This window comes from Shewanella seohaensis, from assembly GCF_023283775.1.
In the GTDB taxonomy this organism is placed as follows: Bacteria; Pseudomonadota; Gammaproteobacteria; order Enterobacterales; family Shewanellaceae; genus Shewanella; species Shewanella seohaensis.
The window spans coordinates 57,672-98,169 of record NZ_JAKILE010000018.1 but is presented as its reverse complement, the minus strand read 5'-3'; the positions used below and the strand labels follow the sequence as shown (position 1 = coordinate 98,169).

Here is a 40,498-nt window from a genome sequence, read left to right as displayed (position 1 = left end):
ATCGACGGTGCCGTGGAACACCAAGGTGTTGTCGTTGGTGATAAAGTCGCTGCTGGAGCTACCGGTGTCTTGGGTGATGCTGGTGATGGCCACGGTGTTGCCGTCGCCGTCCTCATCGATCTTGATATCGATATTACCATTATCAGTGGCATTGCCCGTATTGCCAGCTGGATCTGTCACTGTTGCGGTTGCAGTATAACCACCATGAGGAATTGGATTAATGACATCAACAGCATATGTACCGTCAGGATTCACAGTGGTGGTAAGAGTTTGCTGCACACCATTGCTGTCAGTAACAACAATAGTGATGACGCTACCAGGGGCGGCATCCGTTGTACCTGTGATGGTTGGCGTGGTATCTCGGGTATCATCAGGCGCGCTGACGGTAATAGTGGGAGCCGTCGTGTCGAGTAGCGCGGAATCACTGCCTTCAGGCGAAGTATTACCCGCTGGATCGGTAATGGTTGCAACTACAGTGATAGTTTCACCTTCAGCTGGCGCAGGAAGTGTTAAGTTTACATAACCATTATTGATATCTTCTTGTGTCAACACATAGTCAACACCATTCACTGTCAGGGTATCGCCTGCATTCGCACCTGTGCCGCCTAAGCCAATGGTCACACTGACGTCTGTTGCCCCGCCGAGCTCTGCATTACTGATAAAACCATCATCGTTTGTATCAGTGGTAATGGTAACGCTTGGTGCACCATCGGCCACAGGAGTGACATTAATGGTTAAGGTTGCAGTTGAGCCAGTATTGGTGGTGTAGGTAATTACTGGAACTTGGCCGTTCCAGTTTTCATTTGGGGTAAAGCTGTATGAGCCATCGGCATTGAGTACTAAGCTGCCACCTTCGAGATCGACAGTTGTGCCTGCAGCAAAGGTGCTGCCCGAGACTGTAAAGCTCACCACACTTAAGCTGGAATCAACATCGGTGTCGTTGTCGAGCACATTGCCTGTGGCGACGGTATCTTCAGCAACAGTATTAGTGTCGTTGGCTAATACCGATGGGTCATCAACTGGGGTGACATTAATGGTTAAAGTTGCAGTTGAGCCAGTATTGGTGGTGTAGGTAATCACTGGAACTTGGCCGTTCCAATCTGCATTAGGGGTGAAGGTGTATGAGCCATCGGCATTGAGTACTAAGCTGCCGCCTTCGAGTGCTACGGTTGTACCTGCAGCGAAGGTGCTGCCTGATACTGTAAAGCTCACCACACTTAAGCTGGAATCGACATCTGTGTCGTTGTCGAGCACATTGCCTGTGGCGACGGTATCCTCAGCAACAGTATTGGTGTCGTTGGCTAATACAGAAGGGTCATCAACTGGGGTGACATTAATGGTTAAGGTTGCAGTTGAACCGGTATTGGTGGTGTAGGTAATAACAGGAACTTGGCCGTTCCAGTTTTCATTCGGGGTAAAGGTATAAGAGCCATCGGCATTGAGTATAAAGCTGCCACCTTCGAGCGTAACAACTGTGCCCGCCGCAAAGTCGGTTCCGTTGATATTAAATCCAACCACACTTAACACATTGTCGGCATCGTTGTCGTTATCGAGCACATTGCCAGAAGCAACAGTATCCTCATCGACCGTAATACTGTCGTTAACTAATACCGAAGGAGAGTCGGTTGCTACGGTTTGCTCTGGTGCGGCAGTTGTGGCTGCGGTGAGCGTTTGTCCAGAGGTTGAATAACCAGATGTCGCTAAGGCTTCTGTGCCATCACGGGCTAAGGTGACATAGCCTGAGTTACCGTCACGGCCAGCTGGCGCATTACCAGCGGCGGTTTCTGGTAAGTTTTGGGTTGGGTCCTCACCCGATGCAATGAGATCTTGTAATGCTTGGATTTCGTCTTGGGTTGCTTGGCCGCCGGCGTTGGGGGTGGCAGCAATGCTAGGCTCAACCTCATTGGATAACTTAGTGCCATCATCAAAGGTGATTTCGTAGGTCGCATTTTCACCGATATGAAGCACAGCACCTTTGGGGAGTTGCTCGCCATCCTTAGCGGGTTGATTTGAACCATTAACCTCGACTTCGATCTGCCCTTTGACCAGTTTGAGCAAACCTTTCTTTGTTGTAATGATCGATCCCATAATAAGCTCCCAACACCTGATTGTGTTAATCCAAAGATGCACAAATCCAACAAATGTGTTGAATAGTGATACAAGTGGTGAAATTTTAGCTTGGTACTAATAGGAAGTCAATTTTTTGACGCGACGCGATAACTTGCTATGACTGGGTTTTACGGAGAGTGGTGCGAAAAATTGGCGTTTAAATCTGCCTTAACTAGATGTGGTATCTTAAAGCAGAATAGACGCAGCATCTAGTACCTTTGTTTTATATATAGAAACATATTTATAACAAATTAGTCTGTGTATAGACATTAAAATTTTATGAATTCTGCTAAAACGGCGTTTAGGCGAGCTAAAAAGGAAGTGATTGGTTAGTTTTGAGGGCCGCAACTCCGATAGGGGAGCTGCGGCTATAGCAAATTACAGGTTAACCGCCTGGCGATAGCTTTGATTGGCGTTACCTTGTTCGCCGAGTTGTTCTTGAATACGGGCAAGCGATAACCAAGACGCTTGGCTTGGGGCGAGACGACACACATTCTGCCAGCAGGTTTTAGCTTCTTTCATATCGCGGGTTTGTTGATATAACAGCGCTAAGCACTTTTGGTAATCAGCATTATTCTCATGGGTGATTTCATGCTTGAGTAATTGCTTGCGGATCTCTTCGTCATGGGCGGTGACTATTTGTGGTATCACTTCTAACAGTGCCGACTCAGGCGAGCTACGTAGTTTTTTCGAGAGTAATTTAAGCGCTTGGTCTTTACGATTGAAGCGGCATAAGCCCATGGCGTAAATCGCTAAAAACTCAGACTGGTTACGTTCATCACGTGAAAGCCATTGCCAGCATTGCTCTAGGGCATTTTCCCCTTTAAGACTCGCTGCTTTTAACAGGGCGCAATGGGTTTCAACGCTGAGTGCATTTAGCTTGGCATCCTCTAAGATCTGCCGTTTCTTCAGTATTGGGAGCAACAGCTTAAGCGCCTCCCAATCTTCTTGCGCCCGGTACAACTCTAGGGCGAGTTTCAGCACAGGGGTTTTACTCTTGCTGGTTGGGGCTAACTTATCGAGTTCCGCTCTGGCTAAGGCGAGTTCCCCTTGCTTGAGCAAGTAACGTGTACGAGTAGTCGCTACCGCATTGGCCGTCATAGGCTGTGCTTCAGCGCGGGCAAGATATTGATCTCGCTCGGTGATTTTATTTTGATGTTGCGCAGCACGTGCTGCGGCAAACAAATTTAATGCTGGCAGTTCACCGTTGTCAGCCCCTTTAATCATGGCGCGTTCTGCCGCAGGCCAATCCTCTTCGGCAATGGCGAGTGCGCCGATTAGGGTGTGTTTCTTGGCGGAGCGGCGACGCCAATGCTGCGGGATAAAACGGCTGCGAAGCAGCAAATTAATCACAGTGATCACTAGCCATTCCAACACTTGGAACAGGGCATAGAACACGATTAACATGATGATCCCAAAGACTAAACTGGTTTCAAGCTGGTAATCACCCGCGGCAATATACACATAGCCAGTATTGCCGACAATCCAAGGGCTGATACACAGGCCTATTAATATGATCCCAAGAAATATCAATGCCTTAATCATAGCTGTGGTTCCTCTGAAGAGGTGAGTTCACCATAGCTGGTTAACTGTAATAACAGCGGTTTAGCGGCAAAGGATTTCAGCGTAATAGGGTCAAGCTCCAATGTCGCCAGTTTGTCTATCTCGGCAATGGCTTCACTGGTTGGGTGGGCTTGAACATCAAAATAGGTTTGGATCCACTGGCGAGCCATCATCAGTGATTGATGATAAGCCGCTCTATCATAGCGATAGAGTGCCAGTTGGGATTGCAGCAGCTTATGGCGAATATTTTCGACTAAATACCATTGTTGCTCCGGTGTGAGCAGGGCAGGCGCATCGGCGGTTCTGTGGCGAATGGTAACAAAATCTTGGGTTAACGCCTTCCAAGTTTTACTTAGGTTACTTTGCCAATCATTCAGATCGCCAGAAATGGTAGTATCTTCAGGGGCGCTTACATCAGCATCCGCGCGGCTAAGGGGCAACTTGTCGAGTTGGTCGATTAAGGCATCGAGAGCTAATACGCTGCCTTCAATATCCGCACTCTTAATATTGGTGGTCGCGGCAATATCTTTGGCCAGCGCCTTACGGATTGGCAGTAAAGCAGGGTTATTCATTGCGGCAATGGTTTCGTCGGCTGACTTTAGTAAGTCGGTTGCCGTGCGTGGATCTTTTTCGAGCCAAAGCTTACGCCCCGCCATATTCACTAAGTATTCGGCTTCCGAGGCCATCCAGTGGGTTGGGCTACGTTGGGCCAGCTTATTTAACCTGTCTTGCAACTGACTTTGGTCCGAGGCGAGTTTGGCGAGCTCTTGGAAGGTTTTGGTATTTGACAGTTGTTGTTGCTCAAGCTGCGCAATGCGCTGATTCGGGGCGAGTAAGGCTTGTTGTAATTGATCCTGCAAGGCCTGATTTTTGTTGGTTTGCACTTGGATTTGCGCTTGAAGCTGTTGCTGCATTTGTTGATACAGCAAGTAGCCACCACCGAGGGTGCATGCAGTTAAACCTAATGCTAATAGCACACCGAAACGAATGGCCCATGAGCTGCGATTCACTTGCACCACTTGGCGAGCTGCTTGGGTCGATTCGGGTTTGCTGGCTTGCGGCTTAGTATCGGCAGGTTTGACGGCTTTATCTTCGAGCTGATTGACCTGCGGTTCAGTCGCTTCGGTCTTTGCTGCAGCGTCATCGGTATTGACCGATGGAGCGAGAACTGGGGTAGCCTGTGACTCTGGGCTTTGGGCGTCGTGCTTGTTGTTATCCATTTAACAGTCCTTAAAATCATGCTACTGCCGAAATTCGAGTAAAATCGGGCTAAATAGCGCTTAGAGTTTAAGGGCGTTTAGCACGGCTTTGCTGTTGGCGGCATTGGCATTGGTGACTTGGGTTATACCAAAGGCATGAGCTTGAGCTTCTACTCGGTTACTGGGGACTATGATATGACATGAGCGCAGCCATGCAAATAACTCTTTTGGCACTAGATTAATCAGATTATCCAGTACTTCACCACTCGTTATGACGATAGTATCTATCCCAAAGTCTCGCCATTGTTGACTAACAGCTGCACCATCGAGCGGCGGGCAAGCGCGTTGATAGACTTCCCAATAGCGCACCTTCGCGCCTCTAGCACTCAGTTGCTCGGCGAGGGCTTCACGGCCACCGACGCCACGAATGATAGTGATATGTTTACCTTGGATATGTTGCAGTGCTGGCAGGGTCAGCAAGCCTTCCGTTTGCTGGCAATCGTCCGGTGCTTCGAGAGCCTCAATTCCCTTTTCTTGCAGTGCTTCCCAAGTCGCATGACCCACGGCGAAATAAGGCACGCTTGGCCAGTCTTTAACTTGGGCAGTATCGACGTTAAACGCAGCATCAGCAAAGCTCACCGCATTGGCGCTGATACAGATAACCATATCGACATCGGCTAGGGGGTGCGGAGTGTCAGGTGGCAGCGGAGGCGTGGCCTCAACACAGAGGAGTGGAGTAACGCAGTGGTCGATACCCTTTTCAGTTAAGGCATCGACCATGGACTGATTGCGCCCCTCGGGGCGCGTCAGTAAGACTTTCATCGTCTTAGGCTTTTGCGTAAACAGCGTCGAGGATGCTTTTGGCGCCTTTGCTGAGTAGTTCTTCAGCCAGGGCCACACCGAGTTTCGTTGCTTCGGTCTTTGGACCTGTGATCACGCCTTCGATGATTTCGCTACCATCTGGGTTACCAACGAGGCCGCGCAGTGTCATTTCTTCACCGTGGATTTCGGCAAAGGCACCAATAGGTACTTGGCAGCCGCCTTCGAGGCGAGTATTCATGGCGCGCTCGGCGATCACGCGGTAGCGAGTCTCTAAGTGTTCTAAAGGTGCTAGGAGTGCTTTTACGCGTTCATCGTTAGTGCGGCACTCGATACCGACAGCGCCTTGACCGTTGGCGGGTAAGGATTCTTCCGCAGAGATAAAGCTGGCGATACGCTCAGACAATTTCAGGCGGATTAAACCTGCAGCAGCCAGGATAATCGCATCGTATTCGCCGTTATCGAGTTTCGCGAGGCGAGTACCGACGTTGCCACGCAGATCTTTGATAATCAGGTCTGGGCGTGAGGCGCGCAGCTGGCACTGACGACGTAGGCTTGAGGTGCCGACTGTGGCGCCAAGTGGTAGCTCACTGATTGACTTATAAAGGTTAGACACAAAGGCGTCGCGCGGATCTTCGCGCTCACAAATCACTTCCAGTCCTAAGCCTTCGGGGAAATCCACTGGCACGTCTTTCATCGAGTGCACAGCGATATCGGCTTGGTCTTCCAGCATGGCGACTTCGAGTTCTTTTACGAACAGGCCCTTACCACCAACCTTAGCTAATGGGGTGTCTAAGATAACATCGCCCTTAGTGCTCATTGGCAATAGCTCCACCACGATACCTGGGTGAACGCGTTCTAATTCTGCTTTAACAAATTCTGCTTGCCACATGGCCAGCGGACTCTTGCGGGTAGCGATACGTATGCGGTTTTCAGACATGCCTAGTTTCCATCCGAGATCTTAGTTGCGCCAATGCTAACATTGGCTATTCGTGAATGTAAGGAAGGCGTATCGATTCTTTGAAGTCGGCGGCGTTCTAAATTGGCTTAAAGTGTGACGAACTTCTCATTTGGTTGCTCAACTTTGCAAAAGTGTTAACATGAGCACACTTCTTACTCGTGCTTAAGTGTCGTGTTCTTGGATGGATCAGCAAGGTCAATTTCCTGATATTGCAGAAAGACTTAATCAAGTTCGTATCGCACGAGCTTTAGCCTTGTTGTCGCCGCTTCAAAAGCATTTGTTCCGTTTGATCCCTTTCCTTATTCAGCAGAATAGCGTCCAGTATCCCGGCTTTGTCGATGCCGACACACCGTGTGGGATCCAAGGTTATCGTCCTGATTCACTTGAGGCGCAGGCCTGCGATGTATTTAAGCTCCCCTTTATTGCCAATGAGGTTGAAAATCCAGCCTTTGAAGGCGTTTACGCTATGGGCAGCACGGCCAGTTTTGGCCAGAATGCCAAGAGTGACGTGGATGTATGGCTAGTGCACCATGCACAGCTGTGTGATGAGGACTTAGCCTTTATCAAATTAAAAGCCGAGCGTTTAACCGCTTGGTTTGCCGAATATCAGTTTGAGGTGAATTTTTACTTAGTTCACCCGCTGCAATTTTCCGGCGATAAATCGCAGCGTTCCGGTTGCCAATCGTCGATGGCCCATGAGCACAGCGGTAGTACGCAACATTGGTTATTGCTTGAGGAGTTTTACCGCAGCCAAATTCGGTTAGCGGGTAAAACCATCGCATGGTGGCCCGATGCCAAGCTTAATCCTGAGCTGCTGTACCTAGGTAATGTGCACGAGCTACCGGCGAGTGAGTACTTTGGGGCTTCGCTGTGGCAGCTCTATAAAGGCCTCAATAAACCCCATAAGGCATTGATAAAAGTACTGCTACTGGAAGCCTATGCCAGTGAATATCCTCACTCGCAGCTGTTGTGCGACAGGTTATGGCAAAAGACCTTGGCGGGGGATTTCTCCACCTCTAACGATGCTTATTACGCAATTTATGAGGTCATCGAAGCCTATCTATTAAAGCAGAATGATAATCGTCGACTCGAGATTGTGCGCCGCTGTTTTTATCTCAAATGTGGCGTGTATTTGAGTGTTGCGGACCAAGGCAAAGACTGGCGCTATGCCAAAATGCAAAAGCTAGTGCAAGAATGGCAGTGGCCCGACAGCTTAATTTCGACCTTAGATGACTGTGAGCATTGGCACAGCGGACAATTGAACTGGTTCAATGAACAGCTTAACGAGTTACTGCTGGCGAGTTACCAAACGCTGTTGCGCTTCGCCTCGACCCATGAGTTGAATGAGGGGCTCAGGATTGAAGAGTTAGGGATGCTCACCCGCAAGCTGCACACTTACTTCAGCCAAGATGAAGATCAAATCGCTAAGTTAAATCTGCTCTGGAGTCGCTCGGTCGCCGAATCTGAAGTAACCATGGTGTCTAGCGCTAAGGAAAACCAATATTACCTTTATCGCCAGGGGCCAAAACCGCAAAATCTGTTGGGTGAATCGGCGATATGTAAGGGGAAAACTCCCTCAGCATTGATGATCTGGGCCTGCTTGAACGGCGTGTCGACGCCAGAAACTAAATGGTATGAGTTTGGCCAGAGTAAGGTTAAGTCTCGGCGCCTAACCGAGGCGGCGCGGCGGCTCTTGAACTTTATCGACCACGACTGGCGGGTATCAAAACTCGACCTGTGCCAGCCATGGCATTTTAGAAAGCTGATTTTTGTGCTTAATCTCGACTGCGACCCTACCGTCCACTGGCATGGGCAAGAGATGATGGTCGATGTGATGAATGCCAACGTGTTTTCATTAGGCCGTAAGAAGGAAAATATGCTCGGCGCCCTCGATGCCATCTGCCTCAATAGTTGGGGAGAGTGGCAATGCCACCGTTTTGAGGGCGAAACCGCGGTATTGCAGGCGCTATCGTTTGTCACGCCGGGGTTAAGGCGAGCGACCCATCCGGTGGATATGGATGTGATTAGCTGCTCGCAAAAACTCAGGCCTCAGCTTAAGTTAGCGGTGAAAAACCTGCTGAAACAAACCGTGCGCCTATGTCAGCAGGTGCAACAATCGAGCACTTTAGTGCAGCCGCTGCAAATCAGTCATACCCGTTATGGGATCTTTTTTAACCCTTTGGGGATGGCGTATCAGGACTTGAGCGATGCCAAATCCTTCTATCAGCAGCTGTCACGCAGCCATCTGGTGCAATTGCCTCGGCCCGAGTTGGGCGACGATCCCTTTTCGAGCATGCCGAAAATTATTCAGAACTTTGCGGCTAAGGGAGCGATTCAATATTTCCTGCGCCAGCGGCCCGAAAGTTTGGATGTGTTTATTCTCGATGAAGATAATCAGCTTAGCCATTATGTGCAGCCGGGCTCGAATATGATGGAATTGGTGAACAAAGTGAGTCATCACTATGTATTTGATGAGTATTATGCTTCGAAGGCGAGGTTTAACATTCCGCAGTTTTTCCATCTAGTGCGGGTAGCGGGCGAGTTGACTGTCATGCCCTTTGGGGTCGATATCAATAACGCTAACGTGGAGTTTTAAGCGGGAATCGCTCCCGCTTGTTAAAGCTGCACGCGCTTATTAGAAGCTCAGTGCAATACCGCTCTGGCGAAGGATAGAGTCCTGTACAAAGGGCATAAACTCGCCACCATTACGGCCATCAATCCATTTACCATCAACAAAACCAAAGTGATAGCCACCGAAACGGGTCGCAACCCAAATCTCATGCAAAGGCTCTTGTTTGTTGATGACAATTTTCGAACCATCGACAAATTCCAGCTGTAACACGTTACCGCTGGCATCAATATCGACATCGGCGTCTTGTTCATCAATTGCGGTTTCGATAGCGGTCTCTATCGCTTGGAACATGTCATCGGCGAGCTGGTGAAATTCTGTATCTGTCATGGCCATGCATTTCTGTCCTTTGCTTTCGTCAAGATGGGTGCGATTATAAGGCTATTAGTCACCAGATGCACAGATGTTGAGAAAAATGAGACTGTTTTTATTGTTATTGCTTGGTAGCCTATTCATTACAGCATGCGGTCAAAAAGGCCCCCTGTATAAATCCTCTCCCGCAGAGGTGAGTCAGCCTACAGAAATTAAGGCGCCGAAGAGTGAAGCACCCCCTGCCGACCCGGCGGAGCCTCAAGCTGAAACTGAAAAAACACAATAATAATCAGTATAATTACAACAAAGCGCAGTAAGGAACCGGACATTGGATCACTTTCTCTACCAAGACAATACCCTGCACGCCGAAGGCTGTCGGGTCAATGATTTAGCCCAGCAGTATGGTACGCCACTGTATATCTATTCCCGTGCGACGCTCGAACGTCACTGGCATGCGTTTAACAATGCGGTGGCCGACCATCCACATTTAGTGTGTTACGCGGTGAAAGCCAACTCGAACTTAGCCGTGCTAAACGTCTTGGCTCGTTTAGGCAGTGGTTTTGATATTGTCTCGGGCGGAGAGTTAGCGCGGGTGATTGAAGCCGGTGGCGACCCGGCCAAAGTGGTATTTTCGGGCGTGGGTAAAACCGTCGCCGAAATGGAGCAAGCACTTAACCTCGGTATTTATTGCTTTAACGTCGAATCGAGCGCCGAGCTTGAGCAGTTAAATCAGGTCGCAGGCCGCTTAGGTAAAATTGCCCCCGTGTCACTGCGGGTGAATCCCGATGTCGATGCCGGTACGCATCCCTATATTTCGACGGGCCTTAAAGAGAACAAATTTGGTATCGCCATGGATGAGGCTGAAGTCGTATTCGCCCGTGCCCATGCGCTACCACATTTGCAGGTAAAAGGGGTCGATTGCCATATCGGTTCACAATTGACCGAGATCCAACCTTTCCTCGATGCGATGGACAGAATGTTAGCCCTTATCGACCGTCTGGCCGAGCAAGGCATTGTGATTGAACACTTCGATGTGGGTGGTGGTTTAGGGGTGACCTATGATGATGAAACTCCGCCGCACCCTGATGTTTACGCCGCAGCCCTGCTCGCACGTTTAGGGGATCGCAAGCTCAAGTTAATTTTCGAGCCAGGTCGCGCCATTGCCGCTAACGCGGGGATTTTCGTCACTCAGGTGCTGTACCTTAAAGAAAACAGCGATAAGCGTTTTGCGATTGTCGACGGCGCGATGAACGACTTAATTCGCCCCGCACTCTATAGCGCTTGGCAAAATATCATTCCGGTAAATCCAAGGGATGAACAAGCGCAAGTATTTGATATCGTAGGGCCAGTGTGCGAAACCGGTGACTTTTTAGGTAAAGACAGACAACTCGCGATTGCGGCGGGGGATTTACTGGTTGTGCGCTCGAGCGGTGCCTACGGTTTTGCCATGGCCTCGAACTATAACACTCGTCCCCGTGCGGCCGAGGTGATGGTCGATGGTGACAAGGCTTATCTGGTGCGTGAGCGAGAAAAATTAGCGCAGCTCTGGCAAGGTGAGCAACTCCTGCCGTAAACTAGAAAATTATATTGATTCAGGCGCTTGGCTAGTTAATGGCGGCGCCTAGGCTTAAAGGATAAGTATCTTGATCCAATTCACTAAGATGCACGGACTGGGCAACGATTTTATGGTGGTCGATGGTGTCACGCAGAACGTGTTCTTTTCGCCTGAGCAGATCCGCCGTTTAGCCGACCGTAACTTTGGTGTCGGTTTCGATCAACTTTTACTGGTTGAGCCGCCCTATGATCCCGATTTGGATTTTCACTATCGTATCTTTAATGCCGACGGTGGTGAGGTCGAAAACTGTGGCAATGGCGCCCGTTGTTTTGCGCGCTTTGTTCGTAATAAAGGGCTGACGAATAAGAATAAAATTCGTGTAAGCACCTCGGCGGGTAAGATGACTCTGCGCCTCGAACGTGACGGCACTGTCACTGTTAATATGGGCGTGCCTGTGCTCGATCCTAGCCAAATTCCTTTCAAAGCCAAGAAGGCCGAAAAAACCTATCTGCTGCAAACGTCGCAACAAACGTTTTTATGTGGCGCGGCGTCGATGGGTAATCCCCATTGCGTGCTCGATGTGGAAGATGTTGCTAACGCTAATGTCGCCGAGATTGGTGCACTACTCACTAAACATGAACGCTTTCCGCGCGGGGTAAACGTCGGCTTTATGCAGGTGGTGAACTCGGGCCATATTAAGCTTAGAGTTTACGAGCGTGGTGCGGCCGAGACCTTAGCCTGTGGCACAGGGGCTTGTGCCGCTGTGGTGGTAGGGCAGATCCAAGGCAAACTCGACCAACAGGTACGTGTAGACTTGCCGGGTGGCACCTTAACCATCAATTGGGAAGGTGAAGGCAAACCCCTGTGGATGACGGGGCCAGCGCAGCACGTTTACGATGGACAAATTCAGTTATGACCGAGCCTTTGATGCCGCAGACCGATCTTCCCTTCGATGAGTTGATTATTCGAGAGTACCTACTCGATAACCCAGACTTTTTTAATCGTTATCCCGAGCTGTTACTTGCGATGCGTTTACCCCATTCGGAGCGCGGCGCGATTTCCTTGGTCGAGCGTCGTCAAGAGTTACTGCGCCAACGGGTTGGGCAACTCGAAGAAGAAATCACCAGTCTGCTGGCGATGGCAGCGCGCAATGAAAAGATATTCCTCTTTAATACCGAGCTGTCTTTTAAATTACTTAATTGCGTTAATTTAGAAGCCCTTAAAGAAGTGCTGGCCGATAGTTTAAAGACGCAGTTTAATTTTACCCATGTGCGTCTGATCAGCGTGTTAGATGCCGATGTGGAGATGCAAGCGATTTGGGCTCAGCGTTTGCGCAAGGATTACTACTTTGGCAGGTTAACCCAGCAGGAAGCGAAACGCCTGTTTGGTAGCGAAGTGGGCTCTGTTGCGTTAGTCAAATTAGCCGATGAAATTCCGATGATTTTTGCCGTTGCTAGCCAAGATGCGGCGCATTTCCATCCCGATATGGACAATATGTTGCTCGAACAATTGCGCCGATTACTCGCACATATGCTGGCCAAACTTTAAGGTACATGGTTCGCCTTGCCTCAATTGCGTAATGATGAGGAGATGGAGATGACCCCGCAGTGTCAGTCTTATTTGCAGCAGTTTGAAACCTATATGCAGTCTGAGCGCCAGTTATCGGCGCATACGGTTCGCAATTATATGTACGAATTGCAGCGGGGAAGCGAGTTACTGCCAGAGGGCGTCGATCTGCTCAATGTGGGTCGTGAGCATTGGCAACAGGTGCTTGCTAAGCTGCATCGCAAGGGCTTGAGCCCGCGCTCGCTATCATTGTGGTTGTCGGCCATCAAACAGTGGGGAGAGTTTTTATTGCGCTCAGGCGTGATTGAACTTAATCCTGCCAAGGGGCTGAGTGCGCCCAAACAAGCCAAACCGTTACCGAAGAATATCGACGTTGATTCTATCTCGCATCTGCTCGCGATTGAGGGCAATGATCCGCTGACCCTGCGTGATAAAGCCATTATGGAGCTGTTTTACTCTAGTGGATTGCGCTTGGCTGAACTGGCGGCGCTGGACTTATCCAGCGTGCAATACGACCAGCATGAAGTGCGCGTGTTAGGCAAAGGCAACAAAGAGCGCATCGTCCCCGTTGGGCGTTACGCCATAGAGGCCATCAATGCTTGGCTCAAGTGCCGCAAACAAATTTCCTGTGAAGATAATGCATTGTTTGTCACGGAGAAGGGCAAGCGTTTGTCCCATCGCAGTATTCAGGCGCGCATGAGTAAATGGGGTCAGGAGCAGGCGCTTTCTATGCGGGTGCATCCCCATAAGTTACGCCATTCCTTTGCGACGCACATGCTGGAATCCAGTGCCGATTTGCGGGCGGTGCAGGAATTATTGGGTCACGAAAACCTGTCGACCACGCAAATTTATACCAGTTTAGATTTCCAACACTTAGCTAAGGTGTATGATAACGCCCATCCTAGAGCGAAAAAACAACAGGATAAATAATGCGTTGTTATCTTAGACCCCAGAATATTCGTGCGATCAGCTTCGATCTCGACGATACCTTATACGATAACGAGCCTCATATTCTGAATGCCGAAGCCGAGCTAACGCAGTTTTTGCATCAGGCTTTTCCGCTGACTCAGGCTTGGCAACCGCAGCAATGGCGACTGCTCAAGTTACAGTTGCTGCAGCAAAATCCCGCCCTCGCCCATGACACCTCTGCGGCGCGAATTGCGACTCTGCATAAAGGTCTTTCGCTGCTCGGTTATAGTGAGTCGGAGGCAAAACGGGGCGCACAGGAAGGTTTGGATTGTTTCTATTTTCATCGCAGCCATTTTCAGGTTTCAGACGAAGTCTTGGCGCTGCTCACGCGCTTATCGACCCATTTTCGGTTGATTGGTATCACCAATGGCAATGTGGACGCACAGCGCATTGGCTTGAGTGACGTGTTCGAGTTTGTGCTGCATCCTGGTAGTGGTGTACGGATGAAACCCGCTAAAGATATGTTTTCACAGGCCTGCGAAAGGTTAGATATCGGTTTAGACGAACTGCTACACGTTGGCGATAGTATGAATGCCGATGTTCGCGGTGCGCGCTTAGCGGGCTGCCAGTCGGTCTGGCTCAACCCGAGTTTTGGCCGCGTGGCGTCGCTGCCGATAGCAGCCCTATTACCCCATATGGAAATTGCGACCCTCGATGCTCTGCTGGAGATCTTGTTGCCTTAATTTGGTTTAAGGAAAGTTGAGCTAAGTTATCCACTGAATTAAGCGATAGCTTAAGGTGATAAGGATCAAAGATTGCTTCACGGCTTTGCCGTAGAGTGTTCGATATCTTTCACTCGGTTGTTACGCCATCACTGTCAAGGAACTGCTATGGTGCGTTTAAGTCTGTTGCTCCTCTTGAGTCTATCGTTTATTGCCCCTGCGTCAGCGCACGAAATCCACTCCGGTGGTGGTTTTATGGCGGGCTTTAATCATCCCGTTTTGGGCTTTGACCATCTCCTTGCCATGTTGAGTGTGGGCATGCTCAGTACTCAATTGGGCGGCCGAGCCATTTGGACTGTGCCCTTAGCCTTTGTGTGTTTTATGTTGGTCGGTGGCATTTTAGGCCTGTATGCGATTCCGGTGCCCTTTGTCGAAATTGGCATTGCGCTATCTGTCTTATTGCTTGGGCTGGCGATAGCTTTTGATCGCCAACTTCCGCTGTTGTTTGCCATGGCTTTTGTGGGCGTGTTTGCGATTTTCCATGGCCATGCCCATGGGATGGAAATGCCCGAACTCGCCAGTCCCATACTCTATGCCTTCGGTTTCTTGTTTGGCACTGCGGTCATTCATCTTGGTGGGGTCATGTTAGGATTAGGTATGCAGCGCGTGACGGGCCAACGCAGCTTAATGCGGGTATCGGGCGTGGCGATTGCCGCTATGGGTGGATATTTACTCGCAGGCTTTTAATGGCTTAACGCGCCTTGAGTTGCTTAGTGCAATGATGGGCGCGGCGCAGCATTTGCGTGACCTGTCTTCGGCTGGCGTGCATGTCGGCATCTCCCACGCGAAAATAAGTCCCAGTATAAGGATCTGTGCCGATAAACACGGGCTTTAGGTGCTCTGGCGCGAGTGGCACGCGAATTCTTATCAGCTTTTTATTCATAATTTCAATCAGCTGCACATCAGAAATCGCCAAGATATTATGGCTGGTGCGGCTTGGATCATCGAGGATTTCCCAAAACTCCTGCAACACGGGCAGGGGATTAGGAATGCCTTCAATGGTGAAATGACCATGTTCTTCACGTACCCCGAGGATAATCTCGCCACCTAAGGTGTTAGCGAAGGAGCTATAGGTCGCCCAAATATCTTCGGGGAGCTGACCTTGACCATCGCGGCCCCGCGCGAGTTTGAACTCCACTTGGGCGGACTCATGCAGTGAACCAATATCATCGAGTGCGAATGTGGGGTATGTCATGGCGGCGGCTCCTTGCGTAGCACACCACTTTTTGTAACACGCCAAAATAACAAAGGCCAGCAGTTGTGCTGGCCTTTGTTGTGAATCAGCAGTCTGTACTAGGCGAGTTGTAGCGCCTTAGGGAAGAGAATGTTGTTCTCTAAATGGATGTGTCGGTGCAAGTCTGCCTCAAATTCGACCAGAGTCGCGTAACAAACGCGCCATGTAGTGCAGGCGTATTCTGGCGGTGTAAAGTCGTTGGTTAACTCGTGTAGCTTTTGCAAAATTTGCCCAGCTTCTTCGTGCTCGTATTGCATCGCATTGATGGGGTTGCCTATATGCCCAAAACAACCTTGCACTTGCTCACCTTGGCTCATGGCGCGGATCGCGGGGAAGAGGATATTTTCTTCCTTCATCAAATGCGGCATTAAGTCTTCAATTAAGGCGCGCACCCAGCCAGCGAAGGGAATAATCTCGGCATAATGCTCACCATGGGCGCGTACCATTTTCTCTGAATATTCGAGCAATAACGGCGCCTTAGCGCGAACATATTGATGGTGGGTGCGCTCGATATAATCGATCAACTGGTCGAGTGGTAATTGATTGAGTTCATCTTCCTTGGCTCCCGAGTGGGAAACGGCCTCCAGTGCGGCGACGACTTGCTCAGTATTGGCCTCTGCTCGCTCGCAGGCATTGGCGAGTGCTCGACCACCCCCGCAGCAGAAATCGATACCAAATTGGCTAAATATGTGGGCGCGGCGAAAATCCTCTGCGACCAATTCCCCCACTTTGCGTTCAAGCCATGGGGTGATTGAGGCTGACTGTGCTTCAACTGGGTTTTCGGATGAGAGATGGGCAGATAACATAGCAACACTCCAAAGCGAGAATAATTTTACATGCATAATATTTGCAGCTTTATATTGGCGCAATAAATCCTGACTAAATTAGTCGGGCATATCACATTTCATGCAGTGAAATATCTCTAAGTGAGTAGGCAAAGTTGCCTTAAGGTCAGCGCGGTTCTATTACTTTGCTGTGGCGGGGAATTGTCGCTAATAAAGCAAAAAGGCGAGTCATTGCTGACTCGCCTTTTTAATACAACAGCTTAATCCTTGCGGATTAGTTCATGCCGTATTTCTTTAATTTTTTACGCAGAGTACCACGGTTGATACCTAGCATGTTTGCTGCGCGGGTTTGGTTGCCGCGAGTGTGTTGCATGATGATGTCAAGCAGAGGTGCTTCAACTTCACTTAGCACCATTTCATACACTTCTTGTGCTTCCTGACCGTCCAACTGTGCGAAGAAGTTAGTTACGGCACGCTTAACAGCGTCACGTAATAACTGGGGCTTGATAGTGCCGTTTGCGGTTTCGATTTTGCCAACGGTAAGCTGGTGAACTTCTGTGTTAGTTGTCTGATCAAACATTCTATTCTGCTCTTTATTAATTCTGTACTAATTCATCAAAATAATATTCCACCAAGGAATACTGTTCTGCAGCGGTTTCCAGCTGATTAAAGTCAGCCCGGAACTGGCGCTGATCCTCTTGGTCTAGGTACCATCCAATATGCTTTCTGGCGAAGCGGATACCCTTATATTCACCATACAAATCATAAAGTTTGGTGAGGTGTTCCAGCATCACTTGACGCTGTTCAGCCACCTCAATGGGCGCTAGCTTATTACCCGTATCCAAGTAGTGCTGGATTTCTCTGAAAATCCAAGGCCGTCCTTGAGCACCCCGTCCTATCATCAGAGCATCGACACCGGTATAGTCCAGCACGAAGCGGGCTTTCTCCGGACTGTCGATATCCCCATTCGCGACAACAGGAATCGAGACATTCTGTTTAATTGCTTTGATGGTGTCGTACTCGGCGTCGCCTCTGTACATGCATTGTCTCGTGCGGCCGTGAACGGCGAGCGAGGCGATACCACAATCCTCAGCAATCTGGGCGATTTGAACACCGTTCCTGTGTTCAGGCTCCCAGCCTGTGCGAATCTTTAACGTGACAGGCACCTCTACTGCAGCGACCACGGCTTGTAAAATTTCTTTCACTAAGGGTGGATTTTGCATTAGGGCAGAACCTGCCAGCTTTTTATTCACTTTTTTTGCCGGGCATCCCATGTTGATATCAATGATGTGGGCACCTTGTTCGACGTTGAACTGGGCGGCCTGCGCCATTAACTCTGGATCTGCACCTGCAATTTGCACTGAGCGAATACCTTCCTCGCCGGAATGCGTCATACGCTGGCGGCTCTTATCTGTGTCCCAAACTTCAGGATTCGATGAAAGCATCTCCGACACCGCTAAGGCTGCACCATAACGAAGACAGAGATTACGGAAAGCTTGATCGGTGACACCTGCCATTGGTGCCACGATCAGCTGATTCTTCAGTTGATAGGGTCCAATCTGCATTTACTGTTTCACCTTAGCTCTTCAAAGGGGCGCTATAGTAGCCCTTTTTATTGGCCGTGAAAAGGTCAATAAATGACCTAGGAGCAATTTTTTTTCTTGACTTTTTAGCCTTGAGAAGTCATCGACAAAATAAGCCTAAGCCAGTGGTGGCGCATGTTGCGCCACCCTTTAGCGTTATTTGCGCTTACCTGTCAAGCGGCTCCAATCTTCTTTGTGAGCCGCTTCGTCCATGTCGAACCATTGGCTATAGAAGTCAGAGATTTCTTGCGCTTGCTCTTTAAGCAGTCCAGAGAGGGCTAATTTACCGCCAGATTTAACGCGCTCGGCGATAAGGGGGGCAAGTTCACGCAGTGGGCCTGCGAGAATATTGGCAACTAACACATCGGCCTTAAGATCGGCGGGTTGATCTTCTGGCAGATAAAGTGCTAATTGGTCGGCAACATCGTTACGCTCGGCATTAGCTTTAGAGGCTTCGATGGCTTGATAGTCGATATCGATACCTGTGACCTTTTTTGCGCCCAGTTTCAGCGCCGCCACGGCGAGAATGCCTGAGCCGCAGCCAAAGTCGATCACTTCTTCATTGCTGAGATCTAAGCTATCTAACCACTCTAAACACAGTGCTGTCGTTGGGTGAGTGCCTGTGCCGAAGGCTAGGCCCGGATCTAAGATCACGTTCACTGCGCTTGGGTCAGGGACTTCACGCCAGCTTGGGCAAATCCATAGGCGTTTACCGAATTGGATTGGGTGATAGTTATCCATCCACTCACGAACCCAGTCTTTATCTTCAATTTGCTCGATTTTGTGGCTGAAGTGCTCGCCTAAAAACGGCAGGGTTTTCAGCATCTCGATAGTCGGTGCGAGATCTGTGTCTGCCTCGAACAGGGCAACCACAACGGTATCTTGCCACAGAGGGGTTTCGCCAAGTTTAGGCTCAAAAATCGGGGTGTCTTTACCATCTTCAAAGGTAATAGAAACGGCGCCTTCTTCCATAAGTAAGTCGCTGATGGTTTCAGCATCGTCACTGTTAGTGTTAATGCGAAGTTGGATCCAAGGCATGGGTAAAATCCTGTGGCTAGGTTTAAAAAATATCGCGCTATTGTATACCCAAACTGCGCTAATTTGCAGAATGCGATGGCAATTAAACGTGAGTGATGGTGAGGAGGTGGATTGAGGGATTCGTGCGAACAATCTAGGGGGTTTTGGTAGTAAACGAGGTTTATTTCAGCATGGACAAGGAGTTAGCTTGTTAGCTTTTGGTTGTACGCAAAATCGAACCGCTCGTTTCGATTTTTAATATAAAGCCATGAAATATAATGGTTAATTGGTTTTACCTTTGTTTGGTTTTTACGACTTTTTTGTGATCCTCTTCTAAGAGTTGACGCTTATCCCGTGAGTTGCCTCACGCTTTAAATCTGTGACACTCAGCCGCGTTTTTTGTTGCTGCTATGGTGTAGTTTGCAAAGAGGCGTCAACAAACCATTAAAGGGTAAAAGCAAGATGACAAGCGTAACGCGCGTTCACACTAGCGTGAAAACACAGGGGATAGGTCACCCTTGGTCGGCTAAGGCCGATAGATTACAGAGCGCGACTGGTATTATGCTGGGCTGCTTTCTGTTGTTACATATGCATTTCGAGTCGAGCATTCTGCTGGGTAAAGAGGCCTTTTACCATGTGGTGCAGTTGCTCGAAGGCGGTATGTTTAGCAGTACGGGCCATGGCTTTCCGATTGTCACTAAAGTCTTCTCAGTGTTTATGCTGCTCGTGGTGATTCTACATGCTGCCGTTGCTCTTAGGCGGTTTCCGGCGCAGCTTGGGCAGTGGCGAGCGTTGCGATCACATTTAGGTGGCATTAAACATCGCGATACCCATGCTTGGTTTTGGCAGTTGATCACGGGTTTTATTCTGTTTTTCTTGGTGCCTGTCCACCTCTTTACCATGATCTTAAATCCTGAAATCGGTCCACATTTATCGGCCGAGCGTGTCTATCACGATAATGCTTGGTTGCTCTACGCCCTGTTGCTGCCCGCAGTCGTCATCCACGCCATGATTGGTTTATACCGAGTGGCGGTTAAATGGGGCATCACGACCCAGCGCTCCGGCTTACGTAAGCTTGCTAAAGTATTGATTATCTATTTGTTGTGCCTAGGTAGTGCGAGCTTGGTCTCCTATATGTTTATCGGTAGTGAGCTAAGTGTGCCGGTGCTGCCTTACGTGCCCCATTGATTGAAATCCAATTCTGCTGCGTTTATCCCTGATGGATTTGGGCGCAGCAGGATTTTGTTTCGCTGCTAATATTTAAGCATTCGATTAATTATTCGCCTCCTAGTTGATCTAACTCAGGTTTTTTGATGGATTTGTGAGCGATATTAATTTTCGAGGACAACTTATTAAGCAGGGCTCTCAGGAGCCTGCGGCGCGAGGCGAAAGCAATGGCAATCAAACTAAGTATAAAAAAATGGAGTGCGTGGCTGGATTTAAGCCAGAGTTTGTCGGGTGTCATTCTGGCGGTGTTTTTGTGGACCCACTTAGTGCTGGTGTCGTCCATTTTATTGGGTGGCGATGCCATGAACTGGGTGGCTCGCACTATGGAGCTGAGTTTTCTCTCCAGTGATGGTCATGGCTATCCTTGGGTGGTGACGTGTATTGCTGTGGGGATTGCCGCCCTAGCATTGGTGCATGTGATCGTGGCACTGCAAAAGTTACCCATGAGTTTGCGCCAGCAAAGAGCGCTCAAACAACAGATGCAAGTGATTAATCACAGTGATACTCGCCTCTGGCGTTGGCAGGCCATTACGGGTGTGGTGATCCTGTTATTGCTGCCGGTGCATCTATGGCTTATCGGCTCGGCGCCAGAAACCATAGGCCCGCAGGGCAGTGCAGAGCGGATTTGGAATCAAGGCGTGTGGATGGTGTATCTACCGTTATTGCTGACGGTGGAGTTACATGCGGCCATCGGGATTTACCGCGTAGCACTGAAGTGGGGGGCGGCGCGGGATCTCAATAGTCGCAGCCGTTTACGTAAGATTAAAACCATTGTGAGTATCGCGTTTGTCACTGTAGGGATTGCCTCCTTATTGGCATTTTTACCCCACGCGAGTTAGCGAATATAACAAAAGAGTGTTGTCCTAAAACAATAACAGCAGTACCCGTTAAGGAGCAGGCGTGAAACTGATTTATACCGATTCATTAGTGGTTGGTGCCGGATTGGCTGGCCTGAGGGTGGCCATTGCCTCTAAAGAGCGCGGGTTAGATACCTTAGTGCTATCGCTTATCCCCGCTAAACGTTCTCACTCTGCGGCGGCACAGGGCGGAATGCAGGCAAGCCTTGGCAATGCAGTTAAAGGCATGGGTGATGATGAAGACGTGCATTTTCAAGATACGGTGAAAGGATCGGACTGGGGCTGCGATCAAGACGTCGCCAGAATGTTTGCCCATTGTGCGCCTAAGGCGGTGCGTGAATTAGCCAACTGGGGCGTGCCTTGGACACGTGTAACCGCAGGCCCGAGGGACGTCATTGTTAACGCACAAAAAGTCACCTTGCAGGAAGCCGAAGAGGCCCACGGTCTGATCAATGCCCGCGACTTTGGTGGTACCAAAAAGTGGCGCACCTGCTACACCGCCGATGGTACGGGTCACTCCTTACTCTATGCCATGGATAACAAAGCGATTTCGATGGATATTCCTGTCCACGAACGCGTCGAAGCGCTCTCGATTATCCATGACGGTCAACGCTGTCACGGGGTGATTGCCCGCTGTTTAATCACGGGCGAGTTGCGTGCCTACGTCGCGAAATCGACCACCATCGCCACCGGTGGTTATGGCCGGATTTATGAAGTCTCAACCAATGCAATTATCTGCGAGGGGATAGGTCAGGCGCTGGCGCTCGAAACGGGCGTTGCGACCCTTGGCAACATGGAAGCGGTACAGTTCCACCCAACGGCAATTGTGCCCGTGGGGATTTTAACCACAGAAGGTTGCCGCGGTGATGGTGGCTTGCTGCGGGATAAAGACGGTTACCGTTTTATGCCGGACTATGAGCCAGAGAAGAAAGAGCTGGCGTCGCGGGACGTGGTGTCTCGCCGCATGACCGAGCATATGCGTAAAGGTAAGGGCGTTGATAGCCCCTACGGCCCGCATTTATGGCTCGATATCACCCTACTTGGGCGTAAGCATATCGAAACCAACCTGCGTGAAGTGCAGGAGATTTGCGAAAACTTCCTCGGTATCGATCCCGCGAAGGATTGGATCCCCGTTCGTCCAACTCAGCACTATTCGATGGGCGGGATCCGCACTAAGGCGACGGGCGAGAGTCCGCAGCTTAAGGGCTTATTCAGCGTCGGTGAAGCGGCCTGTTGGGATATGCATGGCTTTAACCGCTTGGGCGGCAACTCGCTCGCCGAAACCGTGGTGGGCGGCATGATTATCGGCAAATATGTGGCTGATTTTTGTGAGAATAATAGCCTTGAAATCGACACTCAGCTTGCCGAAAAATTTATGCGACAGGTACAGACTGAAATCGACACCTTAGTCGATGGCGAAGGCCACGAAAGTCCCTTTGAGCTGAAGCGCGAAATGCAGCGGATTATGATGGATTACGTGGGGATTTTCCGTAACGGCCCTGAGCTTGATAAAGCGGTGACTGAGCTAAAGGCGCTGCTTGAACGCTCACGTAAACTCGGTATTAAGTGCAAGAAACGCCATGCCAATCCTGAGCTGGTAGAAGCGCTAAGGGTGAAGCGCATGCTCAAAGTCGCACTGACCGTTGCCTGTGGCGCAGCAGCGCGTACCGAGAGCCGTGGTGCCCACGCCCGTGAGGATTATCCGCAGCGTAATGACAGAGACTGGCTCAACCGTACTCTCGCCAGTTGGCCCGATGCCGAGGCGTTGGCCCCCGTTTTAAGCTACGAGCCGTTGGATGTGATGAAGATGGAGCTGCCGCCGGGATACCGGGGTTATGGTATCGATAATGCCATCGCACACCCCGATACAGCCAAACGCGAGCAACAAATTGCCGATATTTTGGCTGGGCTGGGTGACGATGCCGATCGTTATCAACGCCAAGCGGCGCTGATGCCATTCGAGCTGCCGCCGAGCTTACAAGCTAAAAATGAACGTTTAAGCGATACCTTACAAAGACCATCAGCCAATGTGCTAGGAGAAAAATCATAATGAGCCAAGGTCGCCAGTTAACCTTTAATATTTTTCGTTATGATCCGCAGGAGCCAAACGATAAGCCGAAGATGGTGCGTTATCAGCTCACCGAAACGCCGGGCATGACGGTATTTATTGCTCTCAATAAGCTCAGAGAAGAGCAAGATACCTCGTTGCAGTTTGACTTTGTCTGTCGGGCGGGGATTTGCGGCAGTTGTGCCATGGTGATCAATGGTTTCCCAACCTTAGCTTGCCGCACCTTAACCGCCAAATATCCCAAGGGAGAAATCACCCTAATGCCATTACCTGGCTTTGAATTGATTGGTGATTTATCGGTTAACACGGGTAAGTTTATGCGCGAACTCGCCGAGCGCTTGAAGCTGTGGTTACACCCAAAGGCGAATGATATCAGTATTCATCGCCTCGAAGAGCCTATGGCGCCAGAGGAAGCGGCGCGGCTCTATGAATTAGAACGGTGCGTCGAGTGTGGGGTTTGTGTGTCTGCCTGTGCCACTAAACAAATGCGTGAGACCTTTGTTGGGGCCGTGGGGATGATGAAAATAGCCCGTTTTGAACTCGATAGCCGCGATGCGCGCACGGCTGAAGATTTTTACCATGTGATTGGTAATCAGGATGGCGTGTTTGGTTGTATGACCTTGCTCGGCTGCCAAGACAACTGTCCGAAGGATTTGCCTCATATGCAGCAGATAGCCTATCTGCGCCGCAAAATGGCGATGACCTTAGTTTAATTTCTGTTAGCTGTTTGATTCAAAAAGCAAAGCGCCTTATTAGGCGCTTTACTTTTGGTCGTTAACAGGCATAGGTTTTATGAATATCAACCTGCTTAACGAGTTCTTCTGATTCCGTTACGAAATCACTAAAGTGTGGACTTGCCATATGTGCCTCCAGCGCTGCTTGAGATTGCCACACTTCATACATCCAGAAATGATTTGCATTATCTAAAGAGCGATGCAGCGTATACTCAAAACAACCAGCCTCTGTGTGGGTGTCCCTCACTAACTGTTTGAGCAAGTTAAACAGCGCGTCAGTTTGGCCTGGATGCGCTTGAATTTGCGCAAAGACTGTCACTTTCATTGGCTAAATCCTTCGAGCACGATTTTACCTATGGCCTTACCCGACTCAATCTGCGCATGCGCTTTAAGTAAGTTTTGCGCATTAATGGCGCCATAGTGTTCGCCAAAGGTACTTTGAACTGTGCCTGCATCAATCAGCTCGGCGATACGATTGAGCAAATGATGCTGGGCAATCATGTCTTCGGTTTGAAAGAGGCTGCGGGTAAACATGAGCTCCCAATGTAGTGACAGGCTTTTAAGTTTAAGCTTCATCACGTCCAGTGGGCCGACGGGATCGTCAATGAGTGCCAGTTTACCTTGGGGTCTGAGGACTTTTACGATTTCGTCAAAGTGCTTATCGGTTTGGGTTAGGCTAATCACATGGGTGACATCGGCAATATCCAACTTCGCCAGTTCCTGCGAGAGTGGCTGTTGGTGATTGATAACCTGATTCGCGCCTAACTTTTTCACCCAAGCGGCAGATGCGGGGCGTGATGCTGTGCCAATCACCTCGGCGCCTGTCAGTTTGACCGCAAGCTGAGTGATGATAGAACCTACGCCGCCTGCGGCACCGATAATCAAAATCCGCGCATTCGTGGCAGAGCCATCCTGAGGTAAGCCTAAACGGTCAAACAGTAATTCCCAAGCCGTGATACTGGTTAGTGGCAGGGCTGCAGCCTGGGCATTGCTTAAGGTTTGCGGTTTATGGCCCACAATGCGCTCATCGACTAACTGATACTCGGCATAACTGCCGCTGCGGCTAATATCGCCGGCATACCAGACTTCATCACCTACCTTAAACAGGCTGACTTTATCCCCTACGGCTTTAACGACTCCGACGGCATCCCAACCGAGGATTTTATATTCCCCTGCTGGAGCTGAGCTTGATGCGCGGATTTTGGTATCGACGGGATTAACGGATATGGCTTTCACCTCAACTAACAGGTCAAAACCTTGCGGTGTAGGTTTAGGTAAGGTGATGTTTTGTAATGCATTGGGCGCATCGACGGCTCCCGCGGTTTGATAACCTATGGCTTTCATCTTGATTCCTCGCTTGCGGCTGGTGTCTGTACTTGTCAATGGCAACTATTGTGTGGAATATTAAAGCCTAGATAAATGGGGTAAACTTTGTAATTTTTTCAAAGGATTTTTGAAAATCATGCTGCTGAATGATCTCGCACTATTTGTTCGCGTTGCCGATTGCGGCAGTATTTCGGCTGCCGCGGTCGAAATGGAACTCTCGGCGGCATCGGCGAGCGCAGCGATTAAACGGCTTGAAAAACAACTCGATACTAGCCTATTTGTACGTACGACCCGAAGCCTGAGATTAACTGCTCAAGGTGAGCGCTATCTTATCCATTGCCGCCGTGCCTTGAGTGATCTCGCCCTCGGGGAGCAGGCGATCGCCAGCGATAAAGGTAAAATCTCTGGCACCTTGAGCCTGTCGGTTTCATCCGATTTTGGGCGTAACTTATTTGTCCCTTGGCTCGATGACTTCCTGTTAGATTTTCCGCAGCTACAGGTGCGGCTGCATTTGGGCGATAACATCAGCAGCTTTTACCACGATAAAATTGATGTCGCGGTGCGTTACGGTAAACCTCAGGACTCCAATCAGGTCGCTTTTCCGATTTGCTGCGCCGACCGATTGCTATGTGCTTCACCTGAATATCTCGCCAAGTTTGGCAACCCCGAGACCTTAGAACAGCTAGCACAGCACAATTGTTTGTTTTATAAACTCGATGACCGCACCCATGATCAATGGCAATTTGAGCGTGATGGTCAGGAATTTAAAATCCGCGTGACGGGTAATCGCAGCGCCAATGATGCTGAGATTGCGCGACGCTGGGCAGTGGCTGGTAAGGGTTTAGTGTTCAAGTCGAGCTTAGATCTGGCGGAGGATATTATGGCTGGGCGCCTTGTGCCCTTGCTGCCTGAATATCGGGGCGAATCGGTCAATTTATACTTAGTGTGCCCTGGGCGTGAGCATGTCACGCCCGTGGTGCTGTTGCTTCGTGAAATGCTCAGGCAACAGACTCAAACCTTAAGTCGTGCCCTAGCAACATACCTTAAATCTGAAACACAGTTTAAATAACAATTGAATGTGGGAATCAGAGGGAGTTCGCTGAGGCTTGATAAGTGGTTGCCTTCGCGATTTCCTCTGTGAAGAGGGCTCATCGCTCTGTGATTTAATCTTGTCCAGCTAAACTCGGCGCAATAAAAAAGCCGCATTAAGCGGCTTTTTTGAAAGATTTGACCCTAAACCTAGGATTAAGACTTAGCGCGTTTCATCGCGGTGAAGAATTCTTCGTTGGTCTTAGTCATAGCCAGTTTATCGATCAGGAATTCCATTGCGCTGACTTCATCCATTGGATTTAAGATCTTACGCAGGATCCACATCTTTTGCAGTTCATCTGGCGTGGTCAGTTTTTCTTCGCGACGAGTACCACTGCGGTTGAAGTCAATTGCAGGGAATACGCGTTTTTCAGCGGCCTTGCGTGACAGATGCAGTTCTTGGTTACCTGTACCTTTGAACTCTTCGTAGATCACTTCGTCCATTTTCGAGCCAGTATCAACCAGAGCGGTAGCAATAATCGTTAAGCTGCCGCCGTTTTCGATGTTACGAGCCGCACCGAAGAAGCGCTTAGGACGGTGCAGGGCGTTTGCATCCACACCACCAGTTAACACTTTGCCCGATGATGGGATAACAGTGTTGTAGGCGCGAGCCAAACGAGTGATAGAGTCGAGTAGAATCACTACGTCTTTCTTGTGCTCAACTAAACGCTTGGCTTTTTCAATGACCATTTCAGCCACTTGTACGTGACGGCTAGCTGGTTCGTCGAAGGTCGATGCAATCACTTCGCCTTGAACTAGGCGTTGCATCTCGGTCACTTCTTCAGGACGTTCATCGATCAGCAGTACCATCAACACGACTTCTGGGTTGTTGTAGGTGATTGACTGAGCAATGTTTTGCAGTAATAAGGTTTTACCCGCTTTTGGTGGCGCGACGATCAGACCACGTTGACCCTTACCGATAGGCGAGCATAAATCCAGAATACGGGCAGTGATGTCTTCAGTAGAGCCATTACCACGCTCCATGCGCATACGTTCTTCTGCGTGGAGTGGGGTTAAGTTTTCAAAGAGGATTTTGTTGCGAGAGTTTTCAGGTTTATCGAAGTTAACTTCGTTAACTTTTAGCAGGGCAAAATAACGTTCACCTTCTTTTGGTGGGCGAATCTTGCCAAAAATCGTGTCGCCCGTTCGCATGTTAAAGCGGCGAATTTGGCTTGGTGATACATAAATATCATCCGGGCCAGCTAAGTAAGATCCATCTGCACTACGTAAGAAACCGAATCCGTCTTGGAGTATTTCTAATACACCACCACCGAAAATGTCTTCGCCGCTTTTGGCGTGGGCTTTAAGAATAGAGAAAATAATGTCCTGCTTGCGAGCGCGGGCCATATTTTCGAGTTTCATATTTTCGGCTAGCGAGACTAGGTCGGATATCGGCGTGTCTTTTAATTCAGTTAAGTTCATGTTGGGGATCTTGTGTTACGCGACAAAGCTTACCGCGATCAATCAGTAAAGTTTGTGATTCAGGATAGTGATTGACGAGCGAGAAGTGGTTTAGTTAGAAAGAATCTGGTTATTAAAGTAGCACTAACAAAGCGGGGCGTCCAGAAATTTAGGGGTATTCCGGCACAATTAATTAAAGCTTGTGCCGGAGGTCACTCATAGCGACAACAAATTAGATTTGTGCGTCGATGAACTCTTTTAATTGAGTTTTTGACAGTGCGCCAACTTTAGTTGCCGCTAATTCACCGTTCTTGAATAACAGTAAAGTTGGGATACCACGAACGCCATATTTCGCTGGAGAAACGTTGTTTTGGTCAACGTTTAATTTAGCGATAGTCACACGACCTGCGTACTCTTCGGCAACGTCGTCAAGGATAGGAGCGATCATTTTGCATGGACCACACCATTCAGCCCAAAAGTCTACCAATACTGGTAAATCGGCCTTTAATACGTCGTTTTCGAAGCTGTCGTCGCTCAGGTATATAATTTTATCGCTCATGATGTTCTCCAGTTTGGTTGCCATTGCTGGTTTGTTAATGGCTTACCATGTATATTGGGGCTGAAAAATAGCTTTTCAAGTTACCTTTTTACAATGTGGCTATTTCAAACGATCGAGTATCTTATTGCAACCCCAAATGGTATGCTTGCGCTATGAGCCAAACACATTTATCTAATCAAAAATTTGCCGACCTTCCTCTGCATCCAGAGGTTAAACAGGCACTTGCCGAAAACGGCTTTGAATTTTGTACGCCGATTCAGGCGTTATCATTACCCGTATTACTTCAATCAAAAGATATCGCCGGCCAAGCCCAAACGGGCACGGGTAAGACAATGGCGTTTTTGGTTGCCACATTTAACCATTTATTGTCGACGCCTGTTCCTGAAAACCGTCAGTTAAATCAGCCGCGCGCCATCATTATGGCTCCAACCCGAGAGCTGGCGATTCAAATCGCGAAAGACGCAATTCTTCTAGCCAAACACAGCCACTTAAAAGTCGGCATTGTCTATGGCGGTGAAAGCTATGATGTACAGCGTAAGACGCTCGATCAAGGCGTAGATATTCTGATTGGTACTACCGGGCGCATCATTGATTACGTTCGTCAAGGAATTATCAATCTCGGTGGTATTCAAGCGGTGGTACTAGATGAAGCCGACCGTATGTTCGATCTTGGTTTTATCAAGGATATTCGTTTCCTATTCCGACGTATGCCCAGTGCCGATCAGCGTCTGAATATGCTGTTTTCGGCGACGCTTTCGATGAAAGTGCAGGAACTCGCCTACGATCATATGAATGATCCTGTGAAAGTCGAAATCGCCCCCGAAGAAAAAACCTCCAAGAACATCAAAGAAGAAATTTTCTATCCTTCCCAAGAAGACAAAATGCGTTTGCTGCTGACGCTGATTGAAGAAGATTGGCCAGAGAAGGCTATTGTTTTTTCAAACACTAAGCACAGTTGTGAAAACCTATGGTCTTGGCTTGAAGGGGATGGACACCGCGTTGGTTTGCTGACGGGCGATGTGCCGCAGAAGAAGCGTATTCGCATTCTCGAGCAATTTACCCAAGGCCAATTAGATATTCTGGTCGCGACCGACGTTGCCGCGCGCGGACTGCATATTTCCGATGTTTCCCACGTCTACAATTATGATTTACCTGATGATTGTGAAGATTACGTCCACCGTATTGGTCGTACTGGGCGTGCGGGTAACAAAGGTGTATCGGTCAGTTTTGCCTGTGAAGAATATGCCCTGAATTTGCCTGCGATTGAAACCTACATCAATCACTCTATTCCTGTGAGCAATTATGACCGTGATGCCTTGCTGGAAGATATTCCGCCGCCGGTCAAAATTCATCGCAAGCATCCTGCGGGAGCACGCAATTTACGTGAACGCTCAGGTGCAGGGCGACCACAAGGTGCCCATCGTAGTGGTGGACGTCCACCTCGCCATGACAGGACGCGTAGACAGCCTTAAATGCCAACACCCGCTTATGCCGCCATTACTTTAGGCTCTAATAGCTTTAATATGCTGATCGCTAAGACAAAAGGCGGTCAGCCACACATTATTGCTAAATACAAACGTAAAGTAAGGTTAGCCGAAGGCATTGGCGAAGATGGTCATCTAACCGCAGAAGTGATGCAGCGTGGCCTAGATTGTCTAGCAATGTTTGCCCAAATGTTAGCGCTGCATAAAATCCATCCTAATCATGTCGCTGTAATTGCTACCGCGACACTGCGCTGTATCCATAATGCCGATGAGTTTAATCAGAAGGCGATTCCGCTTTTGGGTCATCCGATTGAGATTATCTCAGGCATGCGTGAAGCTGAGCTGATTTATCAAGGTATGGTGGCGACCACTTGCGGCCAAGGTCGACGTTTAGTGATCGATATTGGTGGCGCCAGTACCGAGTTTATTATCGGTGATGGTCACCAAGTTCAGTTTAAGACCAGTTTGCCTATGGGTAGCGTGACCTTTAACCGTCGCTTCTTTAACAACGCTCCGTTGCAAGAGCTCGATTTTGACGATGCCAAGCAGGAAGTGTTGGAAGTCTTAGGTGAACATAGGCAAAGGTTAAAAGACTTAGGATGGCACTGTGTGGTGGGGGCTTCTGGCGCGGTGCAATCTGTGGTCGAAGTCTTAATGCACCGTAAGCAGTCTGAAATCATTACCTTAGCTGTGCTGAATCAGCTTAAAGCGGAAATCCTTGCTGAAGAACATGCGAGTCTTATGGGGATTATCGGCCTTAGTGCCGAGCGCGCACCGACATTTGCCGCTGGAGTGGCGATTTTACTCGCGCTCTTTGAATTCTTGGGGATTGAGCAGTTGACGCTATCAGGCGGCGCACTGCGTGAGGGCGTGCTAGTGATGCTGGCACAGCGAATTTTAGAAGAAGCGATTTAACTTCAAATCCATTTTAAAAAGATAAAGGCCGCCAAGTGTACACTTGGCGGCCTTTATGATTTACCGACTCGAGATTAGTTTAAAATCTCGACTAAATCTTTTTCGAGCGAGACGGTTGGACGCTCAACAATACGGCCAATTTCTTTACCCTGTTGTAGCACGATAAAGGTGGGAATACGCTTGAATTCGTATTTTGCCGCCAGTCCTTCAGGATCTTGCTTGCTGCGATCAACCCCAATATAAGTCACTTTGATATTGGGGTTAGCCACTTCTTCCATAATGCGAATAAAGCGGGGTGTTTCGCGATGGCAGTCTGGGCACCAAGTGCCGATGATGACCACGATTTCGGTTGGCTCAGTGATATTTTTAAGAGGGGCTAAGGATGCGGTATCCACTTGATAGCTCTTGTAGCCCTCAGCAAACTCATTGAGATCTTTTACTAAATGTTGCGCTTCAACTACACCAGTTAAAATCACTTCTTGTTTCTCCTCGCTGCAGGTGGCAATCAAGCCCTGTTGTTGCTCTTCAAAGCCACAGCCGCCATTTGCTAGTACTTGGCAGCTAAAAAATAACGCGGTCGTGGCGAGTAATGCTTTAACGTTATTGTGCATGATATGCCCTCGAAATCGAAGAATAATAATGAGTTTGCATTCAAACACTAATTTTCGTTTTCTAAAAGTTGCCAATGAGTTTGCTGCAAGCCAGATCACGTATCGCTAATGTAAAACTTGCTTCTGCCTGCAAAAAGTTTGCTATTGCTCCAATAACTTGGCGAGGATCGGTTTATTGGCCTCGGGGAAGTCGTAATGGCTCAGTTCATGCCTATTGACCCAAGCAATCTGTTGCCCTTCAAGCCCTTGCGCCTCTCCCGTAAATTCACTGACAGTGTGAATATCGAGTAACACTTGTTTATCGGGATAATCGTAGCTTAGCGCCATAAAAGGCTCGCTTGCGCTGACGATTAGCGCAACTTCCTCTTTTAGCTCACGAATTAAGGCTTGGGTGACGGTTTCGCCCTGTTCGACTTTGCCTCCTGGAAATTCCCACTTACCGCCTTGATGTAAATGTTCTGGTCGCTTAGCGAGTAGGATTTGCCCGTTAGGGTTGAGGATAATGCCGACGGCAACATGAATGCGTTTTGTCATAAAATTCTGCTTATAAAGGGCTGATTATTGAGTATTACTCTTTGAAAAAGCTTTCTTCGTCGTAACCGAGTTCATCTAACGCGTCGAGGTCAAACTCAGATTTGACCGGAATAGCATGTTTTTCGGAGGCCCAATCGCCGAGGTCAATCATCTTGCAGCGCTCGCTACAAAAGGGTTTGAATTCCGATTGAGGAACCCATTCTACTGGGGTTTTACAAATGGGACAGTTGACGGTTAACGGCATAATAGACTTCTCCTTAGCAGTCGACTGAAATAACAAGGAAATCGCTGAGTATCGCAATTATGCGGCTTTAACTCAGCAGTAGCTTAGAGGTCGTTAGTGTAAAGGCTTCAGGCACAGGTCGCCAGTAGGAATTCGATGCTGCGGTCGGAGTGGCGCTGTTGGTCGAATTGGACAAAGTGGATGGCGTAGCGATTGCGATGACCACTGATGGTGGGGTAGCAGCCGTGGGCGGCATCGACTTTGACGCGTACTAGCGAGAGCGCTTGAGCGCTGTCACCTTGGTAAAAACCGGCATGGGCGGTGGCGTTATCGAAATGGGCGGTACTGCGGGTAAGTTGAAGTAAAAGCGTGATGGGGGTGAGAAGGGGATCAAAATGGCTGATCCAAGCTTGGTAATCTTGCTGTCTTTCTTCCCAGGGTTTGGCGAGCCAAAAATGCAGTTGGGGGAGGTCGAAGTTACAGCAGGCACCTGGCATGCCAAAACGCTGTCGCAGAGCCGATAAAAATCGGTCTTGTTTGAGTTGACTACCACAGCGCTCGGGACGCTGTAGTGGCTCTCTGGCTTGCATTAATGCTTGAATGTAAAACTCAATCTGTTCGCTATCGACATGGTCGAGCTCTTGCCATTTGCTCAGTTGAAGCAGATTGCGCTCGATATCTTTAAGGACTTCGTTGCGATAATCGCAACGCTCCGATAATTCGCACAGGGAGAAAAGAGGGTAGAAACATCTATGCTGGTGGTCGTGATTTAGATTATTACCGAGCTGTTTATTGAGATATTCGAGGCGCAAATAGCTGCGAATCTTCTCATTTAAAGGCTGTTCGTAAACTAAGTCAGTCATGGGCGTCGTGATTACCAGATAATTGTAAATAGCGCTGGTGCAATGCTTGCACCTCTTGTTTTAGTTTTGATATCTCTCCCTGATTATCAATAATGTCGTCGGCTCTAGCGAGTTTGTCATTGCGACTACATTGGCTATTAATGATGTTATTTACCTGAGTGGCGTCCACATTGTCCCGTTTTACGGTACGGCTTACTTGCAACTCCGGCGAAATATCCACCACTAAAGTCCGATTGACTAACCTATCTAACCCGTTCTCAAATAGCAAGGGCACAACCATAATTACATAGTCTGAGGTAGCATTTTCGACTTGTGACAACATTTCTTGGCGGATCATAGGGTGGAGCAACTGATTCAACCATTGGCGTTCTTGCTCATCTCTAAACACCCGTTGTCGCAGCTTGGCTCGGTCAAGCTCTCCAGCTTCGGTTACTATTTCAGTGCCGAAGTGAGCAATAATTGCTTCGAGTCCTTTTGAGCCTTTAGCGACGACTTTGCGAGCTACTACATCGGCATCGACTAAATCAACACCTTCTTCGGCAAATAAATTGGCCACGGTAGTTTTACCGCTACCAATGCCACCCGTTAGACCTATGACAAACTTGGACATAAGATTCCCATCTAGATGAGGTACCTACTCGATACAGACTATTCCGTACGAACTTGAACGCCAAACGCTGAAGAAAGAAAGGTACACCAGTGTTTTTACAACGTACTTAGATACCAATCGACTATAGGTTGTCCCCAGATTAGCGCTATCCAACCAGCGGCGGCAATATAAGGCCCAAAGGGGATTGGGTTTGCTAGCTGATTACGTTTGAGCACGATGAGCGTGATGCCGACAAGGGCGCCAACTAAAGAAGACAGTAAAATGACTAGGGGGAGCATTTGCCAACCTAGCCATGCGCCAAATACGGCGAGCAGTTTAAAGTCGCCATAACCCATGCCTTCCTTACCTGTGAGTAGCTTAAACAGCCAAAACACCGACCAGAGACTTAAATAGCCCGCTGCAGCACCTATAACGGCATCGGTTGGAGTGGTAAAGGTATGGTTGAGGTTAATGAGCAATCCTAGCCATAGGAGTGGAAGGGTCATCTGGTCGGGAAGCAGCATCTCATCGAGATCAATACCCGTTAAGGCAATCAATACGAAGGTTAATATCGCAGCAAACACAAACTGCCAGCTAGGACCAAAATGCCAAGCTATTGTTGCAACTAATAATCCTGTTACTAACTCAATAATCGGATAGCGTGAGGAGATTGCCGCATCGCAGGCGGCGCATTTTCCTCTGAGCATAAGCCAACCCACAATCGGCAAATTATGCCAAGGCTTGATTGCGGTTTTACATTTAGGGCAGGCGGAACCTGGCACCACTAGATTGTATTTTTCAGGGTAAGTATCTATCGGTTTATTGAGCTTTTCGATGCCAATCTGCTTTACAACATCAGCATGATATTCCTGTAGATATTGATTGCACTCCTGTTGCCATTCGCGCTTCATCATTACCGGAAAGCGGTGAATGACGACATTTAAAAAGCTACCAATAGTGGCGGCAAACACAAAGCTTAACGCAATAAATAGCCAAGGACTCTGAGCGAGAGAGTGGCTTAAAAGGGATGTAAAGTCTGACATTGCTAGTTCTTATTATTACTCATTAAATCAGTTGTTTGGGTTCGTTGCGTTAAGCTTAACCTACGATATTACCCATTTGGAAAATCGGCAGATACATACCGACAATCAAACCGCCGACCAAGATACCAATCACTACCATCATAATTGGCTCGATAAGGCTTGATAAGCCATCAACGGCATCATCAACCTGCATTTCATAAATATTGGCCACTTTGTTTAGCATACTATCGAGTGAGCCAGACTCTTCACCAATCATTACCATTTGGATTAACATATCGGGGAAAAGCCCTGTGGTGCGCATGGCGACGTTCATCTGCATCCCTGCCATGACTTCTTGGCGTACTTTTAATAACGCGGCTCGATAAACCGCATTACCAGAGGCTCCAGCAGCTGACTCCATGCCGTCAATTAAAGGCACTCCTGCCGCAAAGGTGGTGGCTAAGGTACGGGAAAATCGTGCCATAGCTGCTTTATGCAATATCTCGCCGATAACGGGAATTTTAAGCACAAGTTCATCTATTCGATCCCTAAACATTTGTGAATTTCGGTGGGCGCGGACAAATAACCAGATACTGATAGCTATGGCAGCGAAGAATATATACCAAGAACTCTGTAAAAAACGTGAAATGCCAACGATCATCTGGGTGAAAGCAGGAAGCTCAGCACCAAAGCCCTTAAAAATATCTTCAAATTGCGGTACTACAAACAACAAAAGCAGTGTTGTTACTGCTATCGCTACTACAACGACTGCGGCAGGGTAAAACATCGCCTTTTTAATTTTGGACTTTAAGGCTTCAGCTTTTTCTCTGTAGGTTGCAATTCGATCGAACACAGCATCAAGAGAGCCTGAATGCTCACCCGCTGCAACTAAGTCGACATAGAGATCATCAAAATAGCGTCTATGGGGGCGTAGTGAGTCTGACAATGGAATACCCGATTGTACCTCTGATAATATAGTACTGAGTAGCTCGCGCATTTTTTGTTTTTCATGGCCACGGCCGAGCATTTCTATGGTGGTAACTAAGGGAACACCAGCTGCCAGCATAGTCGCTATTTGGCGTGTCACCATGGCGATATCCATAGGCTTGATATCTGGATTTCGAGCGAAAAAAGGCGATGCCTTTTTGCGGACAACTTTAGGGTTAACCCCTTGAAGCTTAAGCTGGCTTTTCACCTCGGCGACACTGGTGCCTTTTAATTCGCCACCGGTTTTTTTGCCATCACGGTTCAAACCTTTCCACTCAAAGGTGTATGTCTTTAGTTGGCTCTTTTGCTCGTTCTTTTTGGCGCGAGGCTTTTTTACCGTTGTTGCCGTAGCCATAGTGTATTCCCATTAGTCACAGTTAATCCCTGTTAGGCATTGCAAGCTATAAATTTACCGTCATTAGATTAGTATATATAGCGAAAGATAAATTGGTTATTTAAAACAGTTAAGCGAGCTGTGTCACGCAATTCAATTCAATTAAAAGGGGTTAAAAGCTGGTGACTCGGTTTACTTCAGCAATACTGGTTACCCCTTGGATAACTTTAAGAAGGCCCGATTGACGCAGATCTCTCATCCCCTGTGTTTTGGCTTGATCTGCTATCTGTAACGAATTGCCCCCTTCCATAATGGTGCGAGCAATTTCATCGGACATTTTCATCACTTCGTAAATACCTACCCGTCCTTTATAGCCGCCAGAACAATGCTCACAACCTACAGGTTTATAGGTGGTAAATCCTTGAGTTATTTGCTCATCCGTAAAGCCTAAACGTTGTAACTCATGTTCAGGAATTTGTTCGGGTTGCTTACATTCAGTGCAAAGCCGCCGTGCAAGTCGTTGAGCAATAATAAGATTAACAGAGCTGGCAATATTATAGCCGGGTACACCCATATTGATTAAACGGGTTAAGGTTTCCGCTGCTGAGTTTGTGTGCAAGGTGGATAATACTAAGTGGCCAGTTTGTGCGGCTTTAATGGCAATTTCGGCGGTCTCAAGATCGCGGATCTCTCCCACCATCACTACATCGGGGTCTTGACGCAAAAAGGAGCGTAGTGCCGAGGCAAAGGTTAAACCGGCCTTTAGATTAATATGGACTTGGTTTACACCTTCAAGGTTAATTTCTACCGGATCTTCGGCGGTAGAGATATTGCGCTCGGCGGTATTAAGGATATTTAAGCCTGTATAGAGTGAAACAGTTTTTCCTGAACCTGTAGGGCCTGTGACTAAGATCATTCCTTGGGGTTTTGCCAGCATCTCAAGGTAAAGCTTTTCTTGGTCGGGTTCGTAACCTAGTTTTTCAATGCCGAGCTGGGCGGAGGAGGAGTCTAATATCCGCATTACTATTTTTTCGCCCCAAAGGGTCGGCAGCGTGCTCACCCGAAAGTCGATTGACTTAGTGCGGGATAGTTTCATCTTAATTCGCCCATCCTGAGGGACGCGGCGCTCGGCAATATCGAGTTTCGACATCACCTTTAAGCGAGCCGATAACCTTCCTGCTAAGCTAATTGGTGGTTCAGAGACTTCATGTAAAATACCGTCGATACGAAAACGAATGCGGTAGCGTTTTTCATAGGGCTCAAAGTGAAGATCTGATGCTCCCCTGCGAATCGCGTCAGTTAGGATTTTATTGATATAAATAACAATTGGTGCATCATCATTGCCGTCACTGGTATTGTCTTCATGGCGCTTATCAGTATCGGTAATCTCAATACCTGCTAAAGCGGCCTCGTCCATACCACCTAAATCGAGACCCGTAATATCCTCTTCGAGTACTTTTTCAAGAGCTTTAGCAAGCTTATCTTCTTCGACTAGAATGGCTTCGGCATGCAGCCCTGCACTAAACTGAAACTCCTCAAGTGCAGCAATATTGGTTGGATCTGAGGTAGCTATATAGAGGCGGTTTCCGCGTTTAAAAAGTGGTAAACAGCGATGTTTTTCAATTAGTTTCTTATTCAGAAATTCTTCTGGAATGGCACTAATATCAAATTCGGCTAAATCTAGTAGCGGGGTGCCATATTCTTCATAGCAAAGCTCGGCAATTGTGCGAGCAGACACTAGCTTAGTCTGAACTAAAGTTGTTACTAAGGTTTGTTTAGTTTGTCGGGATTTAGTGATGGCATTAGCCATCTGCTCTTCATTAAGCAGCCCTTTACGGATAAACAGGGTGGATAAACCCAAATGCAGGCCCGTAGATGGCATAAAAACTCCAAGTGTAAACAAGTATTGAAATAATAACGTCTTTATAGCATTTTGTCATACTTAGTCTGCAAAACGTTACGTAACAAATTGAACTCGAAAATTATAGTTACTTTAAATTGCAACTAAATCGCGATTCTGATTGTAAGAACCAAGGTTCCACGCTGAATTAATATAAAAACTTAAAGGAAGGAACATGACATTGAGTTCTTATTCATGGGCGGTGTTTGTTACTTTTGCCTGTGTTTTTTTTGTGGGAACAGTATTCGCATCAGATTTTGCTTATTTTACTGGCGTTAATAATGAGTACGATCTAAAGCGTTTTCTCGTACTGGGTTTTATTTGGTTAGCCTCATTAGGCGCTTGTTTTGTTAAAAATCTTGAGTTGCTCACCTTCTCAAGAGCGACTATTGCAGTAGGATTCATATTTTTGATATTGGCCCTAGTGTCGGCCTGTTTCGGTCTGCACCCCTTTTGGTCTATGGTCGAACTGGTTAACTTTGGTCTACTTGCGGTGGCCTTTTACTTGTTTGCTGTTTGTGCTAGGTCTATTAATCGTGCGACTTTATACTCTGCAATTTATGCAAGTGCATTACTTTTTTCTATAATGACACTTGCTAAATATATGTTATTTTTATTTTTTTCGTATGCAGACTCGCAGAGCTTCGATATCCATGGCTTGCTTTCGGGGTATGTAAATGTCCGTTTCTTTAATCAGCTGCAAGTAATGGTTATACCGCTACTTTTGTTGGCTGTTTTTACTGAAAGCTTAGCAGGGTTTAAACGAGTCACATTTGCTATTGTTGCTTTGCATGGGATGGTGTTGTTACAAACTGAAGCGCGGGGCGCGATGTTATCGCTTGCTTTCATGGCTGCCCTATTGTGGTGGTTTGTGGATATCAACGCCCGTAAGCGATTAATACTAACCCTGTTTCAAACCCTGTTTTTAGGCATAGGCCTTTGGCTTATATTCATTATCTTGGTTCCTTACTGGTTGATGGAAAATACTACTTTCCAGATGCGTACAGGCAGTTCAGGCCGACTAGATTTATGGTTGTATGTGCTTCACGCTATGCCTGAAAACCTGTGGTTTGGGTTTGGGCCGATGAGTTTTACATGGGCCGAAGGTAAGCCGTTACCCCATGCACATCCTCATAATTCAATAATGCAATTGCTTTATGAGTACGGCGTCATAAGCGCTATGGTGTGTATTGCTTGGGCGGGAAGTTGGATTTTTAAACGATTACGTTATCTCCAGCAAACAGAGGATTTGGTGCTTATTCCTATTGTTTATGCGCTGTTGTCAGGCCTGTGCTATTCACTGTTTAGTGGGGTGGTCGTTATGCCATTTGCACAGTTGCTGCTGGTGTTTGTGTTGGCATTGCAGATGCTCTCTCAAACAAGGAATGCCGTTAACATTGGAATATGGGCGCGGCTTGGGGTGTTTGTAAGTGTGACGCTACTGAGTGTATTAATACTGGCCACTTACCAACATGAGGCATTACGGTCTGCTCTGTTTCCGCGGATTTGGTTAAATGGATTACTTGGATATTAAATTAAAAGGCCGCTAAGTTAGCGGCCTAATTTTACAGCTTGTAATTACGGATAGGATTAAGAGCCTGCTTTGCAGGTTGCTGTTTCCCATGCACAGGTGATTGTAGTACCAGTTTCATCCAGAGCTTTAGTTGTTGCATTACCTGTAAGACTTGCTAAGTCAGTTGGTTTGGTAATAGCAGATGCACACGATTTAAATTCATGAGCTGGTATAGTCGCTAAATTCGCGATAACCGCAGCAGACGCTGCTTTTACATAAGCAGTGGCTTCACCTAAGCAAGCATTTACTTTACTTTTGTTGACGTACTCTTTATAAGCAGGTAGTGCGATTGCAGCCAAAATACCGATAATGGCAACTACAATCATTAACTCGATCAAGGTAAAACCCTGAGCTTGCTTGTTTAAACCTTTATTCATTGCTTTCATTTCTTTCTCCAGCTTACGCAGTATTAATTAACAAGTTAACTTGTAGTCACCCAATGATAAGTAAAAATGTTTATTTTACAATCACTTTTACTTATCTGTTTTACTTTTAGCTTTAGTCACTGTGGACAGTGCTTACAACCGTTAAGCCTATACTATGTTGGCTGATAAATCGATTTAAAATGTAACAATTTACCAACATACCATCTTGTATAGGTCATCGTTTGATGTATCGTCAAACATTTTGCATCTATCAATGTGCTCTTTAAAATGTGGCTAATATGCTATTGAGGTCGCAAGCCACATCAAATTGCACTGGTTTCTTGCTCTGGTTTCGCGCATAAAGGGTTCAATTTGCCCAAAACAATCTCACCCGTTACAGACACTATACCTAACTCTTTTGGCAAGAAGCTATGTGTCATGAATAAGCACTTCACATATCCCTTGCGCCAATCCTTTGCTGTCTTTCTGTATCCCTTCATGCAGTGAGTGAGATACAAAAATTCCATGTCTTTAGTGTGTCTAGCATGTCGCTATTTTCACTTCTGTAAAAGTTAGTACAAAGTTAAAAAAAAGGGAACTGCTTTTTGGTGGAAAACACTAATAAAATGATTATTTTGTCTAAAAAATTGACATTAAAACGTATTGCGTTCTAACAAAAAAATTGACAGTGATACAAATGTTGGCGTTGTTTAGCTTTGTGTCAAAACTGTGACGCGATTTTAGTGATAATTGAGTTAGATGAGGTTTGGCGATAAACGCATTAGCTTTTAGTACTCTTTGATTGATAAAAAGG

At 47.9% G+C, this 40,498-nt stretch carries 40 protein-coding genes; 16 read left to right on the top strand and 24 right to left on the bottom strand.

Annotation, left to right across the window (positions count from 1 at the left end; translation table 11 throughout):
* The 5 genes from L2713_RS18510 to hemC form a co-directional block, all read right to left on the bottom strand.
* On the bottom strand, positions 1-2,088 hold a 2,088-nt coding region (locus L2713_RS18510; RefSeq protein ID WP_248968895.1), incomplete at its 3' end, for a retention module-containing protein.
* 399 nt (positions 2,089-2,487) lie between these two features.
* On the bottom strand, positions 2,488-3,654 hold the full coding sequence (locus tag L2713_RS18505) for a heme biosynthesis HemY N-terminal domain-containing protein (RefSeq protein WP_248968894.1): 1,167 nt from the start codon (positions 3,652-3,654) through the stop codon (positions 2,488-2,490).
* Positions 3,651-4,892, bottom strand: coding sequence for a uroporphyrinogen-III C-methyltransferase (locus tag L2713_RS18500; RefSeq protein ID WP_248968893.1), 1,242 nt, complete (start codon positions 4,890-4,892; stop codon positions 3,651-3,653). Before L2713_RS18500 ends, L2713_RS18505 begins: the two co-directional genes overlap by 4 nt.
* Before the next feature lie 60 nt (positions 4,893-4,952).
* Positions 4,953-5,693 carry a uroporphyrinogen-III synthase gene (locus L2713_RS18495; RefSeq protein WP_248968892.1) on the bottom strand — a complete coding sequence of 247 codons (741 nt, stop codon included), beginning with the start codon at positions 5,691-5,693 and terminating at the stop codon, positions 4,953-4,955.
* A gap of 4 nt (positions 5,694-5,697) precedes the next feature.
* Complete coding sequence (gene hemC / locus L2713_RS18490; RefSeq protein ID WP_248968891.1) at positions 5,698-6,630, bottom strand: hydroxymethylbilane synthase; 933 nt, start codon at positions 6,628-6,630, stop codon at positions 5,698-5,700.
* A 202-nt stretch (positions 6,631-6,832) separates the two neighbouring features.
* On the opposite strand from hemC, the gene L2713_RS18485 reads away from it, so the two are divergent.
* Positions 6,833-9,247 (top strand): class I adenylate cyclase, encoded by a 2,415-nt coding sequence (locus tag L2713_RS18485; RefSeq protein ID WP_248968890.1) that lies wholly within the window; start codon positions 6,833-6,835, stop codon positions 9,245-9,247.
* Positions 9,248-9,286: 39 nt separating this feature from the next.
* Here L2713_RS18485 and cyaY read toward each other — a convergent pair whose 3' ends face one another.
* Positions 9,287-9,616 carry an iron donor protein CyaY gene (gene cyaY, locus L2713_RS18480; protein WP_011621196.1) on the bottom strand — a complete coding sequence of 110 codons (330 nt, stop codon included), beginning with the start codon at positions 9,614-9,616 and terminating at the stop codon, positions 9,287-9,289.
* 67 nt (positions 9,617-9,683) lie between these two features.
* Here cyaY and lptM point away from each other — a divergent pair, with 67 nt between their 5' ends.
* From lptM to L2713_RS18445, 7 genes are all read left to right on the top strand, one after another.
* Positions 9,684-9,878, top strand: coding sequence for an LPS translocon maturation chaperone LptM (gene lptM / locus L2713_RS18475; RefSeq protein ID WP_109286792.1), 195 nt, complete (start codon positions 9,684-9,686; stop codon positions 9,876-9,878).
* Between the two features lie 42 nt (positions 9,879-9,920).
* Entirely contained in the window at positions 9,921-11,165 is a 1,245-nt protein-coding gene (gene lysA / locus L2713_RS18470) for a diaminopimelate decarboxylase (protein ID WP_248968889.1), read from the top strand.
* 70 nt (positions 11,166-11,235) lie between these two features.
* On the top strand, positions 11,236-12,063 hold the full coding sequence (gene dapF, locus L2713_RS18465) for a diaminopimelate epimerase (RefSeq protein ID WP_011621198.1): 828 nt from the start codon (positions 11,236-11,238) through the stop codon (positions 12,061-12,063).
* Positions 12,060-12,695: a DUF484 family protein gene (locus L2713_RS18460; protein WP_011627404.1), complete on the top strand. Its 636-nt coding sequence runs from the start codon at positions 12,060-12,062 to the stop codon at positions 12,693-12,695. Before dapF ends, L2713_RS18460 begins: the two co-directional genes overlap by 4 nt.
* A 48-nt stretch (positions 12,696-12,743) precedes the next feature.
* Positions 12,744-13,643: a tyrosine recombinase XerC gene (gene xerC, locus L2713_RS18455; protein WP_248968888.1), complete on the top strand. Its 900-nt coding sequence runs from the start codon at positions 12,744-12,746 to the stop codon at positions 13,641-13,643.
* On the top strand, positions 13,643-14,365 hold the full coding sequence (locus tag L2713_RS18450) for an HAD-IA family hydrolase (RefSeq protein ID WP_248968887.1): 723 nt from the start codon (positions 13,643-13,645) through the stop codon (positions 14,363-14,365). Before xerC ends, L2713_RS18450 begins: the two co-directional genes overlap by 1 nt.
* Positions 14,366-14,512: 147 nt before the next feature.
* Positions 14,513-15,091 carry a HupE/UreJ family protein gene (locus L2713_RS18445; RefSeq protein WP_011621202.1) on the top strand — a complete coding sequence of 193 codons (579 nt, stop codon included), beginning with the start codon at positions 14,513-14,515 and terminating at the stop codon, positions 15,089-15,091.
* Positions 15,092-15,095: 4 nt separating this feature from the next.
* On the opposite strand, the gene L2713_RS18440 is transcribed toward L2713_RS18445, so the two are convergent.
* The 5 genes from L2713_RS18440 to prmA form a co-directional block, all read right to left on the bottom strand.
* Positions 15,096-15,599, bottom strand: coding sequence for an AlbA family DNA-binding domain-containing protein (locus L2713_RS18440; RefSeq protein ID WP_109286796.1), 504 nt, complete (start codon positions 15,597-15,599; stop codon positions 15,096-15,098).
* Positions 15,600-15,697: 98 nt separating this feature from the next.
* On the bottom strand, positions 15,698-16,444 hold the full coding sequence (gene ric, locus L2713_RS18435) for an iron-sulfur cluster repair di-iron protein (protein WP_248968886.1): 747 nt from the start codon (positions 16,442-16,444) through the stop codon (positions 15,698-15,700).
* Between the two features lie 253 nt (positions 16,445-16,697).
* Positions 16,698-17,003, bottom strand: coding sequence for a DNA-binding transcriptional regulator Fis (gene fis / locus L2713_RS18430; RefSeq protein ID WP_006083371.1), 306 nt, complete (start codon positions 17,001-17,003; stop codon positions 16,698-16,700).
* Positions 17,004-17,019: 16 nt separating this feature from the next.
* Entirely contained in the window at positions 17,020-17,988 is a 969-nt protein-coding gene (gene dusB / locus L2713_RS18425) for a tRNA dihydrouridine synthase DusB (protein ID WP_011621205.1), read from the bottom strand.
* A 174-nt stretch (positions 17,989-18,162) separates the two neighbouring features.
* A complete protein-coding gene (gene prmA, locus L2713_RS18420) occupies positions 18,163-19,044 on the bottom strand; it encodes a 50S ribosomal protein L11 methyltransferase (RefSeq protein ID WP_011621206.1) in 882 nt (293 codons plus the stop codon).
* Positions 19,045-19,485: 441 nt separating this feature from the next.
* Here prmA and L2713_RS18415 point away from each other — a divergent pair, with 441 nt between their 5' ends.
* From L2713_RS18415 to L2713_RS18400, 4 genes are all read left to right on the top strand, one after another.
* Positions 19,486-20,211: a fumarate reductase cytochrome b subunit gene (locus L2713_RS18415; RefSeq protein WP_248968885.1), complete on the top strand. Its 726-nt coding sequence runs from the start codon at positions 19,486-19,488 to the stop codon at positions 20,209-20,211.
* A gap of 206 nt (positions 20,212-20,417) precedes the next feature.
* Positions 20,418-21,089 (top strand): fumarate reductase cytochrome b subunit, encoded by a 672-nt coding sequence (locus L2713_RS18410; protein WP_011621208.1) that lies wholly within the window; start codon positions 20,418-20,420, stop codon positions 21,087-21,089.
* 61 nt (positions 21,090-21,150) lie between these two features.
* Positions 21,151-23,157, top strand: coding sequence for a fumarate reductase flavoprotein subunit (locus L2713_RS18405; RefSeq protein ID WP_248968884.1), 2,007 nt, complete (start codon positions 21,151-21,153; stop codon positions 23,155-23,157).
* The gene (locus tag L2713_RS18400) at positions 23,157-23,888 is read left to right on the top strand and encodes a fumarate reductase iron-sulfur subunit (RefSeq protein ID WP_011070759.1); all 732 of its coding nucleotides are present in this window, start codon (positions 23,157-23,159) and stop codon (positions 23,886-23,888) included. The genes L2713_RS18405 and L2713_RS18400 overlap by 1 nt, the downstream gene beginning before the upstream one ends.
* Before the next feature lie 61 nt (positions 23,889-23,949).
* Here L2713_RS18400 and L2713_RS18395 read toward each other — a convergent pair whose 3' ends face one another.
* Both L2713_RS18395 and L2713_RS18390 read right to left on the bottom strand, forming a co-directional pair.
* A complete protein-coding gene (locus L2713_RS18395) occupies positions 23,950-24,234 on the bottom strand; it encodes a putative quinol monooxygenase (protein WP_248968883.1) in 285 nt (94 codons plus the stop codon).
* Positions 24,231-25,253 carry a zinc-binding alcohol dehydrogenase family protein gene (locus tag L2713_RS18390; RefSeq protein ID WP_248968882.1) on the bottom strand — a complete coding sequence of 341 codons (1,023 nt, stop codon included), beginning with the start codon at positions 25,251-25,253 and terminating at the stop codon, positions 24,231-24,233. The genes L2713_RS18395 and L2713_RS18390 overlap by 4 nt, the downstream gene beginning before the upstream one ends.
* Before the next feature lie 118 nt (positions 25,254-25,371).
* Here L2713_RS18390 and L2713_RS18385 point away from each other — a divergent pair, with 118 nt between their 5' ends.
* Positions 25,372-26,304, top strand: coding sequence for a LysR family transcriptional regulator (locus L2713_RS18385; RefSeq protein WP_248968881.1), 933 nt, complete (start codon positions 25,372-25,374; stop codon positions 26,302-26,304).
* 176 nt (positions 26,305-26,480) lie between these two features.
* Here the strand turns inward: L2713_RS18385 and rho are convergent, their stop codons facing one another.
* Positions 26,481-27,746, bottom strand: coding sequence for a transcription termination factor Rho (rho, locus tag L2713_RS18380; protein ID WP_011621213.1), 1,266 nt, complete (start codon positions 27,744-27,746; stop codon positions 26,481-26,483).
* 211 nt (positions 27,747-27,957) lie between these two features.
* On the bottom strand, positions 27,958-28,284 hold the full coding sequence (gene trxA / locus L2713_RS18375) for a thioredoxin TrxA (RefSeq protein ID WP_011070766.1): 327 nt from the start codon (positions 28,282-28,284) through the stop codon (positions 27,958-27,960).
* A gap of 152 nt (positions 28,285-28,436) precedes the next feature.
* On the opposite strand from trxA, the gene rhlB reads away from it, so the two are divergent.
* Both rhlB and L2713_RS18365 read left to right on the top strand, forming a co-directional pair.
* Positions 28,437-29,756: an ATP-dependent RNA helicase RhlB gene (gene rhlB, locus L2713_RS18370; RefSeq protein WP_086903875.1), complete on the top strand. Its 1,320-nt coding sequence runs from the start codon at positions 28,437-28,439 to the stop codon at positions 29,754-29,756.
* Entirely contained in the window at positions 29,757-30,683 is a 927-nt protein-coding gene (locus L2713_RS18365) for a Ppx/GppA phosphatase family protein (RefSeq protein WP_248968880.1), read from the top strand.
* Positions 30,684-30,757: 74 nt separating this feature from the next.
* Here the strand turns inward: L2713_RS18365 and L2713_RS18360 are convergent, their stop codons facing one another.
* The 8 genes from L2713_RS18360 to pilB all read right to left on the bottom strand — a co-directional run bounded on the left by L2713_RS18360 (position 30,758) and on the right by pilB (position 37,728).
* Entirely contained in the window at positions 30,758-31,294 is a 537-nt protein-coding gene (locus L2713_RS18360; protein WP_248968879.1) for a thioredoxin family protein, read from the bottom strand.
* Between the two features lie 141 nt (positions 31,295-31,435).
* Positions 31,436-31,828: an 8-oxo-dGTP diphosphatase MutT gene (gene mutT, locus L2713_RS18355; RefSeq protein WP_248968878.1), complete on the bottom strand. Its 393-nt coding sequence runs from the start codon at positions 31,826-31,828 to the stop codon at positions 31,436-31,438.
* 34 nt (positions 31,829-31,862) lie between these two features.
* Entirely contained in the window at positions 31,863-32,072 is a 210-nt protein-coding gene (yacG, locus tag L2713_RS18350; RefSeq protein ID WP_011621218.1) for a DNA gyrase inhibitor YacG, read from the bottom strand.
* Positions 32,073-32,179: 107 nt separating this feature from the next.
* Positions 32,180-32,914: a cell division protein ZapD gene (gene zapD / locus L2713_RS18345; protein ID WP_248968877.1), complete on the bottom strand. Its 735-nt coding sequence runs from the start codon at positions 32,912-32,914 to the stop codon at positions 32,180-32,182.
* Positions 32,907-33,524, bottom strand: coding sequence for a dephospho-CoA kinase (gene coaE / locus L2713_RS18340; RefSeq protein ID WP_248968876.1), 618 nt, complete (start codon positions 33,522-33,524; stop codon positions 32,907-32,909). Before coaE ends, zapD begins: the two co-directional genes overlap by 8 nt.
* Positions 33,525-33,619: 95 nt before the next feature.
* On the bottom strand, positions 33,620-34,546 hold the full coding sequence (locus L2713_RS18335) for a prepilin peptidase (protein ID WP_248968875.1): 927 nt from the start codon (positions 34,544-34,546) through the stop codon (positions 33,620-33,622).
* A gap of 55 nt (positions 34,547-34,601) precedes the next feature.
* Positions 34,602-35,867, bottom strand: coding sequence for a type II secretion system F family protein (locus L2713_RS18330; protein ID WP_248968874.1), 1,266 nt, complete (start codon positions 35,865-35,867; stop codon positions 34,602-34,604).
* 151 nt (positions 35,868-36,018) lie between these two features.
* The gene (pilB, locus tag L2713_RS18325; protein WP_248968873.1) at positions 36,019-37,728 is read right to left on the bottom strand and encodes a type IV-A pilus assembly ATPase PilB; all 1,710 of its coding nucleotides are present in this window, start codon (positions 37,726-37,728) and stop codon (positions 36,019-36,021) included.
* 193 nt (positions 37,729-37,921) lie between these two features.
* Here pilB and L2713_RS18320 point away from each other — a divergent pair, with 193 nt between their 5' ends.
* Positions 37,922-39,280: an O-antigen ligase family protein gene (locus L2713_RS18320; protein ID WP_248968872.1), complete on the top strand. Its 1,359-nt coding sequence runs from the start codon at positions 37,922-37,924 to the stop codon at positions 39,278-39,280.
* Positions 39,281-39,336: 56 nt separating this feature from the next.
* Here L2713_RS18320 and L2713_RS20560 read toward each other — a convergent pair whose 3' ends face one another.
* Positions 39,337-39,705, bottom strand: a complete 369-nt coding sequence (locus tag L2713_RS20560; protein WP_283105345.1) for a prepilin-type N-terminal cleavage/methylation domain-containing protein — start codon at positions 39,703-39,705, stop codon at positions 39,337-39,339.
* Positions 39,706-40,498: the final 793 nt, after the last annotated feature.

Excerpts from the sequence above, each read along its gene's own strand:
- L2713_RS18505 (WP_248968894.1), bottom strand. The coding sequence starts at position 3,654 with ATGATTAAGGCATTGATATTTCTTGGGATCATATTAATAGGCCTGTGT.
- L2713_RS18500 (WP_248968893.1), bottom strand. The coding sequence starts at position 4,892 with ATGGATAACAACAAGCACGACGCCCAAAGCCCAGAGTCACAGGCTACC.
- L2713_RS18495 (WP_248968892.1), bottom strand. The coding sequence starts at position 5,693 with ATGAAAGTCTTACTGACGCGCCCCGAGGGGCGCAATCAGTCCATGGTC.
- hemC (WP_248968891.1), bottom strand. The coding sequence starts at position 6,630 with ATGTCTGAAAACCGCATACGTATCGCTACCCGCAAGAGTCCGCTGGCC.
- L2713_RS18485 (WP_248968890.1), top strand. The coding sequence starts at position 6,833 with ATGGATCAGCAAGGTCAATTTCCTGATATTGCAGAAAGACTTAATCAA.
- cyaY (WP_011621196.1), bottom strand. The coding sequence starts at position 9,616 with ATGGCCATGACAGATACAGAATTTCACCAGCTCGCCGATGACATGTTC.
- lptM (WP_109286792.1), top strand. The coding sequence starts at position 9,684 with ATGTTGAGAAAAATGAGACTGTTTTTATTGTTATTGCTTGGTAGCCTA.
- L2713_RS18460 (WP_011627404.1), top strand. The coding sequence starts at position 12,060 with ATGACCGAGCCTTTGATGCCGCAGACCGATCTTCCCTTCGATGAGTTG.
- xerC (WP_248968888.1), top strand. The coding sequence starts at position 12,744 with ATGACCCCGCAGTGTCAGTCTTATTTGCAGCAGTTTGAAACCTATATG.
- L2713_RS18450 (WP_248968887.1), top strand. The coding sequence starts at position 13,643 with ATGCGTTGTTATCTTAGACCCCAGAATATTCGTGCGATCAGCTTCGAT.
- L2713_RS18445 (WP_011621202.1), top strand. The coding sequence starts at position 14,513 with ATGGTGCGTTTAAGTCTGTTGCTCCTCTTGAGTCTATCGTTTATTGCC.
- L2713_RS18440 (WP_109286796.1), bottom strand. The coding sequence starts at position 15,599 with ATGACATACCCCACATTCGCACTCGATGATATTGGTTCACTGCATGAG.
- ric (WP_248968886.1), bottom strand. The coding sequence starts at position 16,444 with ATGTTATCTGCCCATCTCTCATCCGAAAACCCAGTTGAAGCACAGTCA.
- fis (WP_006083371.1), bottom strand. The coding sequence starts at position 17,003 with ATGTTTGATCAGACAACTAACACAGAAGTTCACCAGCTTACCGTTGGC.
- dusB (WP_011621205.1), bottom strand. The coding sequence starts at position 17,988 with ATGCAGATTGGACCCTATCAACTGAAGAATCAGCTGATCGTGGCACCA.
- prmA (WP_011621206.1), bottom strand. The coding sequence starts at position 19,044 with ATGCCTTGGATCCAACTTCGCATTAACACTAACAGTGACGATGCTGAA.
- L2713_RS18415 (WP_248968885.1), top strand. The coding sequence starts at position 19,486 with ATGACAAGCGTAACGCGCGTTCACACTAGCGTGAAAACACAGGGGATA.
- L2713_RS18410 (WP_011621208.1), top strand. The coding sequence starts at position 20,418 with ATGGCAATCAAACTAAGTATAAAAAAATGGAGTGCGTGGCTGGATTTA.
- L2713_RS18400 (WP_011070759.1), top strand. The coding sequence starts at position 23,157 with ATGAGCCAAGGTCGCCAGTTAACCTTTAATATTTTTCGTTATGATCCG.
- L2713_RS18395 (WP_248968883.1), bottom strand. The coding sequence starts at position 24,234 with ATGAAAGTGACAGTCTTTGCGCAAATTCAAGCGCATCCAGGCCAAACT.
- L2713_RS18390 (WP_248968882.1), bottom strand. The coding sequence starts at position 25,253 with ATGAAAGCCATAGGTTATCAAACCGCGGGAGCCGTCGATGCGCCCAAT.
- L2713_RS18385 (WP_248968881.1), top strand. The coding sequence starts at position 25,372 with ATGCTGCTGAATGATCTCGCACTATTTGTTCGCGTTGCCGATTGCGGC.
- rho (WP_011621213.1), bottom strand. The coding sequence starts at position 27,746 with ATGAACTTAACTGAATTAAAAGACACGCCGATATCCGACCTAGTCTCG.
- trxA (WP_011070766.1), bottom strand. The coding sequence starts at position 28,284 with ATGAGCGATAAAATTATATACCTGAGCGACGACAGCTTCGAAAACGAC.
- rhlB (WP_086903875.1), top strand. The coding sequence starts at position 28,437 with ATGAGCCAAACACATTTATCTAATCAAAAATTTGCCGACCTTCCTCTG.
- L2713_RS18365 (WP_248968880.1), top strand. The coding sequence starts at position 29,757 with ATGCCAACACCCGCTTATGCCGCCATTACTTTAGGCTCTAATAGCTTT.
- L2713_RS18360 (WP_248968879.1), bottom strand. The coding sequence starts at position 31,294 with ATGCACAATAACGTTAAAGCATTACTCGCCACGACCGCGTTATTTTTT.
- mutT (WP_248968878.1), bottom strand. The coding sequence starts at position 31,828 with ATGACAAAACGCATTCATGTTGCCGTCGGCATTATCCTCAACCCTAAC.
- yacG (WP_011621218.1), bottom strand. The coding sequence starts at position 32,072 with ATGCCGTTAACCGTCAACTGTCCCATTTGTAAAACCCCAGTAGAATGG.
- zapD (WP_248968877.1), bottom strand. The coding sequence starts at position 32,914 with ATGACTGACTTAGTTTACGAACAGCCTTTAAATGAGAAGATTCGCAGC.
- coaE (WP_248968876.1), bottom strand. The coding sequence starts at position 33,524 with ATGTCCAAGTTTGTCATAGGTCTAACGGGTGGCATTGGTAGCGGTAAA.
- L2713_RS18335 (WP_248968875.1), bottom strand. The coding sequence starts at position 34,546 with ATGTCAGACTTTACATCCCTTTTAAGCCACTCTCTCGCTCAGAGTCCT.
- L2713_RS18330 (WP_248968874.1), bottom strand. The coding sequence starts at position 35,867 with ATGGCTACGGCAACAACGGTAAAAAAGCCTCGCGCCAAAAAGAACGAG.
- pilB (WP_248968873.1), bottom strand. The coding sequence starts at position 37,728 with ATGCCATCTACGGGCCTGCATTTGGGTTTATCCACCCTGTTTATCCGT.
- L2713_RS18320 (WP_248968872.1), top strand. The coding sequence starts at position 37,922 with ATGACATTGAGTTCTTATTCATGGGCGGTGTTTGTTACTTTTGCCTGT.
- L2713_RS20560 (WP_283105345.1), bottom strand. The coding sequence starts at position 39,705 with ATGAAAGCAATGAATAAAGGTTTAAACAAGCAAGCTCAGGGTTTTACC.